Genomic DNA, 57,671 nt, shown 5'->3' with positions numbered 1-57,671 from the left:
GGCGATGATCTCCACCCGCCCGATCGAGGTGAACTCGTCCATCAGCAGCAGGCACTGGTGCTTCAGCGCCGGGTTGTTCTGCGGCAGCTCGCGGGTGTTGAGGTTGATCAGCTGGCTGAAGAACAGGTTCACGATCAGCCGGCTCTCGGCCAGCTTGTTGGGCTGGATGCCGATGTAGATGGTCATGCGCTTCTTGCGCACGTCGGTGAGCAGGAAGTCGTCGGCGCTGGTGGCTGCATCCAGCACCGGGTTGATCCAGGCGTTCAGCGGTTCCTTGAAGGTGCCCAGGATCGAGGCGAAGGTCTCGGCCGCCTGCGACAGCAGGTTGGCAAAGGCGGACTTCGCGTTGCCGCCGAGGAACGGCTGCTGGGCGAGCTGCTGGTAGAACGCCTTCAGCTCGGTGCCGTCGCCGGAGGACAGCCGGTAGATCTCGCCGAGGGTGGGCTTGGTGCGCAGTGACGCCGGCACGCCACGCCGCTCGGCGTCGTCCCAGGCCTCGAACAGGAACAGAGCGAAGGCCATGAACGCGTTGCGTGCCTGGCTGACCCAGAATTTCTGGTCGTCGGCACCGTCCGGGTAGAGCATCGCGGCGATGCTCATCAGGTCCGAGACGCGGAAGGCCGGATCTTTCGAGACGTAGCTGAGCGGATTCCAGCGATGGGTGCGGCGGTCTTCGGCGAACGGGTTGAACAGGAATACTTCCTGGCCCTGCGCCGCACGCCAGCCGCTGGTGAGTTCGTAGTTCTCCTGCTTGATGTCCAGCACCACCACCGACTCGCGGTATTCCAGCAGGTTGGGGATGACCACGCCCACGCCCTTGCCCGAACGGGTGGGCGCGGCGAGGATCACGAACTGCTGGCCGCTGAGCCGCACCAGCCGGCCGTGGAACTTGCCGACCAGGATGCCGTCATCGGCCGGCTTGAACAGCCCGTGGCTGGACAGCTCGCCACCCTTGGCGAAGCGCGCGTCGCCGTGCAGGGAGGGGCGCTTCGACCGCAACAGGAAATACAGTGCGACCAGCCAGAGCAGCAGCGGCAGTCCGAACCCAAGCCAGCCGGCCGCGTGGATGCGTCCGGCATAAGGCTGCGCCTGCGGCAGGTGCAGCGCTCGCACGTAGATGTAGTAGGTGTTCCAGCGCAGCGTCTGCGTTCCCAGATCGAGAAAACGCAGCGTCAGCCAGCCCGACAGTGCATCGCCCGCAGCGAGGGCGGCCACGCCGAGCGTCGCCACCGTCCATGCCTTTCCCTTGTGCATGCCATCCCGTCCTTGGTGTGGAGCAGCGATGGTAAGCCACGGAAAACGCCACGCCGAGCCCGCCGCCCACGCGGATTCGCGTAGGCCGGGCCTGTGTCACATCTTCAGGTGGCCCGGATTCAGGCGGTCGTGGTCTGCAGCGAGGCCAGTTTCTGCACGGCCTCCTTCGCCAGCGGCTCCAGCCCGGCGCCGCCGCCCTGCAGGTGTTCGATGATCTGCCTGCGCATCACCGGGTCCCAGAACTTCTTCAGGTGGTCGGCGACGCCGGCCACGCCGGTGGCGTGGTCGGGTTCGGCGGCGAAGTAGTTCGCGATGTCGTTGACCATCCGGGTGAGGGTGTCGATGTTCATGTCGGAGTGGTCCGCAGCAGAGGATGGATATCGTGTCGGAGGGGAGTGGCGGTTGCGGCCAGGTTGCAGCCGCCGCGTGATCAGCCGGCGGTTTCGGCGGCCTTGAGCAGGTCCTGCTGTTGCTGGTCGAAGCTCTGGAAGCGCTTCTGCCAGGCCGAGGGTTCGTTCACCCGGGTCACCTGCACCGCGGTCACCTTGTACTCGGGGCAGTTGGTGGCCCAGTCGGAGTTGTCGGTGGTGATCACGTTGGCGCCGGAGCCGGGGAAGTGGAACGTGGTGTAGACCACGCCCGGCTGCATGCGGTCGGCCACCTTGGCGCGCAGCACGGTCTCGCCGCTGCGGCTGGAAATGCCGACCCAGTCGCCGTCCTTGATGCCGCGCTCCTCCGCGTCGTGCGGGTGGATCTCCAGGCGGTCCTCCTCGTGCCACAGCGAGTTCTCGGTGCGGCGGGTCTGCGCGCCCACGTTGTACTGGCTGAGGATGCGGCCGGTGGTGAGGATCAGCGGGTGCTCGGCGTTGACCTTCTCTCGGGTCGGCACGTACTCGGTGAGCATGAAGCGGCCCTTGCCGCGCACGAACTCGTCCACGTGCATCACCGGGGTGCCTTCCGGGTGGTCCTCGTTGCACGGCCACTGCACCGAGCCGAGCCGGTCGATCTTCTCGAAGCTGACGCCGTGGAAGGTCGGGGTGAGCGCGGCAATCTCGTCCATGATTTCGGACGGGTGGGTGTAGTGCATCGGGTAGCCCATCGCCTGCGCGATCAGCTGGGTGATCTCCCAGTCGGCGTAGCCGGACTGCGGCTTCATCACCTTGCGCACCAGCGAGATGCGGCGCTCGGCGTTGGTGAAGGTGCCGTCCTTCTCCAGGAACGAGCTTCCCGGCAGGAACACGTGGGCGTACTTGGCCGTCTCGTTGAGGAACAGGTCCTGCACCACCACGCACTCCATCGCGCTGAGCGCGGCGGTGACGTGCTGGGTGTCCGGGTCGGACTGGGCGATGTCCTCGCCCTCCACGTACAGGCCCTTGAAGCTGCCGTCGAGCGCGGCTTCGAACATGTTCGGGATGCGCAGGCCCGGCTCGTCCAGCAGCGGCACGCCCCAGGCCTTCTCGAACAGCTGGCGGGTGGCGGTGTCGCTGACGTGGCGGTAGCCCGGGAACTCGTGCGGGAACGAGCCCATATCGCACGAGCCCTGCACGTTGTTCTGGCCGCGCAGCGGGTTCACGCCCACGCCCTCGCGGCCGATGTTGCCGGTGGCCATGGCGAGGTTGGCGATGCCCATCACCGCGGTGGAACCCTGCGCGTGCTCGGTGACGCCCAGGCCGTAGTAGATCGCGCCGTTGCCGCCGGTGGCGTAGAGCCGCGCGGCGCCACGCACCAGCTCGGCAGGCACGCCGGTGGTCGCTTCCATCGCCTCGGGGCTGTACTTGTCCTGCGAGACGAACTCCTTCCAGCGCTGGAACGCTTCCGGCTCGCAGCGGGCGGCGACGAAGTCGTCCTTCACCAGCCCCTCGGTGACGATCACGTGGGCCAGCGTGTTGAGCACCGCCACGTTGGTGCCGGGCTTGAGCTTGAGGTGGTAGTCGGCCTTGATGTGCGGCGAGCGCACCAGGTCGATGCGGCGCGGGTCGACCACGATCAGCTTGGCGCCCTGGCGCAGGCGCTGCTTCATCTTCGAGCCGAACACCGGGTGCGCGTCGGTGGGGTTGGCACCGATCACCAGCACCACGTCGGTCTGCTCGATCGAGTCGAAGTCCTGCGTGCCGGCCGATTCGCCCAGCGTGGACTTCAGGCCGTAGCCGGTCGGCGAATGGCAGACGCGGGCGCAGGTGTCGACGTTGTTGTTGCCGAAGCCGGCGCGCACCAGCTTCTGCACGAGGTAGGTCTCCTCGTTGGTGCAGCGCGAGGAGGTGATGCCGCCGACCGCGTGCTTGCCGTAGGCGCCCTGGATGCGCTTGAACTCGCTGGCGACGTGGGCGATCGCCTCGTCCCAGCTCACTACCTTCCACGGGTCGCTGATCTTCGCGCGGATCATCGGCGTGGTGATGCGGTCCGGATGGGTGGCATAGCCGATCGCGAAGCGGCCCTTGACGCAGGAGTGGCCGTGGTTCGCCTGGCCCTCCACGTTCGGCACCATGCGCACGATCTCCTCGCCCTTCATCTCGGCGCGGAAGCTGCAGCCCACGCCGCAGTAGGCGCAGGTGGTGGTGACGCTGTGCTCGGCCTGGCCGCGCTCGATCAGGCTGTTCTCGCTGAGCGTGGCGGTGGGGCAGGCCTGCACGCAGGCGCCGCAGGAGACGCACTCGGAGTCGAGGAACGCCTCGTCCTGGCTGGGCGATACCTTGGAGTCGAAGCCGCGGCCCTGGATGGTCAGCGCGAAGGTGCCCTGCACCTCGTCGCAGGCGCGCACGCAGCGCGAGCAGACGATGCACTTGGACGGATCGAAGGTGAAGTACGGAGTGGAGGTGTCCTTGGCCACGAACAGCGGGTTGGCGCTGCCGTCGGACTGCTTCGCATAGACGTGGTTGGCGCCGTCGTAGCCGTAACGCACCTCGCGCAGGCCGACCACGCCGGCCATGTCCTGCAGTTCGCAGTGGCCGTTGGCCGGGCAGGTGAGGCAGTCCAGCGGATGGTCGGAGATGTACAGCTCCATCACGCCGCGGCGGATCTCGGCCAGTTTCGGCGTCTGGGTGGCCACCTTCATGCCCTCGCTCACCGGCGTGGTGCAGGAGGCCGGGTAGCCGCGGCGGCCCTCGATCTCCACCAGGCACAGCCGGCACGAGCCGAACGCGTCGAGCATCTCGGTGGCGCACAGCTTGGGGATGGCGATGCCGGCCAGCGAGGCGGCACGCATCACCGAGGTGCCTTCCGGCACCGCGATCGTGCGGCCGTCGATCTCCAGCGAGACGGTCTTCGCGGACACGGCGGCCGGGGTGCCGCGGTCGATTTCGACGATGGAAAGCATGGGGGAACCTCCAGCGCGCGTTGCCCTCAGGCGGTGCGCGCGAAATCTTCGGGGTAGTGGTCCAGCGCGCTGAGCACGGGGAACGGCGCCATGCCGCCCAGCGCGCACAGCGAGCCGTGCAGCATGGTCTGGCAGAGGTCGCGCAGCAGGGCCTCGTTGCGGTCGCGCTCGGCGCCGGCGCGCATGCGGTCGATCACCTCCACGCCGCGGGTCGAGCCGATCCGGCACGGCGTGCACTTGCCGCAGGACTCGATCGCGCAGAACTCCATCGCGTAGCGGGCCATGGCCGCCATGTCCACGCTGTCGTCGAATGCGACCAGGCCGCCGTGGCCGATCATGCCGCCGATGGCGGCGAACGCCTCGTAGTCCATCGGCGTGTCGTAGCGCGACGGCGGGATGTAGGCGCCGAGCGGGCCGCCGAGCTGCACGGTCTTCATCGGTTTGCCGGTGGCGGTGCCGCCGCCGAAGTCCTCGACCAGCTCCTTAAGGGTGACGCCGAACGCCTTCTCGACCAGACCCGGATGCTTCAGGTTGCCGGCGAGCTGGAACGGCAGCGTGCCGCGCGAGCGGCCCATGCCGAAATCGCGGTAGTGCGCCGCGCCCTTGTCCAGGATGCCGGGCACCGAGCACAGCGTGACCACGTTGTTGATCACCGTGGGCTTGCCGAACAGGCCTTCGATCGCCGGCAGCGGCGGCTTGAAGCGGACCATGCCGCGCTTGCCTTCCAGCGATTCGAGCAGCGAGGTCTCCTCGCCGCAGATGTAGGCGCCGGCGGCCATCCGCACTTCCAGGTGGAAGGTCTTGCCGCTGCCGCGCACGTCGTCGCCCAGGTAACCGGCCGCCTCCGCCGCAGCGATGGCGGCGTTCAGCGCGTCGCGGGCGTGCGGGTACTCGCAGCGCAGGTAGATGTAGCCCTGCGTGGCGCCGACGGCGAGGCCGGCGATGGTCATGCCCTCGACGAGCACGAACGGGTCGCCCTCCATCAGCATGCGGTCGGCGAAGGTGCCCGAGTCGCCCTCGTCGGCGTTGCAGACGATGTACTTCTGGTCGGCGCTGGCGTCGTGGCAGGTCTTCCACTTGATGCCGGTGGGGAAGGCCGCGCCGCCGCGGCCGCGCAGGCCGGAGTCGGTGACCGCCTGCACGATGTCCGCCGGCTGCATCGCCAGCGCGTTGTCGAGCCCGCGGTAACCGCCGTGGGCGCGGTAGTCGTCCAGGCTGCGCGGGTCGACGATGCCGACGCGGGCGAAGGTCAGCCGTTCCTGCTTCGCCAGCCAGGGAATCTGCTCGGTGGGGCCCAGCGCCAGTGCGTGCGTGCCGCCGTCGAGGAAACCGGCATCGAACAAAGCGGCGACATCGTCGGCCTGCACCGGTCCGTAGGCCACGCGACCTTCGGGCGTGGCAACCTCGACCATCGGTTCCAGCCAGTACAGGCCGCGTGAGCCGTTGCGCACGAGCGCGACATCGATACCGCGACGCGCGGCCTCGGCGGCGATCGCCGAGGCGGTCGCCTCCGCCCCCAGCGAGAGGGCGCTGGCGTCGCGGGGAACGTAGACGGTGAAACTCATGAAGCCTCCCGGGCGGCCTTCAGCCAGGCATCGAAGCGTTCCGGCGTCATCCGCCCGTGCAGTTCCTCGTCGACCATCACGGCCGGCGAACAGGCACAGTTGCCCAGACAGTAGACCGGTTCGAGCGTAAACAACCCGTCATCCGTGGTTTCGTGGAAATCCACGCCCAGCCTTTGCTTGACGTGGCTTTCCAGTGCTGCGGCGCCCATCGCTTGGCAGGACTCGGCGCGGCACAGGTAGACGATCCGCTTGCCCGACGGCCGGGTGCGGAAGAAGTGGTAGAAGCTGACCACGCCGTGCACGTCGGCGCGGGACAGGTTGAGCTCCCGCGCGATCAGTGCGACGGCGCCTTCAGGCACGTAACCCAGTGCTTCCTGCACGCCGTGCAGGATCGGCAACAGGGCGCCCGGCTGATCCTTCAGCCGGGCGGTGACCTCGAGCACCGCGGCATGGTTCTCCGGGGAGAGCCACCTGGTGTTGTCCTGCGGACCGGAGCCCGCGCGTGCCGCGTGATTCATGGTGTCGAACCTTTTCAGAACAGGGCAGCGGCCTTTGCCAGCGCGATGTACAGGCCGATGAGGAACGGTACACCCACGGCCGCCCAGGCGAGGATGCCGGTGACCCCGAACGCGCCGCGTGCCGCGGTGGCCGCGTCGCCACCGATGCCACTGGCCTCATGCTGCAGCGAGCGTTCGTGGGCGAGCTCTTCGGGGGTCATGACCACCGATTCCTTCACCGGTTTCACCAGCAGGTTGCAGATCAGGCCGACGAACAGCAGCGCGGCCATGATGTACAGCGTGCGGTCGTACACCAGGTTCTTGGCCACGCCCGCGTCCAGCTGGGCCTGGCGGATGCTGGCGATGATCACCGGTCCGACGATGCCGGCTGCCGACCAGGCGGTGAGCAGCCGGCCGTGGATGGCGCCCACCATCTGCGTGCCGAACAGGTCGGCCAGGTAGGCCGGTACCGTGGCGAAGCCGCCGCCGTACATGCTCAGGATCACGCAGATCGAGATCACGAACAGGCCGGGCAGGCCAAGGTGACCCCAGGTCGGCAGCAGGCAGTACACGACGATGCCGAGCACGAAGAACGTGTAGTAGGTGTTCTTGCGGCCGATCTTGTCCGACAGCGAGGCCCAGAACAGGCGGCCGAGGCTGTTGAACAGGCTGATCAGGCCGACCAGACCCGCCGCGGCGGCCACCACGGCGGCCTTCTGCACCGGCGTGAGATCGGCGGCTGCCTCGGTGAGGCCGGCCAGCTTGCCGCCAAACACATCCTGCAGCATCGGGCTGGCCATCGAGATCACCGCGATGCCGGCGGTCACGTTGAGGAACAGTACACCCCAGACCAGCCAGAACTGCGGGGTCTTCCACGCCTTGTTCAGGTGCACGTGGTGCTGGGTGATCATGGACTTGGCCTCGATCGCCTTCGGTGTCCAGCCCTCGGGCTTCCAGCCGGTCGGGGCGATGCGGAAGCCGAACGCGCCAGCTGCCATCACGATCACGTACAACACGCCCATCGCCATCAGCGTGGATGCCACGCCCTGGCCGCCGCTGGCCGAGAAGTGCTTCATCAGCGCCACCGCGATCGGTGCGCCGATCATTGCGCCGCCGCCGTAGCCCATGATCGCGAAGCCGGTGGCCAGGCCGCGCCGGTCCGGGAACCACTTGATCAGGGTCGAGACCGGGGTGATGTAGCCCAGGCCCTGGCCGACGCCTCCCAGCACGCCGCACCCCAGATAGACCAGCCACAGCTGATGCATCGACACGCCGATGCCGCCCAGCACCAGGCCGCCACCCCAGCACAGCGCGGCGATGAAGCCGGCCTTGCGCGGGCCCGCGTGCTCCAGCCAGCCGCCCCAGATGAAAGCGGAAATGCCGAGCATGGCGATGAAGGTTTCGAAGATGTGGTTGACCTGGGGCACCGTCCAGTTGCACGTGGTGGTGGTCAAGGCAGCCATGAAGCTCAGGTTGGTGCACATCGCCGGATCGGCATTGGCGACCAGTTTGGTCATCGGCAGCCAGAACACGGAGAAGCCGTACGCCATGCCGATACAGAGGTGGATGGCGAGCGCGGCTGGCGGGACCAGCCATCGATTGAAGCGTGGACCTGCAATGGTGCGTTCCCTAGCCAAGATTCCCCCGGAACCCCCCCGGCTCCCGGCATTCGATGCCCCCGGCACACTGGCCATACAGTTCTCCCCTGAGATGGTGGAAACACTCGCGGCGGTACGTCCACCCTCGCGCGGTGGATGCACACCGTTTCGATCATTGCGCCCGTCAGCGCGGGGTCGCCACTCGACAAAAGTCGCAACGGAATGCGGCAGAAAAATGACGCGGTGCCGCCGTCCGGAGCGGGCGATGCCCATCGCCAGGCGGCCTGCGGGATGGCTGCGGTGCAACATCCCCAGGTGGCTGCCATGCATGGGATGTCCACCTTGGCGGGCACAGGCCCCACAATAGGAGTTTGCCGCGTCGGCCTTGCGCAGCGATGGCGCAGCCTCCATGGTTGCCGGCTGACCGATGTCCGCCCCACGTCCAGGAAGAGTCCAGCCCATGTCCGAGACCCCCAAGATCATCTACACGCTCACCGACGAAGCGCCGTACCTGGCCACGCAGTCGCTGCTGCCGATCGTCCAGGCCTTCGCCGGTACCGCGGGTATCGCCGTTGAGACCCGGGACATCTCGCTGGCCGGCCGCATCCTGTCGCAGTTCCCCGAGTCGCTGACCGAGCAGCAGCGCATTGCCGATGACCTTGCCGAGCTGGGCGAGCTGGCCACCACGCCGGTCGCCAACATCATCAAGCTGCCGAACATCAGCGCCTCGGTGCCGCAGCTGAAGGCGGCGATCAGGGAACTGCAGGCGCAGGGTTATGCGCTGCCGGAGTATCCGGACGAGCCGCACGGCGACGTCGAGCTGTGGAACATCAAGGCGCGCTACGACAAGGTGAAGGGCAGCGCGGTGAATCCGGTGCTGCGCGAGGGCAACTCCGACCGCCGCGCGCCGGCCTCGGTGAAGAGCTACGCCCGCAAGCACCCGCACCGCATGGGCGCCTGGAGCAAGGATTCGAAGACCCGTGTCGCGCACATGGACGGCGGCGACTTCTACGGCAGCGAGAAGTCCGCCACGCTGGACAAGGCCGGCCACCTGAAGATCGAGCTGGTCGGCAAGGACGGCGCGGTCAGCGTGCTGAAGGAGAAGGTGGCGGTGAAGGCCGGCGAGGTGGTCGATGCCGCCGTGATGAGCCGCGCCGCGCTGGCCCGCTTCGTCGACGCCGAGATCGCCCGGGTGAAGGACGAGGGCGTGCTGTTCTCGCTGCACCTGAAGGCGACCATGATGAAGGTCTCCGACCCGATCATGTTCGGCGTGGTGGTGGGCGAGTTCTACAAGGACGTGCTGGCCAAGTACGCCGACGACCTGAAGCAGCTCGGCTTCGACCGCAACAACGGCATCGGCGATCTCTATGCGCGCCTGGGCCAGCTGCCGGAAGACCGGCAGGCGGCGATCAAGGCCGACCTCGCCGCCGAGTACGCCAGCCGTCCGGCGCTGGCGATGGTCAACTCCGACAAGGGCATCACCAACCTGCACGTGCCGTCGGACGTGATCGTCGACGCATCGATGCCGGCGATGATCCGCGACTCCGGCAAGATGTGGAACGCCAAGGGCGAGCTGCAGGACACCGTGGCGCTGATCCCGGACCGCAGCTACGCCGGCATCTACCAGGTGGTGGTCGAGGACTGCAAGGCGCACGGCGCGTTCGATCCGGCCACCATGGGCTCGGTGCCCAACGTGGGCCTGATGGCGCAGAAAGCCGAGGAATACGGCTCGCACGACAAGACCTTCCAGCTCGAGGCCGACGGCACCGTGCGCGTCACCGACCAGGATGGCCACGTGGTGTTCGAGCACGCGGTGGAGGCCGGCGACATCTGGCGCATGTGCCAGACCAAGGACGCGCCGATCCAGGACTGGGTCAAGCTCGCCGTCAGCCGCGCGCGCCTGTCCGGCACCCCGGCGGTGTTCTGGCTCGACGCCAAGCGCGCGCACGACGCGCAGGTGATCGCCAAGGTCGAGCGCTACCTCAAGGACCACGACACCACCGGCCTGGACATCCGCATCCTGTCGCCCGAGGACGCCATGCGCTTCTCGCTGGAGCGCATCCGCAAGGGCGAGGACACCATTTCGGTCACCGGCAACGTGCTGCGCGACTACCTCACCGACCTGTTCCCGATCATGGAACTGGGCACCAGCGCCAAGATGCTTTCCATCGTGCCGCTGATGGCCGGCGGCGGCCTGTTCGAGACCGGCGCGGGCGGTTCGGCGCCCAAGCACGTGCAGCAGTTCGTGGAGGAGAACTACCTGCGCTGGGATTCGCTGGGCGAGTTCCTCGCGCTGCAGGCCTCGCTCGAATTCGTCGGCGACAAGACCGGCAACGCCCGGGCGAAGGTGCTGGCGAAGGCGCTGGATCGGGCCAACGGCCAGATCCTCGACAACAACCGCTCGCCGGCGCGCAAGGTCGGCCAGCTCGACAACCGCGGCAGCCACTTCTACCTGGCCCTGTACTGGGCGCAGGCGCTGGCCGGCCAGGACGAGGACGCCGGGTTGAAGGCGACGTTCGCCCCGCTGGCCAAGGCGCTGGCGGACAACGAGGCAACCATCGTCGGCGAGCTCAACGGCGCCCAGGGCAAGCCGGTCGACATCGGCGGCTACTACCACCCGGACCTGGCCCGGGTGAGCGAGGCGATGCGTCCCAGCGCCACGTTCAACGCCGCGCTCGCTTCGCTCGGCTGAGCATCCGGTGCAGGAGCGGGGCATGTCCCCGCTCCTCCCTCCGCAGGGGCCGCCGGCCGTCCTGCCTGCATGTTTCCCCGCGCCGGGCCGCGGATCGCCATGCCGCCGTGGCTGACTCGAGCGCTTGTCGATCATCCGATCCAGGGAGAACCCACGATGCGCCGTCGCGAACTGATCAAGGCCGGTCTGCTGGGCGTGACCGCCTGGCCGCTGCTTCCGTTGTCCTCCGCCGTTGCGGCGGACGCTCCCGATGCGTTCGCTGCGCTGGAGAAGGGTCACGGCGGTCGGCTCGGTGTGGCCGTGCTCGACACCGGCAGCGGCAAGCGGCTGCTGCATCGCGCCGATGAGCGCTTCCTGCTGTGCAGTACCGGCAAGCTGCTGGCGGTGGCTGCCGTGCTGGCACGGGTCGATCGCGGCGAGGAGCGGCTGGACCGCCGCATCGTGTTCCGCCGCGAGGACGTGCTCGACTGGGCTCCGGTGACCCGCCTGCGCCCCGGCCCGCCCGGGATGACCATCGAGGAGCTGTGTCAGGCCGCGATGATCGTCAGCGACAACACCGCGATGAACCTGCTGCTGGCCTCGCTGGGCGGTCCGGCCACGCTGACCCGTTTCGTGCATGGCCTCGGCGATCCGCTGACGCGGTTCGACCGCACCGAGCCGTCGCTCAACCGCCCCGGTCCCGGGGGCTTCGAAGACACCACCACGCCGCTGGCGATGCTCGACGACATGCGCCGGGTACTGCTCGGCGACGTGCTGTCGCCGGCCTCGCGCGAGCGGCTGCTGGACTGGCTGCGCCACAACACCACCGGCACCACGCAGCTGCGTGCCGGCCTGCCGGCGGGCTGGACCGCGGGCGACAAGACCGGGGCCAGCCAGACGCAGAACAACGACGTGGCGATCGTCTGGCCGCCGGGACGTGCGCCGGTGCTGATCGCCGCGTACTACGAGAGTTCGGCGGGGGCGGGCGATGCACGCAAGTCCGTGCTGGCGCAGGTGGGCGCCCTGGCCGCCAGCGTGTAACGCATTCGACGCGGCCCTTCAGCCACCGGTTGCTAGCATGCGCGTTCCTCGCCGGAGATCGCGCATGCCACGGATGCCTGTCCTGATGCTGTCCTCGTTGCTGGTGGCCATGCCGCTGGCCGCGCAGGATCTGCCCGCGCCGCCCTCGACTGCCGACATCCCCGTGCTCGCGCCGGTCACCGTCAGTGGCGTGCAGCCCGGACCCGGGCTGTGGAAGGTGAGCAAGGGCGACCACGTGCTGTGGCTGCTGGGCACCACCAGCGCGTTGCCCGAGCACATGCAATGGCGCTCGGACGAGGTGGAGCGGATCGTCGCCGGCAGCCAGGAGGTGATCCGTGCGCCGCGGGTCAAGTTCAAGCTCGACGTCGGCTTCTTCGGCAAGCTGTTCCTGCTGCCCTCGGCGTTTGGCGCGCGCAAGAACCCCGATGGCAAGACGCTCGACCAGGTGCTGCCGGCACCGCTGTATGCGCGTTGGAGCGCCCTCAAGGCGCGCTACATCGGTCGCGACCACGGCATCGAGCGCTGGCGGCCGATCTTCGCCGGCATCGACCTGTACCGGGAGGCGCTGAAGAAGAGTGGCCTGCGCAGCGGTGGGCAGATCGAGGACACGGTCGAGGGTCTGGCCAAGCGGCATGGCGTGAAGATCGTCGACGCCACCTACCAACTGGAGATCAAGGATCCCCGCGGCGCGATCAAGGCGTTCAAGACCGCCGGCCCGGAGGACACCGAGTGTTTCTCGCGCACGCTGGACAGCATCGAGCACGACCTGCCGGCGATGGCCGAGCGGGCCAACGCCTGGGCGGTCGGCGACATCGCCACGCTGCGCCGGCTGCCGGACAGCCGTTTCCGCAACGCCTGCGCCGATGCGTTGACCGAAAGCGGGTTCGCCCGGCAGCTGGGGATCAGCGATCTCCCTGCGCGGGTCGATGCCACCTGGCTGGCCATCGCCCGCCAGGCGCTGGCCAACGACACGCAGGCGCTGGCCGTGCTGCCGATGGACCAGCTGCTCACATCGGACGGCTTCCTCGCCGCGCTGAAGGCCGAGGGCTACTCGGTGCAGGCCCCGGATGGCGATGATGCCGCGGAACCGGCGCCAGCCACCTCGACGACCGCATCGCCTCAGTAGGCGCTGGCGCGGTCCAGCGCGGCAACTTCGTCCGCCGCCAGCATCAGTTGCGCGGCGCCGATCAGTTCCTGCAGCTGGCTCACGCTGGTGGCGCTGGCGATCGGCGCGGTGAGGCCCGGTCGCGCCATCAGCCAGGCCAGCGCGACCTGCGCCGGCGTTGCGCCCGGATGGGCGCCAGCCACATCGTCGAGCGCGGTGAGGATGCGCAGCCCGCGCGCGTCGAGGTATTTCCTGACTGCACCGCCGCGGGCGGCGCTCTTGGCCAGGTCGGCGGTGCTGCGGTACTTGCCGGTGAGGAAGCCACTGGCCAGTGCGTAATAGCAGATCACACCCACGTTCTCGCGCCGGACCAGCGGCTCCAGCGCCGCCTCGTAGCCGGCGCGATCGGCCAGGTTGTATTGCGGCTGCAGGGTCTCGTAGCGAGGCAGGCCGTGCTCGCGGGCGATCGTCAGCGACTCGGCGAAGCGTTCGGCGGAGTAGTTGGAAGCCCCGATCGCGCGCACTTTGCCTTGTTCGATCAGCCGGCCGAAGGCGCCCAGCGTCTCGGCCAGCGGCACGCCCGCGTCGTCGGCGTGGGCCTGGTACAGGTCGATATGGTCGGTCTGCAGGCGCCGCAGCGAGCCCTCGACGGCCTGCTCGATGTTCACCGGCGACAGGCCCGGCTGCTCAACCCACTTGCCGACCTTGGTGGCGATCACCACGCGGTCGCGCTTGCCGCTGCGTTTGAGCCACTTGCCGATGATCGTCTCCGATTCGCCGCCGCGGTTGCCCGGTACCCACGAGGAGTACATGTCCGCGGTGTCGATCAGGTTGAAGCCGGCATCGACGAAGGCGTCCAGCAACTCGAAGGACGTCGCCTCGTCGGCGCTCCAGCCGAACACGTTGCCGCCAAAGGCGAGCGGGGCGATGGCGAGCGGGGAGCGGCCAAGGGGGCGCAGTGGCATCGGAGTCTCCTTGCGGGGGAACGGAAGGACAAACGCTCGACATGGGGTGGTGCCGGACCGGGCTCAAGCCATGGGGGATGAGTCCGCGCGGCAGTGAGCCAAATCTGCAGCAGCGGGTGTTGCGGAATGAGCACACCTGTCGGGGCGACCATCTCCAGTCAGTGGTCGCGACTGGGTTGCAAGTGCATGAATCAACGATGGATTCGATGGCTGCCCGGATGCTGGCACGGCGCCTGCAGCGCAGGGGGCACGCATTCCGGCGGCGGCGCCCTCGGCGGCCCGCTCCGTTCCACGGCAGACAAAGGGAATCCACCATGCGAAACCGATTCGTTCGTTCCCGTCCATGGTCGATCGTGCTCGGGCTGGGACTGGGCCTGACCGCGGCCGGCGCCCTGGCCAACGATGGGCTGATGCAGATGGCGAAAGACCCCAACCAGTGGGTCATGCCGACAGGCAACTACACCGCCCAGCGGTACAGCGCACTGGACCAGATCACCACCGACAACGTGAAGGATTTGCACGTGGCCTGGACCATGTCGTCCGGCTCGCTGCGCGGTCACGAGGGGCAGCCGCTGGTGGTCGGCAACATGCTGTATTTCGAAAGCTCCTACCCGAACCACGTCTACGCGGTGTCGCTGGACGATCCGGGCAGGATCGTCTGGAGCTTCACTCCGGACCAGAACAAGTTCGCACCGTCGGTCGCCTGCTGCGACGTGGTCAACCGTGGACCGGCCTACGCCGACGGGATGATTTTCGCCAACGCGCTGGACGGCAATCTCTACGCGCTGGACGCCAAGACCGGCAAGGTGGTGTGGAAGGCGAAGAACGCCGATCCGATGATCGGCCAGACCCAGACCATGGCGCCGATCGTGATCAAGGACAAGGTGATCACCGGCGTGTCCGGCGCCGAGTACGGCGTGCACGGCTACGTCACCGCCAACGACATCAAGACCGGCAAGCAGCTGTGGCGCGCCTACAGCACCGGGCCGGACGACCAGTTGATGTTCAACCCGAAGAAGACCATCGACGGCGCCACGCAGAAACCGGTCGGCAAGGACTCCAGCCTGAAGTCCTGGCAGGGCGACCAGTGGAAGCTCGGCGGCGGCACCACCTGGGGCTGGTACACCTACGACCCCAAGCTCAACCTGCTGTACTACGGCACCGGCAACCCCGGCACCTGGAACCCGACCCAGCGCCCCGGCGACAACAAGTACTCGATGTCGGTGATCGCGCGTAACCCGGATACCGGCGAGGCCAAGTGGGTGTTCCAGATGACCCCGCACGACGGCTGGGACTACGACGGCGTCAACGAGAGCATCCTCACCGACACCAAGATCGACGGCCGCACCGTGCCGACCCTCACCCACTTCGACCGCAACGGCTTCGCCTACGTCTGGGACCGCTCCAACGGCAAGCTGCTCGCCGCGCACAAGTTCGACCCGGTGGTGAACTGGGCCACCGGCATCGACATGAAAACCGGCCGCCCGATGGTCGATCCGGCCAAGATGACCAGGGAAGGCGTCAACGTGAAGGACATCTGCCCGTCCTCGCAGGGCTCGAAGGATCAGCAGCCGGCTTCGTACGATCCGAACACCGGCCTGTTCTACGTGCCGACCAACCACGTCTGCATGGACTACCAGGCGTTCAACGTGAAGTACAAGGCCGGCTTCCCCTACGTCGGCGCGCTGGTGAACATGTATCCGGCCAACCACGGCGACGTGGGTGGGCGCTTCATCGCCTTCGACGCGGCGACCGGTGACACCAAGTGGGCGATCAACGACCGCTTCCAGGACTGGTCCGGCGTGCTCACCACCAAGGGCGGGCTGGCCTTCTACGGCACGCTGACCGGCTGGTTCCGCGCGGTCGACCTGAAGACCGGCAAGGTGCTGTGGCAGTTCAAGTGCCCCTCGGGAATCATCGGCAACCCGATCACCTACACGCACAACGGCAAGCAGTACGTCGCCATCCTCAGCGGCGTGGGCGGCTGGGCGGCGATCGGCCTGTCGAACAACCTGACCAAGGCGACCGAAGGCCTCGGTGCGGTCGGCGCCACCGCCACCCTCGGCGACTACACCAACCTCGGCGGCACCCTGATGGTGTTCGCCCTGAACTGATCCACGAACCGGCGCCATGCCTCCGCGAGGAGGCATGGCGCCACCGTGTCCACACCGCCGGGAGACCGCCATGATCGCCTGCAAGCCCACCTTCCTCGCCACTGGCCTGCTCGTGCTGGTGGCTGCCGCAGCGCCGGCCCATGCCAGCGGCCAGCTCAAGGTTTGCGCCGACCCCGACTACCTGCCGTACTCCAACCAGGCCGGCCAGGGCTTCGAGAACGCCGTCGCGCAGTACGTGGCCAAACAGCTCGGCGCCAACGTCGACTACACCTGGGCCGACTCGCGCGGCCACGGCGGCTACTCCGAGTGGCTGGCGCGCAATCTCGACAGCGGGCACTGCGACGTGGTGATGAGCATGCCCTACGGCAATCAGGAGGAGCTCACCACCGACCCGTACTACGTGTCCTCCTACGTGTTCGTGTTCAAGAAGGACAAGGGCTACGACCTCACCGACCTCAACTCGCCGGACCTGCACAAGCTGAAGATCGGCTTCGAGTCCGACACGCCGGTGGAAGCGGGCCTGCAGCTGCGCGGTATGGTCACCGCCGCCAGGGCGTATGACGTCGGCGGCAAGGCCGGGGTCTCGCCGCGCAGCGTGCTGGACGACCTGGAGAGCGGAAAGATCGACGTGATGATCACCTGGCAGCCGGCGATCGGCGCCTTCCTCAAGGACTATCCCGACCTCACCACGGTGACCCTGCCCAACTCGCGCGCCACCGGATCGCCGGAGATGTACACCTTCCCGATGTCGATGGCGGTGCGCCAGGGCGACACCGCGCTCAAGCAGCGGCTGGACCGGCTGATCAAGGCCCACGACAACGAGCTGAAGGCGATCCTGCGCCAGCACGGCGTGGAGACGCATCCCGAGCCTGCCGCCGGCATGGACGGCATGGCCAACCTCTGACCCCTTTTCGCCCGATGGAGCCTGTGCCCATGCATCGTCCCCTGCTGCACTGTCTGTCCCTGCTCGGCCTTGCCCTCGGCGTGGCCGCTCCGCTCGTTGCCCGTGCGAGGGACGCAGGCATGTCGCCGGGAGAGGCCAAGGCACGCGCCAGCAACTGCTTCGCCTGCCATGCGATCGACCACAAGCTGGTGGGACCGGCCTACGACGCGGTGGCCGACCGTTACCGCGGCAAGGGCGGGGCGACGGTCGCGATGCTGGTGAAGAAGATCAAGGAGGGTGGCGCGGGCAACTGGGGCGACATCGCGATGACCGCGCATCCGGAGCTCAGCGATGCGGACATCACCGAGATGGTGCACTGGATCCTCTCGCTGCACGGCCAGCCCTCCGAAGCCAAGGCCAACCAGCCGGCCGCGACACAGGAGGAGAGCCATACCTACAAGACCCCCGACGGCAAGCCGGTGACCACCGACTTCGCCGTCTTCACCGGGCCGGACCAGAAGCAGGTGACCGATGCGGTGTTCCACGGCTACGAGCAGTACAACTCCTACTGCTTTCGCTGCCACGGCGGCGATGCGATCGGCGGCGAATACGCGCCGGACCTGCGCAAGTCGCTGGAGGGCGGCATGACCTGGCAGCAGTTCCTGAGCACCGCGATGGCCGGGCGCCAGGCCAAGGGCATGCCGTCGTGGGCCGGCTTCTTCGAGGAGAAGGACATCCGCGCGATCTACGACTACATCAAGGCGCGCCAGCTCGACCTGGTACCGCCGGGACGGCCGCCCAGCGCCCAGGACTGAAGGTCGTTTGCCACGGCGGGCATCGGCCTGGGACCATCCGCCTCCCCCCAGTTCCGTTCCATCCATCGAGGAGTCGCATCCATGAAATCCAGAGCCGCCGTCGCCTGGGAAGCAGGCAAGCCGCTGAGCATCGAGCAGGTCGACGTGGAGGGGCCGAAGGCCGGCGAGGTGCTGGTGCGCATCGTCGCCACCGGCGTATGCCACACCGATGCCTACACCCTTTCCGGCGCCGATCCGGAAGGCGCCTTCCCGGCGATCCTCGGCCACGAGGGCGGCGGCATCGTCGAGGAGGTCGGCCCGGGCGTCACCTCGGTGAAGCCGGGCGACCACGTGATCCCGCTGTACACGCCCGAATGCGGCGAGTGCGAATACTGCCGCTCGGGCAAGACCAACCTGTGCCAGAAGATCCGCATCACCCAGGGCAAGGGCCTGATGCCGGACGGCACCTCGCGCTTCTCGATCAACGGCAAGACCATCCTGCACTACATGGGTACCAGCACGTTCTCCGAGTACACCGTGCTGCCGGAGATCTCGCTGGCGAAGATCAACCCGGCCGCGCCGCTGGACAAGGTGTGCCTGCTCGGCTGCGGCATCACCACCGGCATCGGCGCGGTGCTCAACACCGCCAAGGTCGAGCCCGGCTCCACCGTGGCGGTGTTCGGCATGGGCGGCATCGGCCTGTCGGTGGTGCAGGGCGCGGTGATGGCGAAGGCCTCGCGCATCCTGTGCGTGGACATCAACCCGTCCAAGTGGGAGATGGCCAAGGCGCTGGGCGCCACCGACTTCGTCAATCCGAAGGATTACCCGGACACGCCGATCCAGCAGGTCATCGTCGACATGACCAACGGCGGCGTGGACTACTCGTTCGAGTGCATCGGCAACGTCAACGTGATGCGCTCGGCGCTGGAGTGCTGCCACAAGGGCTGGGGCGAGTCGACCATCATCGGCGTGGCCGGCGCGGGGCAGGAGATCAGCACCCGGCCGTTCCAGCTGGTCACCGGCCGCGTCTGGCGTGGCTCCGCGTTCGGTGGCGTGAAGGGACGCAGCCAGCTGCCGGGTTACGTCGAGCGCTATCTCAAGGGCGAGATCAAGATCGACGAGATGATCACCGAGGTGATGCCGCTGGAAGACATCAACCGCGCCTTCGATCTGATGCACGAGGGCAAGGTGATCCGCTCGGTGATCAAGTACTGACCGGACGCCGATGGACCGTCGCTGCGGCGGCGGTCCATCGGCCTCGGCCTTCCGTCGTGTTCCGCACATCCACTGGAGGTCACACCATGGCAAGCGTCTCGATCCATCCCGCCGTCGACCACGGCGTCAAACCCGGCAAGGACGGCTTCGGCGGAGGCACGCTCACCTGTCTGTGCGCGGACAAGCCGGTGAAGGTGAAGGTCGGCGCGCAGACCGCGCACAACCATGTCTGCGGCTGCAGCAAGTGCTGGAAGCCGAAGGGTGCGGTGTTCGCGCAGATCGCGGTGGTCGGCCGCGACAAGGTCGAGGTGCTGGAGAACGGCGACAAGCTGGGCATCGTCGACGCCAGCGCGGCGATCCAGCGCCATGCCTGCAAGGTCTGCGGCACCCACATGATCGGCCGCATCGAGAACAGGGACCATCCGTTCTACGGCCTGGACTTCGTGCATACCGAGCTGTCGAAGGAAGACGGCTGGGCGGCACCGGGCTTCGCCGCGTTCGTCTCCTCGATCATCGAGTCCGGCTACAACCCGGCCGGCATGGACGCCGTGCGCGCGCGCCTCAACGAGCTGGGTCTGCCGCCGTACGACTGCCTGTCGCCGCCGCTGATGGACGCCATCGCCACGCACACGGCCAAGGCCAGGGGCACGCTGTACAAGGGAGCGTGACTCGCGTCGCGAGCAGCGGGCCGTTCGACCAAGGTCGCCTTGGGCGGACGGCCGGGCGGTTGGGATGATCGATACCCGGACCCTGGTCGAACGGAACGCCCTGCCCATGCCGAGTCGCCGCATCGCACGGACGTGTGCCGCCGAAGCCCGACCTGCGTGGAAAGCCATCGGGACCATGGGGCTTGCCGTGCTCGGCCTGGCGGCCAGCCCGCGCGTGCTGGCCGACCGCCCGGTCAAGCAGTTCCGCGAAGTGAAGGTGATCGCGATCGCGCCGCTGCCGGGGTTCGAGGTGCCGCCGCTGCAGATCCCGCTCAACGTGCAGAGCGCACAGGCCGACGACATGGCGCAGCTGCACGGGCAGGCGATCACCGGCCTGCTCGAGGGCAACTTCCAGGGCGTGAACCTCACCCAGTCGCAGGGCAACCCGTGGCAGGCCAACCTGATCTTCCACGGCTACACGCTGTCGCCGCTGCTCGGCTCGCCGTCGGGCATCTCGGTGTACTTCGACGGCGTGCGCCAGAACGAGCCGTTCGCCGAGACGATGAACTGGGAGGCGATCCCCGATTTCGCCGTGCGCGACGTCGAACTGGTGCCCGGCTCCAACCCGCTGTACGGCCTGAACACGCTGGCCGGTGCGCTGCTGGTGACCAGCAAGAGCGGCTTCACCGATCCGGGCGGCACGGTGGATGTTTCCGGCGGCTCGTGGGGACGGATCCAGGCCGACGCCAGCTTCGGCGCGCATGGCCGCACCGGGGCGATCTACGTCGGCGCGGCGAACGACTACGAACGTGGCTGGCGCGAGTATTCGCCCAGCCGCGTGCAGCAGGCCTTCGTGCGCGGCGACTGGCGGCCGGACGAGGACACCTCGCTGATGCTCGCCTACACCGGCACGGCCGGACGCCTGTCGGGCACGCAGTCGTTGCCGCTGGAATGGATCGACACGCCGAAGGCCGGCTTCACCTGGCCGGACCACTTCCGCAACCGCCTGAACGCATTCACGCTGCAGGGTACGCACGAGCTGGGTGCCGACTGGGCGGTGCAGGCGAACGGCTATCTGCGCCTGTCCAGCAGTCGCAGCTTCAATTCCAACACCAACGACTACGCCGCCTACGATCCGGCGGTCGATGGGCCGCTCGGCTATGCCGTCGACGGCGCCTATGATCCGGCTTCGGTCGGACAGTACTGGTACGCCGGGGTGAGCCCGGCCTACGACCCGGCGAACCCCCAGGCGACGATCAACAACGTGCCGGCCAGCAACGTGCTCGGCCAGGTGCGCACGCGCGGCTACGGCTTTTCGCTGCAGGCGGTGGACGGCGCGGCCTTCGCCGGTCACGACAACCAGCTCACCGTGGGCGTGAGCCTGGATGTGGGCGCCAGCGATTTCACCCAGTACGCCCAACCGGCCTATTTCCCGCTCGATCCGGCACGGCGCGGCGATGCGATCGGGCTGGCGCCGTTCGCGCTCGATCCGCTGACCAACGCCGGGGCCTCCAACCGCAGCATCGGCGTGTATGCGATGGACGTGTTCGCGCTCACGCCAGCGGTGCATGTCAGCGCCGGCGGGCGCTACAACCTCAGCCGGTTGGCGGTGACCGACCGTTCCGGCGCAGAGCCCGACATCAACGGTCGCCAGCGCTTCCATCGCTTCAACCCCAGCCTCGGGCTGACCTGGAACCCGTCGCCGGCGTTCGGCGTCTACGCCAACTACGACGAGGGCATGCGCACGCCTACGCCGATCGAGTTCGAGTGCGCCGACCCTGCGGCCCCCTGCGCATTGCCCAACGACTTCACCGGCGATCCGCCGCTCAAGCCGGTGGTGGTGCGCACGATCAGTGGCGGGTTGCGCGGCAGCACTGCCGACGGGCGGTTGCGCTGGAACGTGTCGCCTTACTTCAGTCGTGCCAGCAACGACATCCTCACCGTGTTCACCGGCGGCAGCTCGCAGGGCTATTTCGCAAACGTGCCGAGCACGCGCCGGCGTGGAGTCGACCTGGGCATCGGCGGCGAGCGGGGGCGGCTGGAGTGGCAGGCCAATCTCAGTCTGGTACGGGCCACCTACGGTGCGTCGTTCGAGACGGTGAGCGACGCCAATTCCAGTGCCGACGGCGCCGGCGCGATCCGGGTGCGCCGAGGAGATCGCCTGCCTGGCGTGCCGGAGCGGCTGTTCAACCTGTCCGGCGAATACCGGCTGACCGACCAGTGGTCGTTCGGCGCCAACCTGCGTGCCTATTCCGGGCAGTTCGCGGTGGGCGACGAGAACAACGCCGACCGTCATGGCGCGCTCCCCGGCTACGGCGTGGTATCGCTGGACCTGCACTATCGGCCGAACCGCGCGCTGGCGTTCTTTGCCAGCGTCGACAACCTGTTCGACCGCCGCTACGTCAACAGCGGTCAACTCAGCACCAACGTGTTCGACACTCCGGGCCGTCTGATCGACACCACGGGCCCGGGTTCGCCCACGCTGTTCGCGGCACCGGGGCCGCCGCGTACGTTCCTGCTCGGCGTGAGCTACGCCTTCGGCGGCGCGGCGGCAGGCGACGACTAGCGCCGTCCGGCGCTCAGCCGGGCAGCACGATGCGATGCTTGCGGATCTTGCGGTACAGGGTGTTGCGGCTGACGCCGAGCGCGGTTGCCGTACGGCTGATGTTCCAGTGCATGCGCTCGAGTTCGAGCATCAGCGCGTCGCGCTCGGCCGTGCCCAGCGCATTGGCCGGTTCGCGGTTGCCGGTGTGATCCAGGGCGGCGGCCGGAGCGCCGGATGCCGGGTTGGCGAATTCCCTCCCGAGCTGGGCCAGGCCGATGCGTCCGTCCTCGCCGCAAAGCGCCGTCGCCATGCGCAGCACGTTGCGCAGCTGGCGGATGTTGCCGGGCCACGGATGCGCCAGCAGCCGCTCCATCGCCTCGTCGTCGAACGCCGGCACCGGTCCGTCGGGAATCTCCTCGCGCAGCAGGGTCTGGATCAGCTCCCGCTTGTCGGTGCGCTCGCGCAGCGTGGGCAACTCCAGGGTGATGCCGTTGAGGCGGTAGTAGAGGTCCTCGCGGAATTCGCCCTGCTGCACCATCGCCAGCAGATCGCGGTGGCTGGCGCTGATCACGTGCAGATCCACCGGAATCGCCGCGTCGCCGCCCAGCGGCACGATCTCGTGCTCCTCGAGCACGCGCAGCAGGCGCGTCTGCAGGGCCAGCGGCATGTCGCCGATCTCGTCCAGGAACAGCGTGCCGCCGCTGGACTGGCGGATCTTGCCGACATGGCCCTCGCGTGCCGCGTCGGTGAACGCGCCGCGGGTATAGCCGAACAGCTCGCTCTCGATCAGCGCCTCGGGGATCGCCGCGCAGTTCACCGCCACGAACGGCTTGTCGGCCCAGCTGGCGGCCTGGTGCAGCGCCTTGGCGAACACTTCCTTGCCGGTGCCGGTCGCGCCCTGCAGCAGGATCGGTACGCGGCGGCCGAACAGCTGACGGCCACAGTTGAGATTGTGCTGCATGCGCGGATCGCCGCCCACGTGGCGACGTGCCGCCGGAGCGCCGGGGTCGGTTCGCGTGACGCTCGCCACCGTCGCCGCCCGCCGCTGCATCGGTGCCCGGGCGTTGGCGAAGAATCGACGCCCGTAGGCGATGTCGCGCACCGGCCAAAGCGACGCCGCCTCGTGCGTGGCGTGGCGGCGCAGGGTGTCCATGTCCAGTGGCAGCAGGCTGGCGAGCGGCTTGCCGACCAGTTGCGCACGGCTGCTGATACCCAGCTGCACCAGTGCCGCCTCGTTCACCGCCAGCACGTTGCCGTTGTCGTCGATCGCCATCAGCGCCTCGTGCAGCAGGCCGACGAACTCGGCCCGGCTGTGGAAGCGCAGCACCCAGGCATCGCGGAAGCGACCGAGGAAGTGGCAACGGGCGATCAGGTTGGCCGACATGCTGACCAGCGCCATGGTGTGGCTCTGCACCAGCCGCGTATCGGCGGTGCTGGCGGCGGAGGCGTCGAGCACGCCGAGCACGTCGCCATCGACGTCGAGGATCGGCGCGCCGCAGCACGACAGCCCGGCGTTGTAGCGGCGGAAGTGCTCGCCGCAGTAGACCGTGACCGGTGCGCGCTCGGCCACCGCCGTGCCGATGCCGTTGGTGCCTTCGTGCTGCTCGCTCCACACTGCGCCGACCCACAGCCCGGCGCCGCGGAAGTCGCGCCGGGCCTGGCTGTCGGTGATCGCGCTGAGCACCACTGCGTCGGCGTCGCTGAGGATCACCGCGTAGCCGGAGCCGGCGATCTGCTCGTAGAGGTTCTCCATCTCGGCGCGGGCCACGCCGAGCAGCTCGCCCAGGGTTTCCTGGCGCGTCCGCACGGATGCGGTGTCGAGCACCACGGTGCGCCGCTCGGCGTCCGGCTCGATGCTGTAGCGGTTCAGGCAGCGGTCCCACGACTTGGCGACGTATGGGGACACCTGGCTGGTGCCTACGCGCGCCTGCAGCAGGCTCGCGATGCGCGAGGAGGGCTGGCTTGCCGTCAGGGCGTTGCTCATGACCGTGACTCCTTCGGTCCCTGACGCCTGGCTGTGCGGCACGCTGTCCCGCGTCGCATCGGTCGGGGGTGGTCTTGCGCGTCAGGTGGATTCCGAGCATCGCGCCCACCACGGATCGCCGCAAACTGCAGCGCAGCATCGGGATGCCCCGGCGTGAAGCATTTGACACGCCGTGTCACGGGTCGGCTGCGCCACGGGAGCAACACCTGCACCAGGGATCGTCGGTCGCAGGGGCTTTGCGCGCTGGTCCGGGTCTTGCGTGGCTCCTGCGGCCGGCGAGGCGCCGGGCAGGGATCGACCGCATGAACCGCATCCAGGTGACGCAGCACATCGGATATCCGGCCGAAGCGGTCTGGGCGGTGGTGGGTGACTTCGGCGGCCTGCACCGGTGGCACCCGCGGGTGCGGCGGCTGGACCTGTCGTGGGAGGGGCGCATCCGCACCCTGCACCTGGCCGGCGGCGGTCGCGTGGTCGAGCGGCTGGAGGCGCGCAACGACGCCGCCTACCGCTGCGTCTACGTGCTGGTCGACGGCTCGCTGCCGCTGGCCGACTGCCGCTCGATCCTGGCCGTGCATGCCGACGGGCCGGCCTGTCGGGTCGACTGGTCGTGCGAATTCGAGCCGCGGCGCGAAGCCGGAGCGGACGTCGCGGGGCTGATGGAGGCGCTCTACGACGAGGGCCTGCAGGCTTTGGCCCGGGCGCTGGCCGTCCGCTGAGACCGGCCTGGATGTAAGATGGTGCGGCGCCGCGATTTCCCGCGGGCGCACGTTTCCCGGCGATTCCGAGCGGTTCCGCACCCGGTGCGGGCCCGGCCGGCGACCGCCTGATCCCCGGCTGTTGAGGACTGCATGCCTGCTACTGCGTTTCTTGTCGATGGTGCGTTTTTTCTCGCCCGCTACCGCAAGGTATGGGGCGACCGCGATCCCAACGACGCGCGCACGGTGGCCAAGACCGTGTTCGGCATGGCGCTGGAGCATCTCAAGGTGCTGGATCGTCCGCGCGAGGCGCTGTACCGCATCTTCTTCTACGACTGCCCGCCGCTGGAGCGCACCCTGGTCAAGCCGGTCAGCGGCGACAACGTGGATTTCGGCCGCACCGGCGCCGCTGCGTTTCGCCGCGAGCTGCACGACCAGCTGCGCCGCCAGCGCAAGATGGCGCTGCGCCTCGGGCGGCTGAGCGAGCGCGGCGAATGGCAGCTGCGCCGTGGCGCGTTCCAGCAGCTGCGCGAGGGCACGCTGGCGTGGGACGAGCTGGGCGACGAGCATTTCGAGCCGGAGATGCGCCAGACCCAGGTCGACATGAAGATCGGCATCGACATCGCCGCGCTGGCCTACAAGAAGCAGGTCGACCAGATCATCCTGGTCGCCGGCGACGCCGACTTCATTCCCGCGGCCAAGCTGGCGCGGTACGAGGGCATCGATTTCATCCTGGATCCGATGTGGCAGGGCATCGCACCGGATCTGCACGAACATATCGACGGCCTGCAGTCGGTCTGTCCGCGTCCATACTGAACGGCCAGCCGTATCTGCACATCGTTATCACTCTGCCTGCGCCAGCGTGCCGGGCGGGGAGGCGCCGCCAGGCGCGATCGAACAGGGAGCACACCATGACATCGTCGGTTCCGGGAAAGTGGCTGCTGGCGGGGCTGTGCGCCCTCGCGCTGGCCGCGCCAGCGTCGGCGCAGACCCTTGCCGATGCGGAGGGGCAGGACCAGCCGCCGGGCGAACTGGTGCCGCCGACCAGTGCCGTCGACTTCACCGCGGCCCAGCTCGACACCGTGCTGGCCGGCGACTGGCGCAGCGCGGCCGAACGGGCGCGCGACCGCTACCGCCACCCCAAGCAGACGCTGGAGTTCTTCGGCGTGCAGCCGGACCAGACCGTGGTGGAGATCACCCCCGGCGGCGGCTGGTACGCGGACATCCTCGCGCCGCTGCTGCGCGACAACGGCCAGTACATTGCCGCGGTGGCCGCCCCGGCTCCGGGCAAGGCGGCCGACGACACGCTGAAGCAGAAATTCGCCGCCGCGCCGGCGGTGTACGGCGACGCGCGCGTGGTCACCTTCGACCCCAAGGCGCCGGTGTTCGGTCCGCCCGGCAGCGCCGACACGGTGCTGACCTTCCGCAACGTGCACAACTGGGTCCAGGCCGGGACCGCGCCGGCGATGTTCAAGGGCTTCTTCAAGGTGCTGCGGCCGGGCGGCGTGCTCGGCGTGGTCGACCATCGCGCCGCTGCCGGCGTATCGCTGGATGTGGCGAAGGGCAGCGGCTACCTGCCGGTGGCTGCGGTGGTGAAGCTGGCCACCGATGCCGGCTTCGAGCTGGAGGAGTCCAGCGAGATCAACGCCAATCCGGCCGATACCAAGGACTACCCCAAGGGCGTGTGGACGCTGCCGCCCACGCTGACCCTGGGCGACACCGGACGCGCGAAGTACCTGGCGATCGGCGAATCGGACCGCATGACGCTGCGCTTCGTGAAGCCGGAGGGCCCGGCGCCGGCCGCATCGGTGCCGTCGCCGGCCAAGGCCGCCTCATCCCTCTGACGGCGTCCGTCGCTCCGTGCTGATCGCGTTGAACAAGCCCTATGGCGTGCTCTGCCAGTTCACCGACGCGGACGGCCGTCCCACCCTGGCCGATTTCGTGCGGCAAAAAGGCGTCTACGCCGCCGGCCGGCTCGACCAGGACAGCGAGGGCCTGCTGCTGCTCACCGACGAGGGCGCGCTGGCGCACCGGCTCACCGATCCGAAGCACAAGCAACCGAAGACCTATCTGGTGCAGGTGGACGGGGCGATCACCGACGAGGCGATCGCCGCGCTGCGTCACGGCGTGGTGCTGAAGGACGGGCCGACCCTGCCGGCCGGCGCCGAGCATGCCACCGAGCCGGACTGGCTGTGGCCGCGCGATCCGCCGGTGCGTTTCCGCAAGGCGATCCCCACCAGCTGGTTGCGCATCACCCTGCGCGAGGGGCGCAACCGGCAGGTGCGCCGGATGACCGCGGCGGTGGGCTTCCCCACCCTGCGACTGATCCGCGAGCGGATCGGTCCGCATGCGCTGGACGGCCTGCCGCCCGGGCAGACCCGCGTCCTGCGCTGACGCCGCTCAGGCGGCGGCGAGGCCGAAAAACCCGGCAGCGGTGGCGCTGGTGTGTGCGGCCAGCGCTTCGAAAGACTCTCCGCGGTCGCGCGCGATCTCCTCGGCGATGTGCTTCAGGTACATCGGCTCGTTGCGCCGGTGGCTGGGCTGCGGGCGCACCGTGCGCGGCAGCAGGTAGGGCGCGTCGGTCTCGATCATCAGCCGGCCGGCCGGGATCTCCCTCACCAGCTCGCGCAGGTGCAGGCCGCGGCGCTCGTCGCAGATCCAGCCGGTGATGCCGATGTGGCAGTCCAGCGCCAGGTAATCGCGCAGCGCCTCGCCGGTATCGGTGAAGCAGTGCACCACCACCGCCGGCACCCGGTCGCGGTAGCGGCGCAGCAGGGCGAGGAAGTCCTCGTGCGCGTCGCGCTGGTGCAGGAACAGCGGCTTGCCCAGCTCCGCGGCGATGCGCAGCTGGCGCTCGAAGACCTCGCGCTGCACGTCACGCGGCGAATAGTTGCGGTGGTAGTCCAGCCCGGTCTCGCCGACGGCGCGGACCTCCGGGTGGGTGGCCAGCTCGCGCAGCAGCGCATCGGTGGCCTCGTCGTAGTCCACCGCATGGTGCGGGTGCACGCCGGCGGTGGCGTACAGCACGCCGGGATGGGCCCGGGCCAGCGCCAGCGCGCCGCGGCTGCCGTCGCGGCTGGCGCCGGTGACCACCATGTGCGCCACACCGTGGGTGCGGGCGCGGGCCAGCACGGCGTCGAAGTCGTGGGCGAAGGATTCGTGGGTCAGGTTGGCCCCGATGTCGATCAGCATGCGTCGGTCTTGGCAGGCAAAGTCCGTATTGTCGCAAGCCCGCGCCGCGCGCGCGACGCGCAACGCATCATTCCCGGAATACCCCATAGGCCATTGCCGTATTGCCGGATCGGCCGGGCTTGCCTAGGGTGGCCGGCCTTCGCGCGCGGCCGCGCCCCCGGTGGGGGCGGAGGTTCTTGCGCCTGCCCGCATGGACCCGGTGGTTTGTGAACGGGGCGCCCGCGGTCGCCGCCCGGGGTTGTACCGGATGTGCTAACAATGCGCGTCTGGCCGGTGCGGGGGCGACGGCCGGTCGAAGAAGTCCGTGATCGCAGTGGAACGGGGTGGGTGATGTCGGCAGTGGTGAGCGCGTCGGGAGACGCAATGCAGGCGGCCATGGATGATCGCGAGGCGGCCGTATGCGCCTTGCTGGTCTCGCGCGGCGCGCTCAAGGATGGCGACCTGGTCCGCGCCCGACGGCTGCACGAAGAGGCTCCGGAGGGCACGTTGACCGCCCTGATGGCCCGGCTCGGCCTGGTGTCCGAGCGCGACCTGGCCCAGGCCTGGTCCGAGCTGCTCGATGCGCCGCTGGTGTCCACCCGCGACGTGCCCGAACTGCCGCCGTCCGAGCTGGACGTGTCGCCGCGCTTCCTCAAGCAGCAGCACGTGGTGCCGATCCGCCAGGGCGAGGACGCCCTGGCGCTGGTGGTGTCCGATCCGGCCGACCCGTACCCGCTCGACGCCGTGCGGCTGGCCGCGGGCAAGCCGGTGGCGCTGTGCATCGGCCTGCGCTCGGAGATCGACGACCTGATCGAGCGCTACTACGGCCAGGGCCGCTCGGCGATGGGATCGATCGTGGAGAACCTCGACGGCGCCGGCGCCACCGAGGAAGAGGACGTCGAGCACCTGCGCGACCTCGCCTCCGAGGCGCCCGTCATCCGCCTGGTCAACCTGATCCTGCAGCGCGCGGTGGAGCAGCGCGCCTCGGACGTGCACATCGAGCCGTTCGAGAACCGGCTGAAGGTGCGCTACCGCATCGACGGCGTGCTGCACGAGGTGGAGGCGCCGCCGTCCAGCTCGACCGCCGCGGTGATCAGCCGCGTGAAGATCATGGCCAAGCTCAACATCGCCGAGCGCCGCCTGCCGCAGGACGGCCGCATCCAGCTGCGCGTGCAGGGCAAGGAGCTGGACCTGCGCGTGTCCACCGTGCCGACCAGCTTCGGCGAGTCGGTGGTGATGCGCATCCTGGACCGCGAGTCGGTGGTGTTCGACTTCGCCTCGCTGGGTTTCACCGAGGCGTTCGAGAAGCGCTTCGTCGAAGTGCTGCAGCGTCCGCACGGCATCCTGCTGGTCACCGGCCCGACCGGTTCGGGCAAGACCACCACGCTGTACACCGCGCTGTCGCAGATCAACACGCCCGACGTGAAGATCATCACCGTCGAGGATCCGGTCGAGTACCAGCTCGAAGGCATCAACCAGATCCAGGTGAAGCCGCAGATCGGACTGGACTTCGCCGGCGCGCTGCGCTCGATCATGCGCCAGGACCCGGACGTGATCATGATCGGCGAGATGCGCGACCTGGAGACCTGCCGCATCGCGATCCAGTCCGCGCTCACCGGCCACCTGGTGCTGTCCACGCTGCACACCAACTCCGCCTCCGGCGGCGTCACCCGCCTGCTCGACATGGGCGTGGAGGACTACCTGCTCGGCTCCACCGTCAACGGCATCCTGGCGCAGCGACTGGTGCGCCGGCTCGACCCGGAGACGGCGATCCCGTACGAACCCTCGCCCGAGGTGATCGCCGAGTTCGAGCTGGAGAAGTACACCAGCGAGCGGCCGATCCGGCTGTGGAAGCCGGGCACCAGCGCGTCCAACCCCACCGGCTACCGCGGTCGCCGCGCGATCATGGAATTCCTGGTGATGACCGACCCGCTGCGCCGGCTGATCATGCAGCGCGCCGACGCCGGCGAGATCGAGCGCGCCGCCCGCGCCGAGGGCATGCGCACCATGTACGAGGACGGCATCGCCAAGGCGGTGGCCGGCGTGACCACGCTGGAAGAGGTCCTGCGCGTGACGCAGGAGGGCTGACGTGGCGCAGTTCCGCTACCGCGCGGTCAGCGACGCCGGCGACATGCTGCAGGGCCAGATGGAGGCAGCGTCGGTCGAGGACGTGATCGCCCGCCTGCAGGATCAGGGCCACACCCCGCTGGAAGCGGCCCCGGCCGACGCCGGCGGCAGCGGCGGTTCGTTCGCCGCGCTGTTCGCGCGCGGCCCGTTTTCCGGCGACCAGCTGGCCCAGTTCACCCACCAGCTCGCCACCCTGCTCGGTGCCGGCCAGCCGCTGGACCGCGCACTCGGCATCCTGCTCGAGCTGCCCGAGGGCGAGCGGGCGAAGAAGCTGATCGAGCGCGTGCGCGACCGCGTGCGCGGCGGCAGCACACTGTCGCAGGCGCTGGACGAGGAACACGGCGTATTCCCCAAGCTGTACATCTCGCTGGTGCGCGCGGGCGAGGCCGGCGGTTCGCTGGAGGACACCCTGCGCCGCCTGGCCGATTACCTGGAGCGTGCCCAGCAGCTGCGCGGCAGCATCGTCAACGCGCTGATCTACCCGGCCTTCCTGATGGTCGGCGTGCTCGGCTCGCTGGTGCTGCTGCTGGCCTATGTGGTGCCGCAGTTCGTGCCGATCTTCCAGGACATGCAGGTGCCGATCCCGCTGATCACCCGGGCCGTGCTCGCGCTGGGCAACCTGATCCAGGACTGGTGGTGGCTGATGGTGCTGCTGATCGTTGGCGCGGTGTTCGTGCGCCGCGCGCAGCTGCGCGATCCGGACGCCAGGCTGGCCGCGCACGCGAAGCTGCTGCAGCGACGGGTGGTCGGGCCGCTGCTGGTGAAGGTAGAGACCGCGCGCATCGCGCGCACGCTGGGCACGCTGCTGAAGAACGGCGTGCCGCTGCTGTCTTCGCTGACCATCGCGCGCCAGGTCACCTCCAACCGCGCGCTGGACGAGGCGCTGGCCACCGCCGCCGAGCAGGTCAAGGGCGGCGCGGGCCTCGGTTTCGCGCTGGCGCAGTCGCAGCGCTTCCCGCGACTGGCCCTGCAGATGGTGCAGGTGGGCGAGGAGGCAGGCCAGCTCGACACCATGCTGCTGAAGGTGGCCGACACCTTCGAACTGGAGAGCCGCCGCGCGATCGACCGCCTGCTCGCCGCGCTGGTGCCGGCGCTGACCATCGTGATGACCGTGCTGGTGGCGATCATCATGGCGGCGATCCTGCTGCCGCTGCTCAGCCTGACCAGCAACATCCAGTGATCGGCGGTGTCCGAGAGTTTCCGAACGTTCCATGACGAGAGGTAAGTCCATGCAGTCCAGGTCTCCCCGCGCCGCGCGCCGCAGCGCCGGCTTCACCCTGCTCGAGATGCTCGCGGTGATCGTGCTGATCGGCATCATCGGCGCCGTGGTGGTCACCCAGGTCGGCAAGAACGTGGACAAGGGCAAGTACGGTGCCGGCAAGGCGCAGCTCACCACGCTCGGCCAGAAGATCGAGAACTACGCGCTGGACAACGGCACGCCGCCGCGCCAGCTCGAGGATCTGGTGACCAAGCCGTCCAATGCGGCCAACTGGCAGGGACCGTACGCCAAGCCGTCCGAACTGAAAGACCCGTGGGGGCATGCCTTCGGCTACAAGTACCCGGGCGAGCACGGCAGCTTCGACCTGATCTTCTACGGCCAGGACGGGCAGCCGGGTGGCGACGGCTTCAGCAAGGACGTGGGCAACTGGCAGTAGGCGCTGCCCGCTCGGATCTCTCCGATGAGTACCCGCTGCTCCCGTCGCCGATCCGCCGTGCACCATGCGCGGGGCTTCACGCTGTTCGAGATGCTGGCGGTGATCCTGCTGATCGGCATCGCGGCGGCGGCGGTGTCGATCTCGGTCTCGCAGGGTCTGGCCGGTGCGCGCGTCAGTGCGGCCAGCGGTGAACTGGCCGCCACGCTGCGCGCCACCCGCGCCCAGGCCATCGTGAAGGGGCAGGAGCAGCACTTCGACCTGGACATCCGCGCCGGCAGCTACACCGGCGCGGACGACCGCACCCGCGAGCTTCCGAAGGGCATGAAGGTCAGCATCACCAGCGCGAAGGAAGACCAGGTGTCGCCTACCGTGGGGCGCATCCGCTTCTTCCCCGACGGCAGCTCCACCGGGGGGCACATCACCCTGCAGCAGGGGCAGCGACGCTGGCAGGTCAACGTGGGATGGCTGACCGGCGCGGTCAGCGTGGTGCAGCCCGGCGCGGCGCAGCCATGAAGATGTCTCGCCGCCAGCGGGGCTTCAGCCTGATCGAAGTGATCGCGGCACTGCTGCTGCTGGCGATCGCCTTCACCGCGCTGATGAAGGTGGCCGGCGGCGCGATCGACCTGACCCACCGCGCCGCACAGCGCAGCGAGGCGGCGATGTGGGCGCGCAGCCTGCTGGACAGCGCCTTCGTGATCGAGCCGCCGCAGGCCGGTACCCGGACCGGACGCTTCGACAAGCGCTACCGCTGGCAGTTGCAGGTGACGCCGTGGACGCCGGAGGGCAAGGCGCCGCCGAATCCGCCGCTGCAGCTGTATCGGCTGGACCTCGACGTGCGCTGGAGCGAAGGCGGCCACGAACAGGACGCGCGCTTCAGCACGCTTCGCGCCGGGATGCCGACCGGTGCGGGCGGAGGCGGGCGGTGATGCGCGCACGCGGTTTCAGCCTGCTCGAGGTGCTGCTGGCACTGGTGCTGCTCAGCGTGCTGCTGCTCGGCGTGTACTCGGGTATCCGCACCGCCACCCACGGCGTGCGCTCGGGCACCGCGGCGGTGGAGCGGCTCGACCAGATCCGCTCCACCCAGCAGCTGCTGCGACGCGAGCTGGCGCAGGCAATGGTGGCGCCGATCGATCACGACGCCAACGGCGATGCGCTGTTCTTCGAAGGCAAGGCCGATGCCATGCGCTTCGTCGCCCCGCTGCCGGGCTATCTCGACAAGCTCGGGCCCCAACTGCTGAAGCTGTCCTTGGTCGATGATCATCATGGCGGCAAGCAGCTGCAGTTGCAGCTGGCCCTGCTGCCGCCGGACGGCAAGCCGCCGCGACCGCTGGGCAAGCCGCAGCTGCTGCTCGATCACATCAGGCAGGGGCGGTTCCAGTATCGCGGGGTGGATGCGCAAGGCCGCGTCGGCGACTGGCAGGACAGCTGGCCGGACGGGCGGCTGATGCCGCAGCTGGTGCGCATCGAACTGACCCCGCAAGGCATCACGCCCTGGCCGGAACTGACCATGCCGCTGCGCATCGACCCGAGCAGCGGGCTGATGCTGCAGGGGCCGCTGCTGCGCATGCGGGCGGCGGGAGCGCGATGATGCAAGGATCGCCTTTCCCCCGTCGCCAGCGCGGCGTCGCACTGCTGGTGGTGCTGTGGGCCTGCACCCTGTTGGCGGTGCTGCTCGGCGGCTACGCGCTGATGGCGCGCACCGAGGCCTTGCAGGCGCGCTATGCGTTTGCCCACACCCAGGCGCACTACGCGGCCGAGGCGGGTATCGCACGGGCGGTGTACGCGCTGCAGGACCCGAGACTGGCGCAGCGCTGGATTCCCGACGGACGGTCGTACACCTTCCCGTTCGGCGACGCCTCCGTGGCGGTCCAGATCGTCGACGAAAGCGGCAAGGTGGACCTCAATGCGGCATCGCCAGCCGTGCTCACCGGCCTGTTCAAGGCGGCCGGCATGGAGCCGCGGGCCGCCGAGCAGCTGGCGGGCCGGGTGGCGGCCTGGCGCAGCTTCAGCGATGCGGTGGGACCGAACCCGGCCGACGCGGCCTATACCGCGGCGGGGCTCGACTACCTGCCGCGGCACGGGCCGTTCGCCAGCATCGAGGAGCTGCGGATGGTGCTCGGCATGCCGGCGGCCGTCTACAAGGCGGTCGCCTCGCAGGTCACGCTGTGGTCAGGGCGCGACGCGCCCAATCCGGCCACTGCGCCGCCGCTGGCACTGGCGGCGATTCCGGGCATGGATGCGGCGCGGATCCAGCAGGCCGAGGATGCGCGGCAGGCGCTGGATCCGGCGACCGCGATGGCGTCCGGTGCCGGGGTAACGCATAGTATCCGTTCGCAGGCGACGCTTCCCGACGGCACCAAGGCCGTGGTGCGGGCAACGGTTCGCCTGCGCGGGATCGGGGCTGGCGTGCAGCCGTACGCGGTTTTGCGCTGGCAGGAGGGAGACGGGGAATGAGTACCGCAATGCAGTCGCTGCGGCCGTCGCTGGAGCGCGCGCGGCGCGCCTGGCGCGGCTCGCCACTGCCGGCGTTCCTGGCGTGGTGGGGCGGCGAACTGCGCGCCCTGCTGCCGGTCCGGATGCGCCAGACGCTGGCCAGCGGTGCCGACTGGCACCTGCTGGAGCACCGGGACGGACACTGGAGCGTGCGCCGTGCCGGTGAGCCGGGCCTGCTGGCGCAGTGGCCCGACGACGGCGATCCGACGATCCAGCAGCAGGCCCTGCGCCAGGCACTGGCCGCGGTCGATCCGCAGGACCTGCGCCTCGCGCTGTGCCTGCCGGCGTCGGCCGGCCTGCGCCGCACGCTGGCGTTGCCGCTGGCCGCCCGCGACAACCTGGCCCAGGTGGTCGGTTTCGAAATCGACCGGCAGACCCCGTTCCGCGCCGAGCAGGTGGCGACCGACGTGCGCGAGCTGGCGCGCCCGGTGGGCGAGGGCCGCTTCGCGGTCGAGCTGATTGCCCTGCCGCGCACCACGCTCGATCCGTTGCTCGAGCGGCTGGCCGCCCTGCGCATCCGCGTCGATGCGGTCGACCTGCTTGACGGCGATGCCCGGGTCGGCGCGAACCTGCTGCCGCCCGCGCAACGACCTCGCCGGGTCGATCCGCGCGCGCGGATGAATCTGGCGCTCGGTGCCGCCTGCGTGGTGATGGTGGGGCTGGTGCTGGGGCAGTGGCTGCACAACCGCCGGCTCGCGCTGGACGCGATGCAGGCGCAGGTCGACGCCATGCACGGCGAGGCGCAGCAGGTCGCGCTGCTGCGCCAGCAACTGCAGGACAACGCCGGTGCAGCCGGCTTCCTGGCGCGCAAGAAGAAGGACACCGTGCCGGTGCTGGCGCTGCTGGACGAACTTACCCGCCGTCTGCCCGACAGCGCCTGGCTGGAACGCTTCAGCATCGACAGCAACGGCCACCTCGGTTTCCAGGGGCAGGCGACACAGGCGGCCAAGCTGGTCGATGCACTGAAGGACGATCCACTGATCCGCGACGTCGGCTTCCAGGGCTCGATCCAGGCCGACCCGACCACCGGCAAGGAACGCTTCTACCTCGTCGCCAACGTGCGCACGCCGGCAACTCCCGCAGCCGCGGCTTCCGCGGGAGCCACGCCATGAGCCGGCTGGTGATGAAGCCGCGCGACAGCCGGCTGGCGGCGATCGGCCTGCTGCTGGTGGTGCTGGTGATCGCCTACTTCGTGCTGCTGCACTGGTGGTTCGTGGCGCCGCTGCAGTCGATCAACGCGCAGATGAGCGATCTGCGCGATACCCAGAGCCGCTACGCCGCCGCCATCGCGCAGAAGCCGGAGCTGGAGAAGCGTCTCGCCGCGATGGGCGCCGGACAGGCGGCGAGCAGCGCGTTCCTGCCCGAGGACGATCCCAACGCCGCGACCGCCGGGCTGATGCAGCGGGTGGTCGACGTGACCGGTGCGCACCATCGCGACGGAGGTTGCGAGGTGACCCAGAAGATGCCGCTGCCCGAGCCCCAGGCCGACAGCAACGAGCCCTACCGGAAAGCCGCGGTGAGCATCAGCCTGCGCTGCGACATCGAGCCGCTGGCCGCGGTGCTGAACGACCTGGAGCAGGGCACGCCGTACCTGTTCGTCGGCGACCTGAGCATCTTCCGCAATCCGGTGATCACCCAGCAGAACGCCCAGGCGCCGCTGGAAGTGCAGTTCACGCTGACCGGCTATGTGCGTCCGTCGCACGCCGGCACCGGCGCCACCCAGGGAGCCGCGCCGTGAAGGCCGCCACGCAACGCCGGCTGACGCCGATGCTGGTGCTGGCTGCCGGCATTCTCGGCGCCGCGCTGGTAGTCCTGTTGCTCGGTCTCGGCCAGGGTGTGCGCTGGCGTGCGCCGCATCCGGTGGCACCGCTGCCGCCGCCCGGGCACGGTGCCGCGTTGCCGCCGCCGCAGCCGCTGGACCGCTTCGCCACCGTCTGGCAGCGACCGCTGTTCCGTCCCGACCGGCGTCCCGGCGCACGCTCCGGTGACGGCGGTGCCGTCGGCGACCTGGCGCTTACCGGGGTGATCCTCACCCCCGGCTTGCGGATGGCGCTGGCGCACGACAAGACCAATAACCGCGACCTGCAGATCGCCCAGGGCAAGACTACGCCGGACGGCCGCTGGACCCTGGTCGAGGTACAGCCGCGCGCAGCAGTGTTCGATGGCCCTGACGGCCGGGTCGAACTCAAGCTGCCGGCCGGCGCCCCGTTCGACAAGACGCCGCCGGCGCCGGACAACGCGCCCGGTGCCGCCGAGATGCGCAAGGAGGCCGGCGGCGCGCCGTTTCCGGCGACCGGATCGTCGCCGCGCATGGGCCTGACCCCGCCCGGCGCCGGGCGTGCGCAGCGCGGGCACCAGACCGAAGCGCAGCTCCAGGCCGAGCGGCTGCGCCAGCTCAACGCCATCATCCAGAAACGTCGGGCCGAGCAGGCAGCCTCGACCCAGCAAGGAGACCATTGATGTTCCGCATGCTGAAGCACCCGATGATCCGCGTGGCCGCACTGGCCAGCGTGGTCTGGCTGGCCGGCTGCGCCACGATGCCGCCGCCGCCCGACGACGGCGCGCTGCAGCGCGAAGCAATGGCCGGCACCGAAAAGCCGGTGCCGGCGCCGCTGCCGCTGGCCAACCGGCTGGGTGCCGAAGCCCCGGCGGCGGTCAAGCCGGAGCTGCGCACCGGCACCGGCCAGTTCATCCATCCCACCGCGCTGGCGACCCCGCGGCCGGTCGCCAAGGGCGATGGCGCGGTCACCTTCAACTTCGAGAACCAGCCGGTGCAGGCGGTGGTGAAGGCAGTGCTGGGCGACCTGCTGAAGAAGAACTACACCATCGCGCCGGGCGTGCAGGGCAACATCTCCTTCGCCACCGCCGAGCCGGTGGATTCCAGCCAGGCGCTGCCGATCCTGGAGATGCTGCTGTCGTGGACCGGCAACGCGCTGGTCAGCAACGCCGGCGGCTACGTGGTGATGCCGGCCAAGGACGCCGCGGCCGGCAATCTGGTGCCGGGCCTGGGCGCCAGCGCGCCGGCCGGCGGCCTGCAGGCGCGGCTGTTCCCGCTGCACTACATCAGCGCGGTGGAGATGCAGAAGCTGATCAAGCCGTTCGCGCGGACCGACTCGGTGCTGCTGGTCGACCCGGCGCGCAACCTGCTGGTGCTTTCCGGCACGCCGCAGGAGCTGGCCAACTACGCGCGCACCGTGCGCACCTTCGACGTGGACTGGCTGCGCGGCATGTCGGTGGGTGTGTTCTCGCTCGAGCACGCCAGCGTCACCGACCTGATGCCCAAGCTCGACAGCCTGTTCGGCAAGGACGGCAACACGCCGCTGGCCGGCATGCTGCGTTTCATCCCGATCGAGCGCACCAACGCGCTGGTGGTGATCTCCACCCAGCCGGACTACCTGCACGAGGTCGGCGACTGGATCCACCGCATCGACCGCGGCGGCGGCAACGAGCCGCAGCTCTACGTCTACGACGTGCGCAACATCAAGGCCTCGGACTTGGCCCATTACCTCGCGCAGATCTACACCGACAACGCTGGCGGGGGAAGCAGCTCCAGCGGCGAGGTGGGGCCGGGCCTCACTGGCGGCACGATCGGCAACACCGGTGGCGCCAGCGGCCGTTCGATGGGCAGCACCGCGGGCAGCTTCGGCAGCAGCAGTGGCGGGCTGGGCGGCAGCGACAGCGCGCGCGGCGGCGGTTTTAGTGGCAGCAGCGGGCTGGGCGGTACCGGCGGCAATGCCGGACAGGGCGGTCAGGGTACGACCGGTGGCGCGCTGATCAACGCCAACGGCTCCGCGGCCGGTGGCGGTGCCGGCGACCAGGAGTACAGCTCCGGTGACGGCAGCATCCGGATCAGCTCGGTCGACTCCAACAACCAGCTGCTGGTGCGCGCGCGGCCGTCGCAGTGGGCAGAGATCCAGGACGCGATCCAGCGCCTGGACACCGTGCCGCTGCAGGTGCAGATCGAGACCCGGATTCTCGAAGTGAACCTGAGCGGCGACTTCAAGTTCGGTGTGCAGTGGTACCTGCAGGGCCTGGCCGGCGGCACCCAGAACAGCGATGGCAGCTTCACCCCGGGCAACCCGAACAACCCGCGCCAGGGCGCACTGGGCATCGGCGGCAACACCTACGTGCCCAGCAATGGCGTCACCGGCGATGCGCTGTTCTACTCCTTCGTCAACTCCAACCTGCAGGTGGCGCTGCACGCGATGGAGACCAGCGGCAACACCAAGACGCTGTCGGCCCCGTCGATGGTGGTGCTGAACAACCAGGTGGCGCACATCCAGGTCGGCAGCCAGGTGCCGATCAACACCACCAGCATCTCCACCACCGGTGTCAGCAACACCGTCAGTGAGGCGCAGTACATGTCCACCGGCGTGATCCTCAACGTGCAGCCGCGGGTCAATCCCGGCGGGCTGGTCTATCTCAACATCGGCCAGCAGGTCAGCCAGGTCGACCGCACTGCTGCTCTGGTCAACGGCAATCCGACCATCTCGCAGCGCGAGCTGGCGACCCAGGTGGCGGTGCAGAGCGGGCAGACCGTGCTGCTCGGCGGCCTGATCCAGCAGGACGAGGGCACCTCCGACGGCGGCGTGCCCGGCCTGAACCGCGTGCCCATCCTCGGTCGGCTGTTCGGCACCACCAGCCGCACGCACAGCCGCACCGAGCTGATCGTGCTGATCACGCCGCGGGTGATCACCAGCAGCGACGACGCCCGCCAGATCACCGAGGAGTACCAGCAGAAGTTCGAATCGCTGGCGCCGCTGCGGGCGAAGGGGGCGATCGCGCCGACGGCTGACGTCCCGCTGCCCTCGCCGGACGCGGGTGCGCCGGCGGCCACTCCCGAGCAGCTGCAGCAGCAGGCCGAGGCCGCGCTGGCGCAGTCCGACTACGCCAGTGCCCAGGCGCTGGCGCTGCGCTCGTGGCGGCAGGGCAAGCGCCACGGCGACCTGTGCGTACAGAACTGGCGGGTGATCGGCGAGGCGCGGGAGCGACTGAAGGACACGGCGGGCGCACAGACTGCCGACAAGTGGATGCAGCAGTGCGTGGCGGCTGACCCCCGTTAGCCGTCACGCGCGACCGGATCCTCACCGGCGGAGCATGCCGGTGCGGATCCGCCGTTACCATTGGCGTGGATGACCGCAACGCTCGCCGCCTTCCCGATCACCCCGCTGCTGCCGGACATCCGCGCCTCGCTCGCCGCGCATCCGCGGCTGGTGCTGGAGGCGCCGCCCGGTGCCGGCAAGACCACCCAGGTACCGCTGGCCCTGCTCGACGCGCCGTGGCTGGAAGGGCGGAAGATCCTGATGCTGGAACCGCGCCGCATCGCCGCGCGCGCCGCCGCGCAGTTCATGGCGCAGCAGCTCGGTGAGGCGGTGGGGCAGACGGCCGGCTACTCGATCCGCTTCGAGTCGCGCACCAGCGCGGCGACGCGGATCGAGGTGGTCACCGAGGGCATCCTGACCCGGCTGATCCAGGACGATCCGGAGCTGGCCGGCATCGGCGCGGTCCTGTTCGACGAATTCCACGAGCGCCATCTCGCCGGCGACCTCGGCGCCGCGCTGGCGCTGGACGTGCACGGTACGCTGCGGCCGGACCTGCGCCTGGTGGTCATGTCGGCCACGCTGGACGGCGAACGCATCGCGCAGTGGCTCGACGCGCCGCGGATCAGCAGCCCGGGTCGCAGTTTCCCGGTGCGCGTCGAGCACCCGCCGGCGCGGACGCAGGAAACGCTGGAGCAGCACCTGGCGCGTACGGTGCGGCAGGCGCTGGCGGAGAACGACGGCGACGTGCTGGTGTTTCTGCCCGGACGACGCGAGATCGGCCGCGCGCAGACCGTGCTGGGTCACACGCTGGATGAGTCGGTGGAGCTGGTGCCGCTGCACGGCGAGCTGTCGCTGGCCGAGCAGCAGCTCGCGCTAGGCGCGGCCGAGCCGGGCATCCGGCGGGTGGTGCTGGCGACCAACGTGGCCGAGTCCAGCGTGACCCTGCCGGGCATCCGCGCCGTGGTCGACAGCGGGCTGGCGCGGGAGCCGCGCTTCGATCCGAACTCCGGCTTCACCCGGCTGGAGACCGTGGCGATCTCGCAGGCCTCGGCCGACCAGCGCACCGGCCGCGCGGGCCGCGTCGCCGAAGGCACGGCGTATCGCCTGTGGCCCCAGAGCAAGCGGCTGGAGTCCTCGCGTACCGCCGAGATCGCCCAGGCCGAGCTGTCCGCGCTGGCGCTGGAGCTGGCGGCCTGGGGCATCACCGCCGGCAGCGGCAGCGACCTGCCCTGGCTCGACCCGCCACCGCCTGGCGCCCTGGCGCAGGGACGCGAACTGCTCACGGCACTGGGCGCAATGGATGCCGACGGACGCATCACCGCGCTGGGTCGCCGGATGCTCGAACTCGGTGCCACGCCGCGGCTGGCCGCTGCCGCCCTGCGCGCACCGGAGGAACGCCGCGCCCTGGTTGCCGACCTGCTGGCCCTCGCCGAGGCACGCTCGCCGCTGCGCGGCGAGCAGGCGCGCACCGACGACTTCCGTGTGCGCGTCGGCGCCCTGCACATGTGGCGCGATCGCCGTGGCGGCGGCAGCCACGCCGGTGCCGATGCCGGTGCGCTGGCGGCGATCGAGCAGGCCGCCAAGGGCTGGCGCCGCCGGCTGGACCTGCGTACCGCGGCCAGCGGGGTGCCGGACAGCCATGCCGTCGGCGACCTGCTGGTGCACGCGTATCCCGACCGCATCGCCTACCGCGATGCCGGCAATCCGCTGCGCTACACCCTGGCCAACGGCCGTGGCGTGCGCCTGCACGAGCAGACCGCGCTGCTCGGTGAGCCCTGGCTGGTGGTGCTGGACCTGCGTCATGAGGCGCGCGACAGTCTGGTGCTGGCCGCTGCGCCGCTGGACCCGCGCACGCTGGAAGCCGAGTTTCCCGCGGCCTTCGCGCGCGAGCGCGTGCTGCGCTGGAACGAGGCGCGTGGCGCGGTGGAGGCGTTCGAGGAATACCGCTTCGGCGCCATCGTGATCGAGCGGCGCAGCGTTCCGGTGCAGCCGGCCGACGCGCTGCCGGCGCTGCTCGCCGCCGTGCGCAGCCGCGGACTGGATGTCCTGCCGTGGAGCGACGCGGCCCGCCGGCTGCGCCTGCGCATCCAGGCGCTGCGCGGCTGGATGCCGGAGCTGGATCTGCCCGACGTCGCCGATGCGCATCTGCTGGCGACGCTGGAGGACTGGCTCGCACCCTATCTGGCGGGCAAGCGCGGCCTCGATGCGCTGGGCCCCGAGGACCTCTCGCAGGCGCTGTCGGCGATGCTCGACTACGCCCAGCGCCAGCAGCTCGATGCGCAGGCGCCGGACCAGTGGCTGGCGCCCAGCGGCCAGCATCGCCGGCTCGAGTACGCGCCCGACGAACCGCCGGTGCTGGCGGTGAAACTGCAGGAGCTGTTCGGCCTGGCCGACACGCCGCGGGTGGGCGGCGGCCGCGTGCCGGTGACCCTGCACCTGCTGTCGCCGGCCGGCCGGCCGATCCAGATGACGCAGGACCTGAGGGGCTTCTGGGAGCGCACCTACCCCGAGGTGAAGAAGGAGCTGAAGGGGCGCTACCCGCGCCATCCCTGGCCGGACGATCCGTGGACCGCCACACCCACCCACCGGGCCAAGCCGCGCGGCACCTGAGCGCGCCGCGCGACCCGGGGGTCAGGCATTCCTGCGGCGGAACAGCTTGCGGAAGAGGCCTGCGATGGCGGCAAAGACCACGATGACGAATTTCTTCATCGCCAGCAGCAGCACACCGAGCTTGGCGAACAGGCCCGCCTTGGCGGCGATGCCGCCGGCGACCAGCGCGCCGATGCCGTAGGCGGCCAGCTTGTCGGTGCGCGAGTCGTAGTCGGTGTAGCGCTGGCCGGCATCGAAGTCGGTCATGTCCAGCACCTCGGGCATGTCCGCCCGCACCTGCGCCAGCTCGCCGATCGGCGCCACCGCATTGAGCGACAGGTAGCCTTCGCGGCCGAGCACGCGGATGTCGTAGTTGAGCGAGTGACCGCTGTGGCCATCGTGGTGAAACACCAGGTCGCGCGCCCAGTACAGCTTGTGGCTGGACGCGTCGTAGTGCGGCGGCTCGGCCCAGCCGGCCAGCTCGATCTCCGGGTAGCCCTGTTTGCGCCGTTCGGCGTTCTCGTCGAGGGTCGATGCCTTCATCTTCGACAGCATGTCGTCGTAGTCGATCGAGGACGCGTCGGCGTCGGACACGTAGCCGTCGTCGACGTAGGTCACCACCACCGCCCACTGCTTCGGGTCGAGCAGGCCGTGCGGGTCGGCATCGGGCAGGATCATGCCGAGCACATCCTTGTCCGGCGGGTTGTCCCACAGCTGGGTCAGTACGCGCTGTGCGTCCTGTGCGCCGAGGAAGGCGTAGCCCGGCTTCAGTGCCAGGTGGGCGTGCGCCGGGGCGATCGCCACGTCGCCGGTGGCCGGGTGCAGGGAGGCGAGGAACTGCTCGGTGCGGGCGTCATCGGCATCCTCCGCCCGGATCGGCGAGGCGTGGGTGGCGCAGAGCAGGACAAGGGCGGGCAGCACGAGTCGTGCCGGCGCGCCGAAGCGGTAGGTCATCGGGAAATCCCCCTGGTGTCGGTCCATCGAGAAGACGCCTGGTGGCAGGCGCCGTCCGGGGACGCCCCCTGCGCCCCGTCCGGTTTTTTAGCAGTCGCCGCACCTTACCGCCAGCGCCGGGCTTTTTCGTACTGCGGCGGGACGCCGGATGTGCTCAGATAGCGCGGTTGCCCGACGGCGATAGGGACTTCCGCTTGAGCTCTGCCCCCGTTCCTCGTCCCGATCCGGACATTTCCCCGCAGACGCCCGTGGTGCGCCCACCGCGGGGAGGCCTGGCCTGGGTGTGGGTGCTGGCGACGCTGCTGGCGGGGGTGCTGTTGACCCTGGTGCTCCATCACCAGCAGCAGGCGCGGCAGCGGGCGGCGGTGCGGGTCGCCCTGGACGAGCTGGCGGACAAGAGCTTCACCGCCCTGCAGGCGCGCCTGGTGACCTCCGAGTTGCTGATCCGTTCGGTGCAGACGCTGTACATCGCGTCCGACCAGGTGACTGCAGACGATTTCCAGCACTTCTACGCCAATCTGCGGCCTCGCAACCTGTTCCCGAGCCTGGTCGCGCTGGCCTACGCGCAGCACGAGACGGGGCCATCCGGCTCGCGCTACGTCACCCGCCAGGTCGCGCCGCTGGAAGGCAACGAGCGCTTGCTGGGTCTGGACGTCACCTCGCAGACGCCGAACATGTCCGCCCTGGTCGCCGCCCAGGAGAGCGGCCAGCCGGCCCTTTCCGCGCCGTTCGATCTGGTCCAGCGCGAGCCGGATGGTCGTCCGATCCGCGGCATCACCATGCGCCTGCCGGTCTACAGCGAGGGACCGCCCCCGGCGACACCGGGCGAGCGGCTGGCGCGGCTGGAGGGATCGATCGCCGCGTCCTTCCGGGTTTCCCAGCTGATCGGCGGCGCGTTCACCCCAGAGGCGCTGCACAAGATGCACGTCCGGGTCTTCGACCTCGCCCAGCCCGGACAGGCCATGTTCGATTCCGATGCGGCGGCTACCGTGGGCAGCGAGGGCGACTTCCGGCGCGACCTGCATTACGGCGGCCGGGTGTGGCAGGTGCGCATGGATTATCCGTTGCTGCCGGAGCGATGGAGCTGGAGCGGGACCTTGCTGCCCGCCGGCCTGCTGATCAGTCTGCTGCTCGCGTTGCTGGTCTGGTCGGTGGCGGGTACGCAGCGCCGGGCGATGGAGCTGGGCTGGCGGATGAGTCGTCGCTATCGCGAAAGCGAAGAGCGTTTCCGCGCGCTCAACGAGCTGTTGCCCGCGCTGGTGCTGCTGGCCGACGCGAACGAGGGACGGGTGACCTATGCCAACCGCGCCGCCCGCGATCGGCTGGGCGATCCGCTGGGTCACGCGCTGCCTGCGTTGTTCGAGGATGCCGCCGTGCGCGGGCGGCTCGCCGATCCGCAGGGCGGGGCGGTCGAGCAGCTCGAAGCGGTGTTGCGCAACGGACAGCGGCAGCGTTTCTGGGCCAGCGTATCGATCGCCCATGTCGAGCTCGATGGCGTGCCCAAGCTGCTGATGATCGCCTCGGACGTCACCGAACAGCGCCTGCTGAACGACCGGCTGATGCACCAGGCCAGCCACGATGCGCTGACCGAGTTGTACAACCGGCGCGAGTTCGAGCGTCACCTGGGCGAGGCGATGGCGGCGATCGCCGCCGGTGCCCCGGCGGCGGCACTGCTGTACATCGACCTGGATCAGTTCAAGCTGATCAACGACACCTCCGGCCACATGGCGGGCGACCAACTGCTGGCGCAGCTGGCGATGACCATGCACGAGCAGCTGGGCGCGCACGACGTGCTGGCCCGGCTGGGCGGCGACGAGTTCGGCGTGCTGCTGCCGCGCGTCGGCAACCTGAAAGCCGCCGAAGCGCTGGCCGAGCGGTTGCGGCGACGCATCGACGGCTACGTGTTCATGTGGGAGCAGCGCAGCTACTCGGTCAGCGCCAGCGTCGGCGGCGTCATGCTCGACAAGCCCGGCATGCACCTGCACGAATTGTTCGCCCAGGCCGATACCGCCTGCTACATGGCCAAGGAGGCCGGCCGCAATCGGGTGCACTTCTATTCCGAGCACGACGACGAGACGGCTCGCCGGCGCAGCGAGATGGAGTGGGCCAACCGACTGCGCTGGGCGGCGGACGAGGGTCGGCTGCTGCTTTATTACCAGGAGCTGCTGCCGCTGGTGCCGCAGCCCGGCGAGGGCGTGCGGATCGAGCTGCTGCTGCGCTTCCGCGACGAGGAGGGGCGGCTGGTGGTGCCCGGTGCGTTCATTCCCGCGGCCGAGCGCTATGGCCTGATGCCGACGATCGACCGCTGGGTGATCGAGACCGCGCTGGCCCATTTCGACCAGTTGCATCCGGCCGGCGCCTCGCTGCAGCTGGCCACGATCAATCTCTCCGGCGCCAGCGTCGAGGACGACGCGCTGGCCGATCGCATCATCGAGCTGCTCGGCCAGCACCGGGTGGATCCGTCACGGGTCTGCTTCGAGGTGACCGAGACGGTGGCGGTACGCCACCTCTCGCAGGTCGCCCGGTTCATGCAGCGGCTGCGCGCGGTGGGCTGCAAGGTGGCGCTGGACGACTTCGGCGCCGGCATGTCCTCGTTCGGCTACCTGAAGAACCTGCCGGTGGACATCATCAAGATCGACGGCAGCTTCATCCGCGACATGCTGGAGGACCCGGTGAGCCACGCGATGGTGCGCGCGGCCACCGACATCGGCCACCGCATCGGCCTGCTGGTGGTGGCCGAGTGGGTCACCAGCGACGCGCTGATGCAGGCGCTGCGCGAACTGGGCGTGGACCTGGCCCAGGGCTTCTCGCTGCACCGGCCGGAGCCGGTGCCGTTTCAGCGCGACTGAGCGCGGCGTCTACTTCGCCGGCGCCTCGGGTGCCTGCCGCTCGAAGCTTCCGGCCGCGCCGGGGAACACCACCGGGCTCTCGTAGCCATCGGCCGAGACCGAGGACACGCCGAAGAACCAGTCGTCGATCACCACGTCCTTGATCACCGCCTGGTCGACGTCGCCGACCGCGCGCGCATACTCCCAGCGCGGCGCCGTGGTGTCGCGCCAGTGCACGCGGTAGCCGGCGGCGCCGGGCACCTTGTGCCAGCTCACGGTGGTGTCGGTGGCCAGGGCCCCCTCGGTCTTCACGTCGGTCGGCGGGGCCGGCGCGTTGGCCATCGCGGCCATCGTCACCGTGTTGAGCGCGGTGACCCGGGCCAGGTAGCGGAAGTCGATGCCATCGATCGTGTCGCCGTAGTGGACTCCATGCTCGGTGCGCAGGTCCTGGTGCTGCCGGGTGTAGTCCTCGTGTGCCTCGCTGACGCGGATCGCCGGGTAGCCGGCCTTGAGGAACTCCACCTGGTCGCCCCCGCGGCCGTAGCGGTCGGTGCGGTAGATCATCTTCACGCGGAAGTCGGGCAGGTACTGGTCGGCGATCGAGGCCATGTAGCGGGCCACGTTGCGCGAGGGCGAGTCCACCTCGCCGCCGAAATAGTTGCGGATGCGCGCCTGCCTCGCCGTCTCGGTGCTGCGCGTGCCTTCGCTGAAGACGCGCACCGTAGTGTTGTCGCGCACGCCGTTCTGGCCGCGGCTGTTGCCGACGATGTCGTTGTTGAGGTCGGCTTCCACCTTCCAGCCGTGGGCCACGGCGTAGTCGGCCAGCACCTTGCCGCCGTACAGGCCCTGCTCTTCGCCGGACAGCGCAGCGAACACCAGGGTGGCGCGGTTGTCCTGCTTCGACAGCAGCCGCGCCGCTTCCATCAGCGCCGCAACGCCGGAGGCGTCGTCGTTGGCGCCGGGGGCGTCGCTGGTCGCATTCATGATGTCGGTGACGCGCGAGTCGAGGTGGCCGCTCATCACGATCACCCGGTCCGGATCGCTGCTGCCGCGCTTGATTGCCACCACGTCCATCACTTCGGCGGGTTTCGGAATCCGCTCGCCGGTGAACACCTGCGAGGGCGTGACCACCTCCAGGCAGCCGCCGCAGTCGCGCGAGATCGCCTCGAACTGCGCCTTGACCCAGCGCCGCGCCGCACCGATGCCGCGCTTGTCCGACCGGGTGTCGGACAGCGTGTGGCGGGTGCCGAAACCCACCAGGTGAGCGATGGTGTCGTGCAGGCGTGCCTCGCTGGGGGCGCTGGCCAGCGCGTGCAGGCTGGCCTGCTCGCGTGGCTGGGCGTCGTTCTGCGCGGCGAGCGGCATGCTTGCGGCGAGCAGCAGAGCCGCAGCGAGGGACAGCGGGCGGAGTCGGGTCATCGGATCACCTCGTGGAAACGGTCGCGTCGTGCAACGCCCGAGTATGCGCAGCGCACCGCGACTGCACCAGTCGACCTTCGGCATGCGACCATCCGCGGCATGACCGATGCTTCTTCTTCGCGCGTCGCCGTGGTCGGCGGCGGGCCGGCCGGACTGATGGCCGCCGAACAGCTGTGCCAGGCCGGCGTGGCGGTGGACCTCTACGACGCCATGGGCTCGGTGGGGCGCAAGTTCCTGCTGGCTGGCAAGGGCGGACTCAATCTCACCCACGGCGAGGGTTTCGCCGATTTCGTCGGTCGTTACGGCGCGAGCGCGACGCGGGTCGGCGCATGGTTGCGCGAGTTCGATGCGGAGGCGTTGCGCGACTGGGCGCGCGGGTTGGGCGTGGAGACCTTCGTCGGCAGCTCGGGCCGGGTGTTTCCGTCGGACCTGAAGGCCGCGCCGCTGCTGCGTCGCTGGGTGCGCCGGCTGCATGCCGATGGCGTGCGCTTCCACATGCATCACCGCTGGCTGGGGTGGCGCGACGATGGCGCACTGCGTTTCGCCACCCCCGACGGCGAGCGCGCCGTGGAAGCGGCCGCCACCGTGCTGGCACTGGGCGGCGGCAGCTGGCCGCAGCTCGGCTCCGACGGCGCGTGGATGGGCGTGCTGGCCGCGGCCGGCGTAACCACCACGCCGCTGGAAGCGGCGAACTGCGGCTTCGAGTGCGCCTGGAGCGAGCATCTCGCCAGTCGCTTTGGCGGTGCGCCGCTGAAGGCCGTGGTGGCGCATTGGCAGGACGCGGACGGCACGCCACGGCAGCGCCAGGGCGAGTGCGTGATCAGCGGTTATGGCCTGGAGGGCAGCCTGCTCTATGCGATCGGTCCGGCGTTGCGCCGGCAGATCCGCGAGCGCGGCGAGGCGGTCCTGCAGCTCGACCTGGCGCCCGGCTACAGCGTCGACGTGCTTGCCGCCCGGCTTGCCGCGCCGCGCGGCAAGCACAGCCTGGGCGACTGGCTCCGTCGTCGCGCGGGGCTGGACGCCGCGAAGTGTGCGCTGGTGTTCGAGGTGGCCGACAAGACGGTGCTGGCCGACACCGGGCGTCTGGCCGCGCTGGTCAAGGCGCTGCCGTTGTCGCTCACTGCACCGCGTCCGGTGGCCGAGGCGATCAGCACCGCCGGCGGCGTGGCGCTCGACGGGCTGGACGACAGCCTGATGCTGACCGATCGACCGGGCGTGTTCTGCGCGGGCGAGATGCTGGACTGGGAGGCGCCGACCGGCGGGTATCTGCTGACCGCCTGCTTCGCCAGTGGCCGACGGGCGGGACTGGGCGCCGTGGCCTGGTTGAAGTCCGCGTCCGCCGCGGGAGAAGGGTGAATACGTTTACTCCTGCGATGCAGCATCGATCGCGCTGGTAGCGCCGGAATTTCGGCGCTACGCTGGGGTGTGGGGGAAAATGGACACAGGGCATCGCACCGCTGCCGACCGTACGGGCCAGGCCGCAACGAAGGCGACGCCATAACTGGCGAGGAGATTGCAGCTCATGAAGATTCGTTCCCTTTCCATGGTGATCGCCCTGACGGCGGTCGCCAGCGGCGCGATGGCCGGCGAGGTCATCCACGTGGCGTCGAGGCAGGCTCCGGTCAATCGCGTGCACGAGGCGCTGGGCATCCGCGATACCGGCAACTTCGCGGACGTGGTCGACATGCGCGGCATGCAGGCATCGGCGCGGATGCCCGCCTGCAGCAACTGCCACTGAGCGCATCGTCCCGCGGCCGAAACGTCGTCCGCAGGACATCAGGATCGAACGGCCCGCCTTGCGCGGGCCGTTCTTCATCGGAGCTCGGTCAACAATCGTGTGCTGGCGGGCCCGGTGCCCGCGCCGCCTCTTCGTCAGCGGATGTGCTGGGGCTTTTTTGGGATCACCACTGCGTGCGGTTCGGCAGCAGGCCCTTCAGTTCCGCGTCGGTGAGATTGCGCCATTGCCCGGGCTTGAGATGGCCGAGCTTGATGTTGTCGATGCGCACGCGGCGCAGCTGGGTGACACGGTAGCCGAACGCCGCGGCCATCAGCCGGATCTGCCGGTTCAGGCCCTGGGTCAGCACGATGCCGAAGCCGAACCTGGCGATGCGTCGCACGCGGCAGCGCTGGGTCATCTGGCCGTGGATGCGTACACCCTTGCTCATCCCGGCGAGGAACTCGTCGGTGACCGCCTTGTTCACGGCCACCAGGTATTCCTTCTCGTGGCGGTTCTCGGCACGCAGGATCTCGTTGACGATGTCGCCGTTGCTGGTCAGCAGGATCAGCCCTTCCGAGTCCTTGTCCAGCCGGCCGACCGGAAAGATCCGCTGCGGGTGGTCGACGAAGTCGACGATGTTGCCGGCCACGCTCTGGTCGGTGGTGCAGGTGATGCCGACCGGCTTGTTCAGCGCGATATAGACGGCCTTCTTGGCCGACGGCGTGGCCGCGAGGATGCGCGCCTTGACCAGCTCGCCGTCCACGCGCACCTCGTCGCCCTCCAGCGCCTTGGCGCCGGTGGTCACGACCTCGCCGTTGATCGTCACCCGTCCGGCGAGCAGCAGCTCGTCCGCCTCGCGGCGCGAGCACAGGCCGGCTTCGCTGATGTATTTGTTGACGCGCATAGGGCGGGGAGTGAGTGAAGAGGAGTGAGGAGTGAGAGAAAGCGGGGCGGTTGAGGGTCAGGAAGATCGATGAGCGGCGTGCCTGTCGTCCCTGCTTCGGCAGAGAAGGAGTGAGTTGCGAGCGCTGCGGGAAGCTCCGCCTCCCACTCCTCACTCCTCTTCACTCACTCCTTTGCTCTTACGACCTGAGCCCCACGCCCCGCTTGAGCAGCTGCAGGGCGATCGCCGACAGCACGGCCACGAACAGTCCCATCACCGCGAAGGCCGTGCCGATGCCGACGTCGCTGATGCCGAGCACGCCGTAGCGGAAGGCGTTGACCATGTACAGGATCGGGTTGACCCGCGAGATCGCCTGCCACGGTTCGCCGAGCATCTTGATCGAATAGAACACGCCGCCCAGGTAGGCCAGCGGGGCGATGATGAAGGTCGGTACCAGCGCGATGTCGTCGAACTTCTTCGCATAGACGGCGTTGATGAAGCCGGCCAGCGAGAAGATGGTCGAGCCCAGGATGATCGCCAGCAGGGCGACCAGCGGATGCTTCAGGTGCAGCGAGGTGAAGAACAGCGCGACCGCCAGCACCAGCGCGCCCACCGCCAGGCCGCGCACCACGGCGCCGATGACGTAGCCGAGCAGGATCACCCAGTTCGGCATCGGCGAGACCAGCATCTCTTCCACCGCACGGCTGAACTTGGCGCCGAAGAACGAGGAGGAGATGTTGCCGTAGCTGTTCTGGATGATCGACATCATCACCAGGCCGGGCGCGAGGTACTGGATGAAGGTGTAGCCGCCGTCGATGGTGCCGATGCGGCTGCCGATCAGCTTGCCGAAGATCACGAAGTACAGCGTCATCGTGATCACCGGCGGGATCAGCGTCTGCGTCCAGATGCGCATGATGCGCGCGATCTCGCGCCGCACGATCGTGTACAGCGCCACCATGTTCAGCGAATGGTTCATGCCGCCTTCTCCCGGCCGTTCTCGACGAGCCGGACGAACAGCTCCTCCAGGCGATTGGTCTTGTTGCGCATCGACTTCACCGCGATGCCGTGTTCGGTCAGCGCGGCGAACAGCGCATTGAGGTCGGAGGTGCGCGGCATCTCCGCTTCCAGCGTGTGCTCGTCGACGCGGCGCAGGGTGATGTCGTTCAGCGCGGGCAACTGGTCGGGGGCCGTGGTGACATCGAGCACGAAGGTTTCCGAGTCGAGCTTGGCCAGCAGGCGCTTCATCGAGGTGTTCTCCACGATCGTCCCGTGGTCGATGATCGCGATGTTGCGGCACAGCTGCTCGGCTTCCTCCAGGTAGTGCGTGGTGAGGATCACCGTGGTGCCTGCCGCGTTGATCCCGCTGACGAACTGCCACATCGAGCGGCGGATCTCGATGTCCACGCCGGCGGTCGGCTCGTCCAGGATCAGCAGCTTCGGCTCGTTCATCATCGCGCGGGCGATCATCAGGCGGCGCTTCATGCCGCCGGAGAGCATGCGTGCCTGGTGGTGCGCCTTGTCCCACAGGCGCAGTTCCTTCAGGTACTTCTCGGCGCGCTGCGCGGCGATCTTCCTGGGGATGCCGTAGAAGCCCGCCTCGTTCACGCAGATGTCGAAGGGCTTCTCGAACTGGTTGAAGTTGATCTCCTGCGGCACGAGGCCGATCAGCTTCATCGCCTCGTTGCGCTGCCTGTTCACCGACACGCCGAACACCTGCGCGTCGCCGCCGGTGGAATTGACCAGCGAGGAGAGGATGCCGATCAGGGTGGACTTGCCGGCGCCGTTGGGGCCGAGCAGGGCGAAGAAGTCGCCGGGCTGCACGGTCAGGCTGACGCCCTTGAGCGCCTCGACGCCGTTGCCATAGGTCTTGCGCAGGTTGTCGACGACGAGCGCCGGAACCGGGGAAGCGGTAGGTGTGGACATGGGCTGCATCGATGGGGGCAAGCCTCCTATTATAAAGGGCTTGTCCACGCCGCCCGCGTCTGCCGGGTGCACACAGCGTTTCCTGGAGCCCCATGGCCGACCACTTCACCCTCCGCCTCGTCGACAGCCGCATGCTGGCGCCCACCGTGCGCCACCTCGTGTTCGAGCGGGCCGACAGCCAGCCGCTGGCCTTCGTGCCGGGGCAGTTCCTGCAGGTCCACTTCCACTACGCCGACGGCACGGCGACCAAGCGCAGCTACTCGGTGGCCACGGTGGGCGACGGCCGCTCGCCGGTGCAGCGCATCGAGATCGCGGTGAGCTACGTGGAGGGCGGCGCGGCCACCGCGCTGCTGGGTGGGCTGACCGAGGGCGACACGATAGAGGCCAGCGGGCCGTACGGACGCTTCTGCCTGCAGGCCGGCGACGCCCATCCACGCTACCTGCTGCTGGCCACCGGCACCGGCGTGACGCCGTACCGGGCGATGCTGCCGCAGCTGGCCGAGTGGCTGGCGCCGGGCGGGCGCGAAGCGGTGCTGATCTACGGTGCCCGCAAGGAGGCCGAGCTGCTCTACGACGAGGAGTTCACCGCCTTCGCCGCAGCGCACCCGGGCTTCACCTACCTCAGTTGCCTGAGCCGCGAGCCCCGCGCCGTGCCGCGCGCGACCGACCGGATGGGCCACGTGCAGACTGCCCTGCCGGACCTTGCGTCGGCGGCCGACCGCGACATCGCCTACCTGTGCGGCAACCCCAACATGGTCGATGCCGCCTTCGCGGCGCTGAAGGAGTTCGGCCTGCCGGTGCCGCAGATCCGCCGCGAGAAGTACATCTCCTCGCGCTGACCCGCCGCGGCAAGGCGGGTGACGCCGGAAAGCCCGGCGTCGGCGCCACGGGCCGGAAAAGCGTGAAGCGCATCACGGAATCGGGCTCGTCCCCGGGATGCCCGGTCAAGTTGCTCCGGTAGTGGCCGATGACCGTTCCAAGCCCTCCCCAGAGGAGGCGCCAGGACGGGATTCATGAGGCGGATATTCACAGCAGCCGGATGTGCGTTGGCCCTTGCGATGGGGGTCACCTTCGCGCGCGCCGATGCCGGATCCATCAGCTTTTCCGGTGCCGTGGTGGAGCCCACCTGCGCGGTGGTCGCCTCCGACGGAATCGCCGGCCCGCAGGGCGCCGGCGTCGCCCAGCCCGACCTGCGCAGCTGTGGCCGCACGGCCAGCGATGCCGGCCAGACCTACACCCGCAGCGTGGTCCAGCTCGATGCGGCATCCGCCGCGCACGATCGGCTGCTCAACTACTACGCCGGCTATGCCGGCGCCGGCGCTACCGGCCATCCCGACGTACGGGTGGTCGTGCGTACATACGAGTAGCGGCCCGGCGCGGAGCGCCTACTGGTAGGACAGCGTGAACGTGGCGGTTGCCCCGAGCGTGCCCGGCCCCACGGCCGGGGCGGTCTGGAAATAGCGCGCCGAGTAATTCACCGTCATGGAGCCGTTCGGCGTGGCGCCGATCACCGCCGGATTGCCGAACTGCACGGGGTTTCCGGACGAGTTCAGCACCTGCACCCCCACGCCCGAGGTCGTTCCGCTTGACGGCGCGATCACCCCGGTCTGTCCAGCGACCGGTGTCGCCGTGGTCATGGTGATGCGGACCGTGGCGCCGCTGGAACACTGCAGTCCGATCTGGAACGGTGTGGCGCCGGTCACCGAGCCGACGCCGCTGAAGGCGCCGCTGGAGACGGTCGGCAGCGTGACGTCGATGTTCGGCGTGGACACCTGGCACGCGGGAGCGGTGAAAGTCAGCGAGTTCGCCAGCTTGACCACCGCGTCGTAGATCGAGCCGTTGCCTCCCGAGCCGGCCTGGAAGCTCACCAGCGGCCCCATCGACAGGGAGCTGCCATCGGCGATGGTGCCGGTCTTGACGATCTCCAGGGTCACCGCGTCGGCCTCGTACCACGAGCTCGAACCGTCGAGGCTGAAGTAGGGGTACGGGTAGATGTAGTTGCCGCTCTGCAGGATCCGGTAGCCGACGCCGGGCACGTTGGAGGGAAACAGGTTGGTCGTCGTGCCGGGCGTGGCGCCGACCTCGTTCACCAGTCCCCAGCCATTGCCATTGCGCCTGCAGCCGAAATAGACCGCCCGGTCGATCGGAGTCGCCGTCGAGGTAAACAGCACCTGCCCGACCGCGATGCCGGGGTCGTTGACGATGCTGCTGGGCACGGACACGGAATAGGTGCCCTGGCTGTATCCGCGATCGAACGAACAGGAGGCGTGCGCCGCCTGTGGCAGGCCGAGCAGCGAGATGGCGGCAAGCAGTGCCAGCGCACCGATGCGCTTCCAGCCGATCGGCCGGTGCCGGGTGAAGGCGCCTGCGCCGGGCTTGCCCTGTTTCATCCGTTCGCCCTCCCGGACGGCTGGTTCGTTGATGAGTCCACGCAGGTCGCCTGCTCGGTAGCGTAGACGCCGTTGCGGTCGCGCGACGGGCCCGCCGGGACGCGATAGTCGAAGCTGCAGCGATGGGACGGATCGTCCGGATCGCCCCACGCGACGCTGAGCCGCCCGCTCTTGCGGGTGACCCGCGCCATGATGCGCCCGGCCTGGCCGACCACGCCGACCACCTGGCCCTGGTCGTCCTGCACTTCGGCGCCGAACGGCAGCGCTTCCCCGCCGGGGCGCTGCGCCTGGATCAGCATGAAGCGACCGCTCTGGGTGGAGAACTTCACCATGACCACGGCGCCGGCGCGCGGGGCGACCTGGGTACTGGTGTTGGCGAGCTGCACGTCCAGCGGCAAGCCGTTCGGGTCGATGGTGATCGTATTGAGCAGGTACGGCGTGAGATACGGCACCAGCGCATAGCCATGCCGGTCCACCTGCAGCCCGGTGGTGTTGCCGACGCGTGCGCCGGCGGCATCGGAGGCCTGCACGATGGCCACGGTGTCGCCCAGCGGCTGGCCGAACGTCACGCCGCCGGGGTGCGCGACGATGCCGCCCGCTGCGCTGAACGATGCCTGCGAGTAGCCGCTGCCCTTGCCGTAGCCGGCATTGAGCAGCACGTGCGAGCCGCGGTAACCGCCGCTGAGGCTGGCCGTGGTGCCCGGGCTGCCGCCGCTGACGGTGTCGTCGTGCGTGGCGGTGACGCCGTAGTTGAAGCGGTTGTCGTCGCCGGCGTTGCCACTGAGCGTGGCCTGTTCCTGCATGCCGCCGGCGGTGTCGCGGGCGGCGCTGCTGGTGAGCACCGGCGCGTGCTCCGTGTTGCCGAGCGGCACGGTGAACGAGGCCATGAAGCGGTTGTCGTTGCGGCCGAACAGGTCGCGCTCGCGGCTTGCCGACAGGTTGTAGGTGACCCGGCCCCAGGCGTTGTTGTAGCCGAGCTGGAACTGGGTGTCGGTGCCGCCGCGGTTCCAGTAGCTGCGGACCGATCCGCTCAGGTAGAGCGAGCCACCGCGCTGGCCCAGCGACTGGGTCAGCGCGAGGCTGAAATTGTCGCGCTGGCGGTCGACGCCGTTCTGTGCCGTGAAGTCGACACCGGCCAGGGCCGCCTGCTGCGAGGGGGTCAGCAGGCCGGTCACCGGTACGCCGTTGATCGCCAGGGGGTAGCTGGAGGCGCTGCTGGCGAATACCGGCAGGCCGCGGCGGGCGTAGTCGCGGGCGCTCACCGCGTCGCCGAGCGAGAGATAGCCGCCGGTAGAGCGGCGATAGGCGGCGACGGTGAGCGTCGTGCCGGTTTCGGCGAGCGTCTTGCTGTAGCTCAGTCGCAGGCTCTGCCCGGTCATCGAGTCCATGCCGGGCAGGCGCGTGTGCGCGGCGGCGAGGTCCATGGCGAAGGCGCCGTAGCGGGTGTTCAGTGCCGTGCCGAGCAGCGCCGAGGCGTAGCCGTTCGACCCGATCACGCCGGCGTAGCCGGTCAGCAGATTGCTGAAGCCGTGCTGGATCGTTCCCTGGATCAGGGTCGGTGTGTCGAGGATGCCTTGCTGGCGCACCTGGCCGGCGACCGCGCTGAAGCGGCTCACGCCCGGGCGCAGCAACTGCGGCACCGAGGCATACGGCACCGAGAAGGTGTGGACGCGGCCGTTGGCCTCGGTGACGCTGACCTGGAGGTCGCCGCCGTAGCCGGTGGCGTAGAGGTCGTTGATGGCGAACGGGCCCGGAGCCACCGTGGTCTGGTAGATCACCATGCCGTTCTGGCGCACGGTCACCTTGGCGTTGCTGTCCGCCACGCCACGCACCGTGGGCGCATAGCCGCGCAGGGACTGCGGCAGCATGCGGTCGTCGGTGGCGAGCTGGACGCCCCGGATGCCCACGCTGTCGAAGATCTCGCCGCTGGTCCACGAGTCGCCGATGGTCAGCTGCGCGTGCAGTTCGGGCACGTCGCGCTGCGCGTAGCTGGCGATCGTCTGCCAGCGGCGGCGGGCGGGCGTGACGCCGATGGCGGACTGCCAGTTCAGCGAGGACTGGTGGCGGAAATGCCAGCGACCGAGGTTGAGGCCGGCGTCCAGGCCGAGGAAGGCGGAGGTCTGCGACACGCCCTGGCTGCTGGTGCGGTAGCTGTTGAAGTTGTAGTTGAGCAGTCCGGCCGTCACGCCGGAGTCCCAGAACTTCGGATCGACGTAGCCGCGCGCCGCCTGGCCGAGGAACGCCTGGGGCACGCTGATGTCCAGCCGCAGGTCGCCCATGTCGAAGTTCGCGCTGGCGCCCGGGATGATGTCGGCGATGTCGATGCAACCCTGTCCGCCGGCGAGGGCGGCCTGGGTCGATTTCGACAGGTCGGCCGGATGCAGGCCGAGCTGGTCGAGCAGTGCGCGGGTGAAGCAGGGCGAGGCGCTCGCGTCGGGGGACGGTGCGCTGAAGCGCACGTCGTTGCGGCCGACCGGGCGCTCGTTGAGGTAGATGTCGACACTGTAGTTGCCGGCCGGCACGAAATCGCCGCGCTCGAAGCGCGACAGGTCGGTGGTGTTCTGCCCGGCGCCGGAGAGCATGCTGCGGTCGAAGTTGGTGTCGACCGCATCGGCATCGGTGGCGGCGGCATTGGCGCCGGAACCGGCGGGTGCCCCGCCTGTTGCAGCGGCGAGGGCGTGCGGCGGCATGCCGCCGGCGAGCGCGAGCCCGATCAGCAACGACAGGGCCTGGCGCTGGACCGTCCGTCCGCGCGAGGCTGCCATCACGGCGCTCGCCCGTGCCCGGTTCACGGCGAGATGCTGCCCTTGTAGGTTGCGCCGGCCCCGAAGTCGTTGATGACCGTATAGTCGACCTGCGCAGCGGTGACGGCGCGGCCGAGCCCGGCCAGCGGCAGCCGCAGCGAGGAGCCGGGAGCGACCATGCCGGTGCCGGCATCGTAGGTGTGCCCGGCGGCGGTCAGCGAGACCTTGTTGAAGGTGATGTAGTAGGGCGAGGCGTTGCGCGCCTCGAGGGCGTAGCCCTTGGCGTCGGAAACCACCGACCAGGCGATCTGCCGGGATGCCGTGGCGAAGTCGCCCGCCAGTCCGGAGGGGCGGAAGAACAGCTTGAGCCGCGAGCGGATCGCGAACTGCAGGGTGTTCTGTTCCTCACCGGCCTTGGCCGTGGGCTTGGGCGGAATCTCCAGCACGTTCAGCCAGAACAGCGACTCGCGGTCGGTCGGCAGCGGCTGTCCGGTATAGACGATGCGCAGGCTCTGACCCTTGCCGGCGTTCATGCGCACCAGCGGCGGGGTCACCAGGAACGGCACCTTGGCCGTGTCGGGCGTGGAATTGGGGTCACCATCGTCGATCCACGCCTCGATGAGCGCGGGATGGCTGCCGTTGTTGGTGAGGCGGATCGTCACCTCGCCGGTGGCGGCGGGAAACACCACGCGGGTCCCGGCGATCACGACGCTGGCATGGGCGGAGGGTGCGCCAAGCACGAGCGCGAGCACGAGCAAGGCTGCGCCGACGGTGCAGAGCAGGCTTTTCATGGTGCGTTCCGGAGACAGGGCCGGGTACGGCAGGGGGGGGGGGGGGCCCCCCCCCCCGG

The 57,671-nt window shown here is 69.4% G+C and carries 47 protein-coding genes (1 of these 47 running past the window's edge); 30 read left to right on the top strand and 17 right to left on the bottom strand.

The window, feature by feature from the left end; translation table 11 throughout:
* The 6 genes from C693_RS0118995 to C693_RS0118970 form a co-directional block, all read right to left on the bottom strand.
* Positions 1-1,254: the 5' portion of a type IV secretory system conjugative DNA transfer family protein gene (locus tag C693_RS0118995; RefSeq protein ID WP_017463869.1), read on the bottom strand. Its footprint begins 432 nt before the window's first position; 1,254 of the gene's 1,686 nt are visible here — the first part of the coding sequence; it begins with the start codon at positions 1,252-1,254; the stop codon falls past the left edge of the window.
* A gap of 119 nt (positions 1,255-1,373) precedes the next feature.
* Positions 1,374-1,604, bottom strand: coding sequence for a formate dehydrogenase subunit delta (locus C693_RS0118990; RefSeq protein ID WP_017463868.1), 231 nt, complete (start codon positions 1,602-1,604; stop codon positions 1,374-1,376).
* A gap of 80 nt (positions 1,605-1,684) precedes the next feature.
* A complete protein-coding gene (gene fdhF / locus C693_RS0118985; RefSeq protein ID WP_017463867.1) occupies positions 1,685-4,567 on the bottom strand; it encodes a formate dehydrogenase subunit alpha in 2,883 nt (960 codons plus the stop codon).
* Between the two features lie 26 nt (positions 4,568-4,593).
* Positions 4,594-6,132, bottom strand: coding sequence for a formate dehydrogenase beta subunit (locus C693_RS0118980; protein WP_017463866.1), 1,539 nt, complete (start codon positions 6,130-6,132; stop codon positions 4,594-4,596).
* Entirely contained in the window at positions 6,129-6,650 is a 522-nt protein-coding gene (locus tag C693_RS0118975) for a formate dehydrogenase subunit gamma (protein ID WP_017463865.1), read from the bottom strand. Before C693_RS0118975 ends, C693_RS0118980 begins: the two co-directional genes overlap by 4 nt.
* Positions 6,651-6,664: 14 nt before the next feature.
* The gene (locus tag C693_RS0118970) at positions 6,665-8,323 is read right to left on the bottom strand and encodes an OFA family MFS transporter (protein ID WP_026107558.1); all 1,659 of its coding nucleotides are present in this window, start codon (positions 8,321-8,323) and stop codon (positions 6,665-6,667) included.
* 364 nt (positions 8,324-8,687) lie between these two features.
* Here C693_RS0118970 and C693_RS0118965 point away from each other — a divergent pair, with 364 nt between their 5' ends.
* From C693_RS0118965 to C693_RS0118955, 3 genes are all read left to right on the top strand, one after another.
* Complete coding sequence (locus C693_RS0118965) at positions 8,688-10,919, top strand: NADP-dependent isocitrate dehydrogenase (RefSeq protein WP_017463863.1); 2,232 nt, start codon at positions 8,688-8,690, stop codon at positions 10,917-10,919.
* Positions 10,920-11,075: 156 nt separating this feature from the next.
* Positions 11,076-11,939, top strand: coding sequence for a class A beta-lactamase (gene bla, locus C693_RS0118960; RefSeq protein WP_017463862.1), 864 nt, complete (start codon positions 11,076-11,078; stop codon positions 11,937-11,939).
* A 64-nt stretch (positions 11,940-12,003) separates the two neighbouring features.
* Entirely contained in the window at positions 12,004-13,065 is a 1,062-nt protein-coding gene (locus C693_RS0118955) for a TraB/GumN family protein (protein WP_043599314.1), read from the top strand.
* Here the strand turns inward: C693_RS0118955 and C693_RS0118950 are convergent.
* A complete protein-coding gene (locus C693_RS0118950) occupies positions 13,059-14,009 on the bottom strand; it encodes an aldo/keto reductase (RefSeq protein WP_017463860.1) in 951 nt (316 codons plus the stop codon). The genes C693_RS0118955 and C693_RS0118950 overlap by 7 nt on opposite strands.
* 314 nt (positions 14,010-14,323) lie before the next feature.
* On the opposite strand from C693_RS0118950, the gene C693_RS0118945 reads away from it, so the two are divergent.
* From C693_RS0118945 to C693_RS22205, 6 genes are all read left to right on the top strand, one after another.
* Complete coding sequence (locus C693_RS0118945; RefSeq protein ID WP_017463859.1) at positions 14,324-16,123, top strand: methanol/ethanol family PQQ-dependent dehydrogenase; 1,800 nt, start codon at positions 14,324-14,326, stop codon at positions 16,121-16,123.
* A 70-nt stretch (positions 16,124-16,193) separates the two neighbouring features.
* A complete protein-coding gene (locus C693_RS22215) occupies positions 16,194-17,027 on the top strand; it encodes a transporter substrate-binding domain-containing protein (RefSeq protein WP_017463858.1) in 834 nt (277 codons plus the stop codon).
* A gap of 29 nt (positions 17,028-17,056) precedes the next feature.
* The gene (locus C693_RS22780; RefSeq protein ID WP_017463857.1) at positions 17,057-17,821 is read left to right on the top strand and encodes a c-type cytochrome; all 765 of its coding nucleotides are present in this window, start codon (positions 17,057-17,059) and stop codon (positions 17,819-17,821) included.
* A gap of 81 nt (positions 17,822-17,902) precedes the next feature.
* Positions 17,903-19,015 carry an S-(hydroxymethyl)glutathione dehydrogenase/class III alcohol dehydrogenase gene (locus C693_RS0118930; RefSeq protein WP_017463856.1) on the top strand — a complete coding sequence of 371 codons (1,113 nt, stop codon included), beginning with the start codon at positions 17,903-17,905 and terminating at the stop codon, positions 19,013-19,015.
* 86 nt (positions 19,016-19,101) lie between these two features.
* Positions 19,102-19,683: an S-(hydroxymethyl)glutathione synthase gene (gene gfa / locus C693_RS0118925; RefSeq protein ID WP_017463855.1), complete on the top strand. Its 582-nt coding sequence runs from the start codon at positions 19,102-19,104 to the stop codon at positions 19,681-19,683.
* Positions 19,684-19,858: 175 nt separating this feature from the next.
* The gene (locus C693_RS22205) at positions 19,859-22,228 is read left to right on the top strand and encodes a TonB-dependent receptor (RefSeq protein WP_017463854.1); all 2,370 of its coding nucleotides are present in this window, start codon (positions 19,859-19,861) and stop codon (positions 22,226-22,228) included.
* 13 nt (positions 22,229-22,241) lie between these two features.
* On the opposite strand, the gene C693_RS0118915 is transcribed toward C693_RS22205, so the two are convergent.
* The gene (locus tag C693_RS0118915) at positions 22,242-24,191 is read right to left on the bottom strand and encodes a sigma-54-dependent Fis family transcriptional regulator (RefSeq protein ID WP_017463853.1); all 1,950 of its coding nucleotides are present in this window, start codon (positions 24,189-24,191) and stop codon (positions 22,242-22,244) included.
* 302 nt (positions 24,192-24,493) lie between these two features.
* Between C693_RS0118915 and C693_RS0118910 the strand changes: the two genes are divergently transcribed.
* The 4 genes from C693_RS0118910 (at position 24,494) to C693_RS0118895 (ending at position 27,280) form a co-directional block, all read left to right on the top strand.
* Positions 24,494-24,907, top strand: a complete 414-nt coding sequence (locus tag C693_RS0118910; RefSeq protein WP_017463852.1) for an SRPBCC family protein — start codon at positions 24,494-24,496, stop codon at positions 24,905-24,907.
* Positions 24,908-25,039: 132 nt separating this feature from the next.
* The gene (locus tag C693_RS0118905) at positions 25,040-25,702 is read left to right on the top strand and encodes an NYN domain-containing protein (RefSeq protein WP_017463851.1); all 663 of its coding nucleotides are present in this window, start codon (positions 25,040-25,042) and stop codon (positions 25,700-25,702) included.
* 95 nt (positions 25,703-25,797) lie between these two features.
* A complete protein-coding gene (locus C693_RS0118900) occupies positions 25,798-26,730 on the top strand; it encodes a class I SAM-dependent methyltransferase (RefSeq protein ID WP_017463850.1) in 933 nt (310 codons plus the stop codon).
* A 16-nt stretch (positions 26,731-26,746) separates the two neighbouring features.
* On the top strand, positions 26,747-27,280 hold the full coding sequence (locus tag C693_RS0118895) for a pseudouridine synthase (protein ID WP_017463849.1): 534 nt from the start codon (positions 26,747-26,749) through the stop codon (positions 27,278-27,280).
* Positions 27,281-27,286: 6 nt separating this feature from the next.
* On the opposite strand, the gene C693_RS0118890 is transcribed toward C693_RS0118895, so the two are convergent.
* Positions 27,287-28,078 (bottom strand): TatD family hydrolase, encoded by a 792-nt coding sequence (locus C693_RS0118890; RefSeq protein WP_017463848.1) that lies wholly within the window; start codon positions 28,076-28,078, stop codon positions 27,287-27,289.
* 363 nt (positions 28,079-28,441) lie between these two features.
* Between C693_RS0118890 and gspE the strand changes: the two genes are divergently transcribed.
* The 12 genes from gspE (at position 28,442) to hrpB (ending at position 41,984) form a co-directional block, all read left to right on the top strand.
* Positions 28,442-30,145, top strand: a complete 1,704-nt coding sequence (gene gspE / locus C693_RS0118885) for a type II secretion system ATPase GspE (RefSeq protein WP_017463847.1) — start codon at positions 28,442-28,444, stop codon at positions 30,143-30,145.
* 1 nt (position 30,146) lies between these two features.
* On the top strand, positions 30,147-31,364 hold the full coding sequence (gspF, locus tag C693_RS0118880) for a type II secretion system inner membrane protein GspF (RefSeq protein WP_017463846.1): 1,218 nt from the start codon (positions 30,147-30,149) through the stop codon (positions 31,362-31,364).
* Between the two features lie 49 nt (positions 31,365-31,413).
* Positions 31,414-31,839 (top strand): type II secretion system major pseudopilin GspG, encoded by a 426-nt coding sequence (gspG, locus tag C693_RS0118875; RefSeq protein ID WP_017463845.1) that lies wholly within the window; start codon positions 31,414-31,416, stop codon positions 31,837-31,839.
* Between the two features lie 24 nt (positions 31,840-31,863).
* Positions 31,864-32,352 carry a GspH/FimT family pseudopilin gene (locus C693_RS0118870; RefSeq protein ID WP_083868365.1) on the top strand — a complete coding sequence of 163 codons (489 nt, stop codon included), beginning with the start codon at positions 31,864-31,866 and terminating at the stop codon, positions 32,350-32,352.
* Positions 32,349-32,765: a type IV pilus modification PilV family protein gene (locus tag C693_RS0118865; RefSeq protein WP_017463843.1), complete on the top strand. Its 417-nt coding sequence runs from the start codon at positions 32,349-32,351 to the stop codon at positions 32,763-32,765. Before C693_RS0118870 ends, C693_RS0118865 begins: the two co-directional genes overlap by 4 nt.
* Positions 32,765-33,427 carry a prepilin-type N-terminal cleavage/methylation domain-containing protein gene (locus C693_RS0118860; RefSeq protein ID WP_017463842.1) on the top strand — a complete coding sequence of 221 codons (663 nt, stop codon included), beginning with the start codon at positions 32,765-32,767 and terminating at the stop codon, positions 33,425-33,427. Before C693_RS0118865 ends, C693_RS0118860 begins: the two co-directional genes overlap by 1 nt.
* Complete coding sequence (locus C693_RS0118855) at positions 33,427-34,293, top strand: general secretion pathway protein GspK (RefSeq protein ID WP_017463841.1); 867 nt, start codon at positions 33,427-33,429, stop codon at positions 34,291-34,293. Before C693_RS0118860 ends, C693_RS0118855 begins: the two co-directional genes overlap by 1 nt.
* Positions 34,290-35,444, top strand: a complete 1,155-nt coding sequence (locus C693_RS0118850) for a PilN domain-containing protein (protein WP_017463840.1) — start codon at positions 34,290-34,292, stop codon at positions 35,442-35,444. The genes C693_RS0118855 and C693_RS0118850 overlap by 4 nt, the downstream gene beginning before the upstream one ends.
* Entirely contained in the window at positions 35,441-36,070 is a 630-nt protein-coding gene (gene gspM, locus C693_RS0118845; RefSeq protein WP_017463839.1) for a type II secretion system protein GspM, read from the top strand. The genes C693_RS0118850 and gspM overlap by 4 nt, the downstream gene beginning before the upstream one ends.
* On the top strand, positions 36,067-36,792 hold the full coding sequence (locus C693_RS0118840; RefSeq protein ID WP_017463838.1) for a hypothetical protein: 726 nt from the start codon (positions 36,067-36,069) through the stop codon (positions 36,790-36,792). The genes gspM and C693_RS0118840 overlap by 4 nt, the downstream gene beginning before the upstream one ends.
* Entirely contained in the window at positions 36,792-39,395 is a 2,604-nt protein-coding gene (gene gspD, locus C693_RS0118835) for a type II secretion system secretin GspD (protein WP_017463837.1), read from the top strand. Before C693_RS0118840 ends, gspD begins: the two co-directional genes overlap by 1 nt.
* Before the next feature lie 69 nt (positions 39,396-39,464).
* Positions 39,465-41,984, top strand: a complete 2,520-nt coding sequence (hrpB, locus tag C693_RS0118830) for an ATP-dependent helicase HrpB (protein WP_017463836.1) — start codon at positions 39,465-39,467, stop codon at positions 41,982-41,984.
* A 21-nt stretch (positions 41,985-42,005) separates the two neighbouring features.
* On the opposite strand, the gene C693_RS0118825 is transcribed toward hrpB, so the two are convergent.
* A complete protein-coding gene (locus C693_RS0118825) occupies positions 42,006-42,917 on the bottom strand; it encodes a DUF2167 domain-containing protein (RefSeq protein ID WP_017463835.1) in 912 nt (303 codons plus the stop codon).
* A 281-nt stretch (positions 42,918-43,198) separates the two neighbouring features.
* On the opposite strand from C693_RS0118825, the gene C693_RS0118820 reads away from it, so the two are divergent.
* The gene (locus tag C693_RS0118820; RefSeq protein ID WP_017463834.1) at positions 43,199-45,766 is read left to right on the top strand and encodes an EAL domain-containing protein; all 2,568 of its coding nucleotides are present in this window, start codon (positions 43,199-43,201) and stop codon (positions 45,764-45,766) included.
* 9 nt (positions 45,767-45,775) lie between these two features.
* Here the strand turns inward: C693_RS0118820 and C693_RS0118815 are convergent, their stop codons facing one another.
* On the bottom strand, positions 45,776-47,164 hold the full coding sequence (locus tag C693_RS0118815; RefSeq protein ID WP_017463833.1) for a M20/M25/M40 family metallo-hydrolase: 1,389 nt from the start codon (positions 47,162-47,164) through the stop codon (positions 45,776-45,778).
* A gap of 99 nt (positions 47,165-47,263) precedes the next feature.
* On the opposite strand from C693_RS0118815, the gene C693_RS0118810 reads away from it, so the two are divergent.
* Both C693_RS0118810 and C693_RS0118805 read left to right on the top strand, forming a co-directional pair.
* Positions 47,264-48,520, top strand: a complete 1,257-nt coding sequence (locus C693_RS0118810; protein WP_017463832.1) for a TIGR03862 family flavoprotein — start codon at positions 47,264-47,266, stop codon at positions 48,518-48,520.
* A gap of 166 nt (positions 48,521-48,686) precedes the next feature.
* Positions 48,687-48,902, top strand: coding sequence for a hypothetical protein (locus C693_RS0118805; RefSeq protein WP_017463831.1), 216 nt, complete (start codon positions 48,687-48,689; stop codon positions 48,900-48,902).
* Positions 48,903-49,065: 163 nt separating this feature from the next.
* Here C693_RS0118805 and C693_RS0118800 read toward each other — a convergent pair whose 3' ends face one another.
* The 3 genes from C693_RS0118800 to C693_RS0118790 all read right to left on the bottom strand — a co-directional run bounded on the left by C693_RS0118800 (position 49,066) and on the right by C693_RS0118790 (position 51,696).
* Positions 49,066-49,785, bottom strand: a complete 720-nt coding sequence (locus C693_RS0118800; RefSeq protein WP_017463830.1) for a pseudouridine synthase — start codon at positions 49,783-49,785, stop codon at positions 49,066-49,068.
* Between the two features lie 178 nt (positions 49,786-49,963).
* On the bottom strand, positions 49,964-50,740 hold the full coding sequence (locus C693_RS0118795; protein WP_017463829.1) for an ABC transporter permease: 777 nt from the start codon (positions 50,738-50,740) through the stop codon (positions 49,964-49,966).
* The gene (locus tag C693_RS0118790) at positions 50,737-51,696 is read right to left on the bottom strand and encodes an ABC transporter ATP-binding protein (RefSeq protein ID WP_430536814.1); all 960 of its coding nucleotides are present in this window, start codon (positions 51,694-51,696) and stop codon (positions 50,737-50,739) included. The genes C693_RS0118795 and C693_RS0118790 overlap by 4 nt, the downstream gene beginning before the upstream one ends.
* An 83-nt stretch (positions 51,697-51,779) precedes the next feature.
* Here C693_RS0118790 and C693_RS0118785 point away from each other — a divergent pair, with 83 nt between their 5' ends.
* The gene (locus C693_RS0118785) at positions 51,780-52,526 is read left to right on the top strand and encodes a ferredoxin--NADP reductase (RefSeq protein WP_017463827.1); all 747 of its coding nucleotides are present in this window, start codon (positions 51,780-51,782) and stop codon (positions 52,524-52,526) included.
* 207 nt (positions 52,527-52,733) lie between these two features.
* Positions 52,734-53,054, top strand: a complete 321-nt coding sequence (locus C693_RS0118780; protein WP_157798664.1) for a hypothetical protein — start codon at positions 52,734-52,736, stop codon at positions 53,052-53,054.
* Between the two features lie 18 nt (positions 53,055-53,072).
* On the opposite strand, the gene C693_RS0118775 is transcribed toward C693_RS0118780, so the two are convergent.
* The 3 genes from C693_RS0118775 to C693_RS0118765 are packed head-to-tail and all read right to left on the bottom strand — an operon-like array spanning position 53,073 to position 57,612.
* Positions 53,073-54,077, bottom strand: coding sequence for a fimbrial protein (locus C693_RS0118775; RefSeq protein ID WP_017463825.1), 1,005 nt, complete (start codon positions 54,075-54,077; stop codon positions 53,073-53,075).
* Positions 54,074-56,842 carry a fimbria/pilus outer membrane usher protein gene (locus tag C693_RS22200; RefSeq protein ID WP_017463824.1) on the bottom strand — a complete coding sequence of 923 codons (2,769 nt, stop codon included), beginning with the start codon at positions 56,840-56,842 and terminating at the stop codon, positions 54,074-54,076. The genes C693_RS0118775 and C693_RS22200 overlap by 4 nt, the downstream gene beginning before the upstream one ends.
* A gap of 23 nt (positions 56,843-56,865) precedes the next feature.
* The gene (locus tag C693_RS0118765) at positions 56,866-57,612 is read right to left on the bottom strand and encodes a fimbrial biogenesis chaperone (RefSeq protein WP_017463823.1); all 747 of its coding nucleotides are present in this window, start codon (positions 57,610-57,612) and stop codon (positions 56,866-56,868) included.
* Positions 57,613-57,671 lie beyond the last annotated feature (59 nt).

It is taken from the genome of Dyella ginsengisoli LA-4 (genome assembly GCF_000334915.1).
Classification (GTDB): Bacteria; Pseudomonadota; Gammaproteobacteria; order Xanthomonadales; family Rhodanobacteraceae; genus Dyella_A; species Dyella_A ginsengisoli_A.
Note: the sequence above shows the minus strand (reverse complement) of the source record. Positions and strands in the feature narration are given on the sequence as shown.

Coding starts and splice junctions, on each gene's coding strand:
- C693_RS0118765 (WP_017463823.1), bottom strand. CDS start 57,612: ATGAAAAGCCTGCTCTGCACCGTCGGCGCAGCCTTGCTCGTGCTCGCG.
- C693_RS0118975 (WP_017463865.1), bottom strand. CDS start 6,650: ATGAATCACGCGGCACGCGCGGGCTCCGGTCCGCAGGACAACACCAGG.
- C693_RS0118775 (WP_017463825.1), bottom strand. CDS start 54,077: ATGAAACAGGGCAAGCCCGGCGCAGGCGCCTTCACCCGGCACCGGCCG.
- C693_RS0118870 (WP_083868365.1), top strand. CDS start 31,864: ATGAGTACCCGCTGCTCCCGTCGCCGATCCGCCGTGCACCATGCGCGG.
- bla (WP_017463862.1), top strand. CDS start 11,076: ATGCGCCGTCGCGAACTGATCAAGGCCGGTCTGCTGGGCGTGACCGCC.
- C693_RS0118785 (WP_017463827.1), top strand. CDS start 51,780: ATGGCCGACCACTTCACCCTCCGCCTCGTCGACAGCCGCATGCTGGCG.
- gspG (WP_017463845.1), top strand. CDS start 31,414: ATGCAGTCCAGGTCTCCCCGCGCCGCGCGCCGCAGCGCCGGCTTCACC.
- C693_RS0118825 (WP_017463835.1), bottom strand. CDS start 42,917: ATGACCTACCGCTTCGGCGCGCCGGCACGACTCGTGCTGCCCGCCCTT.
- gspD (WP_017463837.1), top strand. CDS start 36,792: ATGTTCCGCATGCTGAAGCACCCGATGATCCGCGTGGCCGCACTGGCC.
- C693_RS0118795 (WP_017463829.1), bottom strand. CDS start 50,740: ATGAACCATTCGCTGAACATGGTGGCGCTGTACACGATCGTGCGGCGC.
- C693_RS0118980 (WP_017463866.1), bottom strand. CDS start 6,132: ATGAGTTTCACCGTCTACGTTCCCCGCGACGCCAGCGCCCTCTCGCTG.
- gfa (WP_017463855.1), top strand. CDS start 19,102: ATGGCAAGCGTCTCGATCCATCCCGCCGTCGACCACGGCGTCAAACCC.
- C693_RS0118955 (WP_043599314.1), top strand. CDS start 12,004: ATGCCACGGATGCCTGTCCTGATGCTGTCCTCGTTGCTGGTGGCCATG.
- C693_RS0118810 (WP_017463832.1), top strand. CDS start 47,264: ATGACCGATGCTTCTTCTTCGCGCGTCGCCGTGGTCGGCGGCGGGCCG.
- C693_RS0118965 (WP_017463863.1), top strand. CDS start 8,688: ATGTCCGAGACCCCCAAGATCATCTACACGCTCACCGACGAAGCGCCG.
- C693_RS22205 (WP_017463854.1), top strand. CDS start 19,859: ATGGGGCTTGCCGTGCTCGGCCTGGCGGCCAGCCCGCGCGTGCTGGCC.
- C693_RS0118945 (WP_017463859.1), top strand. CDS start 14,324: ATGCGAAACCGATTCGTTCGTTCCCGTCCATGGTCGATCGTGCTCGGG.
- C693_RS0118990 (WP_017463868.1), bottom strand. CDS start 1,604: ATGAACATCGACACCCTCACCCGGATGGTCAACGACATCGCGAACTAC.
- C693_RS0118910 (WP_017463852.1), top strand. CDS start 24,494: ATGAACCGCATCCAGGTGACGCAGCACATCGGATATCCGGCCGAAGCG.
- C693_RS0118900 (WP_017463850.1), top strand. CDS start 25,798: ATGACATCGTCGGTTCCGGGAAAGTGGCTGCTGGCGGGGCTGTGCGCC.
- C693_RS0118850 (WP_017463840.1), top strand. CDS start 34,290: ATGAGTACCGCAATGCAGTCGCTGCGGCCGTCGCTGGAGCGCGCGCGG.
- C693_RS22215 (WP_017463858.1), top strand. CDS start 16,194: ATGATCGCCTGCAAGCCCACCTTCCTCGCCACTGGCCTGCTCGTGCTG.
- C693_RS0118890 (WP_017463848.1), bottom strand. CDS start 28,078: ATGCTGATCGACATCGGGGCCAACCTGACCCACGAATCCTTCGCCCAC.
- C693_RS22200 (WP_017463824.1), bottom strand. CDS start 56,842: ATGGCAGCCTCGCGCGGACGGACGGTCCAGCGCCAGGCCCTGTCGTTG.
- C693_RS0118805 (WP_017463831.1), top strand. CDS start 48,687: ATGAAGATTCGTTCCCTTTCCATGGTGATCGCCCTGACGGCGGTCGCC.
- C693_RS0118800 (WP_017463830.1), bottom strand. CDS start 49,785: ATGCGCGTCAACAAATACATCAGCGAAGCCGGCCTGTGCTCGCGCCGC.
- C693_RS0118930 (WP_017463856.1), top strand. CDS start 17,903: ATGAAATCCAGAGCCGCCGTCGCCTGGGAAGCAGGCAAGCCGCTGAGC.
- C693_RS0118860 (WP_017463842.1), top strand. CDS start 32,765: ATGCGCGCACGCGGTTTCAGCCTGCTCGAGGTGCTGCTGGCACTGGTG.
- C693_RS22780 (WP_017463857.1), top strand. CDS start 17,057: ATGCATCGTCCCCTGCTGCACTGTCTGTCCCTGCTCGGCCTTGCCCTC.
- C693_RS0118855 (WP_017463841.1), top strand. CDS start 33,427: ATGCAAGGATCGCCTTTCCCCCGTCGCCAGCGCGGCGTCGCACTGCTG.
- C693_RS0118815 (WP_017463833.1), bottom strand. CDS start 47,164: ATGACCCGACTCCGCCCGCTGTCCCTCGCTGCGGCTCTGCTGCTCGCC.
- C693_RS0118905 (WP_017463851.1), top strand. CDS start 25,040: ATGCCTGCTACTGCGTTTCTTGTCGATGGTGCGTTTTTTCTCGCCCGC.
- gspE (WP_017463847.1), top strand. CDS start 28,442: ATGCAGGCGGCCATGGATGATCGCGAGGCGGCCGTATGCGCCTTGCTG.
- C693_RS0118950 (WP_017463860.1), bottom strand. CDS start 14,009: ATGCCACTGCGCCCCCTTGGCCGCTCCCCGCTCGCCATCGCCCCGCTC.
- gspM (WP_017463839.1), top strand. CDS start 35,441: ATGAGCCGGCTGGTGATGAAGCCGCGCGACAGCCGGCTGGCGGCGATC.
- C693_RS0118790 (WP_430536814.1), bottom strand. CDS start 51,696: ATGCAGCCCATGTCCACACCTACCGCTTCCCCGGTTCCGGCGCTCGTC.
- C693_RS0118970 (WP_026107558.1), bottom strand. CDS start 8,323: ATGGCCAGTGTGCCGGGGGCATCGAATGCCGGGAGCCGGGGGGGTTCC.
- hrpB (WP_017463836.1), top strand. CDS start 39,465: ATGACCGCAACGCTCGCCGCCTTCCCGATCACCCCGCTGCTGCCGGAC.
- C693_RS0118915 (WP_017463853.1), bottom strand. CDS start 24,191: ATGAGCAACGCCCTGACGGCAAGCCAGCCCTCCTCGCGCATCGCGAGC.
- fdhF (WP_017463867.1), bottom strand. CDS start 4,567: ATGCTTTCCATCGTCGAAATCGACCGCGGCACCCCGGCCGCCGTGTCC.
- C693_RS0118865 (WP_017463843.1), top strand. CDS start 32,349: ATGAAGATGTCTCGCCGCCAGCGGGGCTTCAGCCTGATCGAAGTGATC.